At 68.8% G+C, this 57,671-nt stretch carries 34 protein-coding genes and 3 pseudogenes (1 of these 37 running past the window's edge); 19 read left to right on the forward strand and 18 right to left on the reverse strand.

From position 1 onward, the window contains the following. Positions 1-1,854, reverse strand: partial view of a peptidase domain-containing ABC transporter gene (locus EDD90_RS14885; protein WP_123973478.1) — the 5' portion only. It extends 429 nt beyond the left edge of the window; only the first 1,854 of its 2,283 coding nucleotides appear in the window; it begins with the start codon at positions 1,852-1,854; its stop codon lies beyond the left edge, outside the window. 485 nt (positions 1,855-2,339) lie between these two features. Between EDD90_RS14885 and EDD90_RS14890 the strand changes: the two genes are divergently transcribed. Further along, positions 2,340-3,329: a JmjC domain-containing protein gene (locus tag EDD90_RS14890; protein WP_123973479.1), complete on the forward strand. Its 990-nt coding sequence runs from the start codon at positions 2,340-2,342 to the stop codon at positions 3,327-3,329. A gap of 29 nt (positions 3,330-3,358) precedes the next feature. Here the strand turns inward: EDD90_RS14890 and EDD90_RS14895 are convergent, their stop codons facing one another. The 3 genes from EDD90_RS14895 to EDD90_RS14905 are packed head-to-tail and all read right to left on the reverse strand — an operon-like array spanning position 3,359 to position 5,849. After that, on the reverse strand, positions 3,359-4,537 hold the full coding sequence (locus EDD90_RS14895) for a cytochrome P450 (RefSeq protein WP_123973480.1): 1,179 nt from the start codon (positions 4,535-4,537) through the stop codon (positions 3,359-3,361). Beyond that, positions 4,534-5,175 (reverse strand): HAD-IIIA family hydrolase, encoded by a 642-nt coding sequence (locus EDD90_RS14900; protein ID WP_185149098.1) that lies wholly within the window; start codon positions 5,173-5,175, stop codon positions 4,534-4,536. Before EDD90_RS14900 ends, EDD90_RS14895 begins: the two co-directional genes overlap by 4 nt. Then, positions 5,172-5,849 (reverse strand): SIS domain-containing protein, encoded by a 678-nt coding sequence (locus tag EDD90_RS14905; protein WP_185149099.1) that lies wholly within the window; start codon positions 5,847-5,849, stop codon positions 5,172-5,174. The genes EDD90_RS14900 and EDD90_RS14905 overlap by 4 nt, the downstream gene beginning before the upstream one ends. 204 nt (positions 5,850-6,053) lie before the next feature. Between EDD90_RS14905 and EDD90_RS14910 the strand changes: the two genes are divergently transcribed. The 4 genes from EDD90_RS14910 to EDD90_RS14925 are packed head-to-tail and all read left to right on the forward strand — an operon-like array spanning position 6,054 to position 10,259. Next, the gene (locus tag EDD90_RS14910) at positions 6,054-7,166 is read left to right on the forward strand and encodes a Gfo/Idh/MocA family protein (RefSeq protein WP_123973483.1); all 1,113 of its coding nucleotides are present in this window, start codon (positions 6,054-6,056) and stop codon (positions 7,164-7,166) included. Then, positions 7,163-8,467, forward strand: coding sequence for a DegT/DnrJ/EryC1/StrS aminotransferase family protein (locus EDD90_RS14915; RefSeq protein WP_123973484.1), 1,305 nt, complete (start codon positions 7,163-7,165; stop codon positions 8,465-8,467). The genes EDD90_RS14910 and EDD90_RS14915 overlap by 4 nt, the downstream gene beginning before the upstream one ends. After that, on the forward strand, positions 8,464-9,357 hold the full coding sequence (locus tag EDD90_RS14920; RefSeq protein ID WP_123973485.1) for a sugar phosphate isomerase/epimerase: 894 nt from the start codon (positions 8,464-8,466) through the stop codon (positions 9,355-9,357). The genes EDD90_RS14915 and EDD90_RS14920 overlap by 4 nt, the downstream gene beginning before the upstream one ends. Then, positions 9,354-10,259, forward strand: a complete 906-nt coding sequence (locus EDD90_RS14925; RefSeq protein WP_123973486.1) for a DUF4931 domain-containing protein — start codon at positions 9,354-9,356, stop codon at positions 10,257-10,259. The genes EDD90_RS14920 and EDD90_RS14925 overlap by 4 nt, the downstream gene beginning before the upstream one ends. 65 nt (positions 10,260-10,324) lie before the next feature. Here EDD90_RS14925 and EDD90_RS14930 read toward each other — a convergent pair whose 3' ends face one another. From EDD90_RS14930 to EDD90_RS14945, 4 genes are all read right to left on the reverse strand, one after another. Then, on the reverse strand, positions 10,325-11,068 hold the full coding sequence (locus tag EDD90_RS14930) for a bifunctional 2-polyprenyl-6-hydroxyphenol methylase/3-demethylubiquinol 3-O-methyltransferase UbiG (protein ID WP_123973487.1): 744 nt from the start codon (positions 11,066-11,068) through the stop codon (positions 10,325-10,327). A 74-nt stretch (positions 11,069-11,142) separates the two neighbouring features. After that, entirely contained in the window at positions 11,143-12,201 is a 1,059-nt protein-coding gene (locus tag EDD90_RS14935) for a hypothetical protein (RefSeq protein ID WP_123973488.1), read from the reverse strand. Then, positions 12,198-14,006, reverse strand: coding sequence for an alanine--tRNA ligase (locus EDD90_RS14940; protein WP_123973489.1), 1,809 nt, complete (start codon positions 14,004-14,006; stop codon positions 12,198-12,200). Before EDD90_RS14940 ends, EDD90_RS14935 begins: the two co-directional genes overlap by 4 nt. Before the next feature lie 61 nt (positions 14,007-14,067). Next, positions 14,068-15,390: an alanine--tRNA ligase-related protein gene (locus tag EDD90_RS14945; RefSeq protein WP_185149100.1), complete on the reverse strand. Its 1,323-nt coding sequence runs from the start codon at positions 15,388-15,390 to the stop codon at positions 14,068-14,070. Positions 15,391-15,587: 197 nt separating this feature from the next. Between EDD90_RS14945 and EDD90_RS14950 the strand changes: the two genes are divergently transcribed. The 8 genes and pseudogenes from EDD90_RS14950 to EDD90_RS59020 all read left to right on the forward strand — a co-directional run. Further along, positions 15,588-16,697, forward strand: a complete 1,110-nt coding sequence (locus EDD90_RS14950) for a radical SAM protein (RefSeq protein WP_123973491.1) — start codon at positions 15,588-15,590, stop codon at positions 16,695-16,697. Then, complete coding sequence (locus EDD90_RS14955) at positions 16,694-17,782, forward strand: Gfo/Idh/MocA family protein (RefSeq protein WP_185149101.1); 1,089 nt, start codon at positions 16,694-16,696, stop codon at positions 17,780-17,782. The genes EDD90_RS14950 and EDD90_RS14955 overlap by 4 nt, the downstream gene beginning before the upstream one ends. Positions 17,783-17,801: 19 nt before the next feature. Further along, entirely contained in the window at positions 17,802-19,394 is a 1,593-nt protein-coding gene (locus EDD90_RS14960; RefSeq protein WP_123973493.1) for a glycosyltransferase, read from the forward strand. Further along, positions 19,391-20,437, forward strand: a complete 1,047-nt coding sequence (locus EDD90_RS14965; protein ID WP_123973494.1) for a sulfotransferase — start codon at positions 19,391-19,393, stop codon at positions 20,435-20,437. Before EDD90_RS14960 ends, EDD90_RS14965 begins: the two co-directional genes overlap by 4 nt. Before the next feature lie 104 nt (positions 20,438-20,541). Then, positions 20,542-21,666: a radical SAM protein gene (locus tag EDD90_RS14970; RefSeq protein WP_123973495.1), complete on the forward strand. Its 1,125-nt coding sequence runs from the start codon at positions 20,542-20,544 to the stop codon at positions 21,664-21,666. 73 nt (positions 21,667-21,739) lie between these two features. Then, a complete protein-coding gene (locus tag EDD90_RS14975; RefSeq protein WP_185149102.1) occupies positions 21,740-23,092 on the forward strand; it encodes a DUF455 family protein in 1,353 nt (450 codons plus the stop codon). Positions 23,093-23,324: 232 nt separating this feature from the next. Next, positions 23,325-24,668 carry a helix-turn-helix domain-containing protein gene (locus EDD90_RS14980; RefSeq protein WP_123973497.1) on the forward strand — a complete coding sequence of 448 codons (1,344 nt, stop codon included), beginning with the start codon at positions 23,325-23,327 and terminating at the stop codon, positions 24,666-24,668. Between the two features lie 241 nt (positions 24,669-24,909). Beyond that, positions 24,910-25,386 (forward strand): annotated as a pseudogene (locus tag EDD90_RS59020) (IS3 family transposase); the annotation flags it as partial. Positions 25,387-25,676: 290 nt separating this feature from the next. Here the strand turns inward: EDD90_RS59020 and EDD90_RS14990 are convergent. Together EDD90_RS14990 and EDD90_RS14995 are read right to left on the reverse strand one after the other, a co-directional pair. Continuing rightward, positions 25,677-25,933, reverse strand: a pseudogene (locus EDD90_RS14990) (RraA family protein); the annotation flags it as partial. 738 nt (positions 25,934-26,671) lie between these two features. After that, positions 26,672-30,937: a ricin-type beta-trefoil lectin domain protein gene (locus tag EDD90_RS14995; RefSeq protein WP_123973498.1), complete on the reverse strand. Its 4,266-nt coding sequence runs from the start codon at positions 30,935-30,937 to the stop codon at positions 26,672-26,674. A gap of 348 nt (positions 30,938-31,285) precedes the next feature. Here EDD90_RS14995 and EDD90_RS55450 point away from each other — a divergent pair, with 348 nt between their 5' ends. The 5 genes and pseudogenes from EDD90_RS55450 to EDD90_RS15030 form a co-directional block, all read left to right on the forward strand. After that, positions 31,286-38,542, forward strand: coding sequence for an RHS repeat-associated core domain-containing protein (locus tag EDD90_RS55450; protein WP_185149103.1), 7,257 nt, complete (start codon positions 31,286-31,288; stop codon positions 38,540-38,542). A gap of 22 nt (positions 38,543-38,564) precedes the next feature. After that, positions 38,565-38,957: a DUF5959 family protein gene (locus EDD90_RS15010; protein WP_123973499.1), complete on the forward strand. Its 393-nt coding sequence runs from the start codon at positions 38,565-38,567 to the stop codon at positions 38,955-38,957. Between the two features lie 123 nt (positions 38,958-39,080). After that, entirely contained in the window at positions 39,081-39,443 is a 363-nt protein-coding gene (locus EDD90_RS15015; RefSeq protein WP_123973500.1) for a hypothetical protein, read from the forward strand. Between the two features lie 86 nt (positions 39,444-39,529). Then, on the forward strand, positions 39,530-40,279 hold the full coding sequence (locus EDD90_RS15020) for a hypothetical protein (protein ID WP_123973501.1): 750 nt from the start codon (positions 39,530-39,532) through the stop codon (positions 40,277-40,279). 791 nt (positions 40,280-41,070) lie between these two features. Continuing rightward, positions 41,071-42,105, forward strand: a pseudogene (locus EDD90_RS15030) (PP2C family protein-serine/threonine phosphatase); the annotation flags it as partial. A gap of 194 nt (positions 42,106-42,299) precedes the next feature. On the opposite strand, the gene EDD90_RS15035 reads toward EDD90_RS15030, so the two are convergent. Together EDD90_RS15035 and EDD90_RS57295 are read right to left on the reverse strand one after the other, a co-directional pair. Then, positions 42,300-43,256, reverse strand: a complete 957-nt coding sequence (locus EDD90_RS15035; protein WP_260327868.1) for a hypothetical protein — start codon at positions 43,254-43,256, stop codon at positions 42,300-42,302. Between the two features lie 325 nt (positions 43,257-43,581). Continuing rightward, entirely contained in the window at positions 43,582-43,704 is a 123-nt protein-coding gene (locus EDD90_RS57295) for a hypothetical protein (protein ID WP_260327869.1), read from the reverse strand. 160 nt (positions 43,705-43,864) lie between these two features. Between EDD90_RS57295 and EDD90_RS15040 the strand changes: the two genes are divergently transcribed. Then, positions 43,865-46,771: an N-6 DNA methylase gene (locus EDD90_RS15040; protein ID WP_123973502.1), complete on the forward strand. Its 2,907-nt coding sequence runs from the start codon at positions 43,865-43,867 to the stop codon at positions 46,769-46,771. 296 nt (positions 46,772-47,067) lie between these two features. Here EDD90_RS15040 and EDD90_RS15045 read toward each other — a convergent pair whose 3' ends face one another. The 6 genes from EDD90_RS15045 to EDD90_RS15070 all read right to left on the reverse strand — a co-directional run bounded on the left by EDD90_RS15045 (position 47,068) and on the right by EDD90_RS15070 (position 56,930). Then, positions 47,068-51,573: a sacsin N-terminal ATP-binding-like domain-containing protein gene (locus tag EDD90_RS15045; protein WP_260327870.1), complete on the reverse strand. Its 4,506-nt coding sequence runs from the start codon at positions 51,571-51,573 to the stop codon at positions 47,068-47,070. Positions 51,574-52,481: 908 nt separating this feature from the next. After that, on the reverse strand, positions 52,482-53,117 hold the full coding sequence (locus tag EDD90_RS15050; protein WP_123973504.1) for an SMI1/KNR4 family protein: 636 nt from the start codon (positions 53,115-53,117) through the stop codon (positions 52,482-52,484). Positions 53,118-53,332: 215 nt separating this feature from the next. Next, positions 53,333-53,833, reverse strand: coding sequence for a hypothetical protein (locus EDD90_RS15055; RefSeq protein WP_185149104.1), 501 nt, complete (start codon positions 53,831-53,833; stop codon positions 53,333-53,335). Between the two features lie 71 nt (positions 53,834-53,904). Beyond that, the gene (locus EDD90_RS15060; protein ID WP_123973506.1) at positions 53,905-54,705 is read right to left on the reverse strand and encodes a hypothetical protein; all 801 of its coding nucleotides are present in this window, start codon (positions 54,703-54,705) and stop codon (positions 53,905-53,907) included. Between the two features lie 182 nt (positions 54,706-54,887). After that, entirely contained in the window at positions 54,888-55,328 is a 441-nt protein-coding gene (locus EDD90_RS15065; RefSeq protein ID WP_123973507.1) for a CHAT domain-containing protein, read from the reverse strand. Positions 55,329-55,505: 177 nt separating this feature from the next. Further along, the gene (locus EDD90_RS15070; RefSeq protein ID WP_123973508.1) at positions 55,506-56,930 is read right to left on the reverse strand and encodes a non-reducing end alpha-L-arabinofuranosidase family hydrolase; all 1,425 of its coding nucleotides are present in this window, start codon (positions 56,928-56,930) and stop codon (positions 55,506-55,508) included. Positions 56,931-57,671: the final 741 nt, after the last annotated feature.

Genomic DNA, 57,671 nt, shown 5'->3' on the forward strand with positions numbered 1-57,671 from the left:
CGAGCCGCCGAAGAGCCGGGCGTCCTGGTTGACGTAGCCGATCTGCCGCCGGAACGTGGGCCGGTCCAGTTCGGCGATGTCCACGCCGCCGACCGTCAGGATGCCTGCGGTGGGGACGTGGAGCCCGGCCAGCAGCATGCCGAGGGTCGACTTGCCCGACCCCGACCTGCCGACGACCACCACGAACTGGCCCGGTTCGATGGCGAGTTCCACGTCCTTGAGGGTGGGGGCGGGGGCACCGGCGTAGCGGAAGGCCACTCCGGTCGCGGTGATCCGGCCCGGTTCCGTGACCCCGGTGTCGGCGAGCAGCCCGCGGGGCTCCGGCGGCGTACGCAGGACGTCGTCGAGTCTGGCCAGCGTGGGCCGGATCATGGCGAGTTGGGAGGCGGCGTCGAACACGCCCTCCAGCGGGACGAAGAGCGCCATCGTCAGCGTCATGAAGCCCAGCGCGGCGCCGAGGGAGGTGTGCCCGTGGAGCACGCGCCAGACACCGAGCAGCAGTACGAGGAGGGGGGCCGCGAACTGCGTCGCCCTGCTCAGCGATGTGGTCAGCGCGAGACTGCGGCGCGCGTGCAGCCGCTTGTTCACCTCGCGGACCAGGGAGTGCGACCAGCGCTCGGCCGAACGTCCCTCCATGCCACTGGCCTTGAGGCTGGTGATGCTCTCCAGCATCTCCATGAGTTCTGCCTGGGACGTCGTCTGCCGTTCCAGGACCTCCTGGCTGAGCACCGTCTGCCGGCGCCAGGTGAGGACGAGCACGCCGGCCTGGACGGCGATCAGCGCGATCACCACCGCGGCGAGGAACGGGTCGACCAGCACGATGGCGATCAGGTAGGCCGCGGTCAGCAGCACGTCGAAGGCGGCGGAGACCGCGGTGAGGCTGAGCACCTGGGTCAGCACGCTGCTGGTCCGGGCTCTCATGGCCAGGTCGCCGGAGTTGCGCACGGTGAAGTAGTCGTACGGCAGTGAGGTCAGATGGCCGACGATGCCCAGGGTCAGGCGTTTCTCTATGACCGCCTGCCGTCTGGTCACCAGGAACGACCTCACGACCTGCAGGGCGAGGAACAGCAGCGCCAGGCCGCCGAGGACGGCCGCGAAGAGCCACAGTCTGGTCGCGGCCCGATCCGGCACCACATGCTCGACCATGAAGCCGGTGCTGAGGGGCAGCGCCAGCTCGAAGGCCATCAACGCGCCCGAGGCCAGCGCGAGCCGGATCAGTTCACGGCCGCGGGGCAGGAACTGGCCCAGCTGTCGCCACGGCCCCTGCGCGGAGTTCTGGGCCGTCTTGGCGCGGGGCTGCGCCAGGGGCGGTTCGAACTCCAGCGCCACGCCGGTGAACGCCTCGGCCACCGAGGCGCGGCTCAGCCGCCGGCGTCCGAACGCCGGGTCGATGACGTCCACGTAGTCCTTGGTCGCCGCTTCGAGCACCACGAAGTGGCTGAAGTTCCAGAACAGGATGGCGCCGGGGGTCAGTTTCGGGAGGGCGTCGAGGTCGGCGCGGACGCCTCTGCCGCGCAGGCCGAACGAGCGGGCGATCTCCAGCAGCGTGCGGGCGGACGAGCCGTTGCGGCCCGAGTCCGCGCGGGCGCGGACCGTGTCGAGGTCCACCTCGACGCCGTGGTGACGCAGGGTCGTCACCAGACAGGCCGGCCCGCAGTCGCTGACCTGGGTCTGGTAGCAGACGGACAGGCGTCCGTGACGGGACCGGCCCAGCCCCTCCCGAGCAGCTGCGACGACGGCCCTGAGCCCCTTGGGCCGGTGTACCGAGGCGTCATGCCCGAGCACCGGGCCCAGCCCGTCGGCCCGTCGATGGTGCTCCAGCGCCTCCGTGCGGAAGCGCGAATCTGCCGACATCCTCCTGCCCTTTCCTCTCGGCGGCGGCGTGCCGGGAGCGGGTGACCGCTCCGGCACGCCGACCGGGTCCTGCGGCACCTTCCGTACCGATGCCCCGGGCGCTGCAGAGGACTGCGGCGCCCGGGGCGGCCGCGCGGTCTCCGTGGGACGGAGCCGGCGGCGGGTTCAGCTACTTCAGATGACGCACTTGGAGTCGACGTGGAAGGTGCCGCCCACGATGTCGTCGAGCTCCTCGTCGGAGAGGTTGGTGATGTCGACCTGGTTCTCGGTCATGTTTTTCCCTTTCTCGAAAGCGAAACAACACCGTGGCGGACATCGGGTCGACCACGGCAATGAGACCGTACCCAATCGATCCTCAGAAATAAAGCCTTGACTGAGAAAGTTGACATCAAGTCACAATCACTGTCACCCTCAAAGTCAGTGTGATCCGGTGAAGTGCCGAAGGCGCGTCGCCGGGCAGCTCCGCAGCTCAGGAGGAGGCCCCCATGCACGCTCCGACACTCGCCCGGTGGGTAGGGGACACCAGCGCCTTCATGACCACGTACTGGCGCCGGCGCCCCGGCGTCTTCCGGCCGGACGGCGGGGCGCCGAGCCCGTTCACGCTCGCCGACGTCGACGCCGCGTTCGCCACGGGACTGCTGCGCGAGCCCTACATCGAGATGACCCGCGCCGACCTGACGCTCAGCCCCTCGGACTACCTCTCCTCGCGGCCCATGTACAGCGACCGGCACGACGGGTTCGCCGACGAGCGGAAGATCTCCGCGCTGCTGGACCAGGGCGCGACCCTGCTGCTGCGCCGCGTCGACCAGTGGCACGAGCCCACCCGGGAACTGCTGGCCGCCCTCACCGGCGAGCTGGGCCTGCCCGTGGAGGCCTTCTGCTTCGTCACCCCCGCCGGCCGGCAGGGGGTACCCCTCCACCGCGACGACGCCGACGTGCTGGTCGTCCAGACCGAGGGAAGCAAGCACTGGCACGTGCACGAGGGCCCGGCCGACGGCAACTGGCAGCAGGGCAGGGTGGACGACGACCCGCCGCCGGAGGTCATGCAGGCCACGCTCAGGGCCGGCGAGGTGCTGTACATTCCCCGCGGCTTCGCCCACCGGGCCACCGGCGACAGCGGGCTGTCCGCCCATCTGTCGCTGACCGTCCGGGAGGTCCACATGGGCGACCTGTTCCGCAGCCTTCACAAGATCGCCGGGGAGAGGATGGCCGTGGAGACCCGGCCGCTGACCGACGACGCGGTCCTGGCCTGTGCGAAGGGCATGCTGGAACACGTGCGTGCGCGCCTCGACGCGCTCTCGCCCGAGGACCTCGTCCGGCATGCCCGCCGCACCCGGCTCGCCCAGCTTCCGCCGGCACCTCGCCCGCCGGCCCTGACCCGGCGGGCCATGACCGGGGAGGCGGTGCCGGCGGCCGGACGCGAGGGCCACGAGCCGCCGGGCGACGCCCCGGACCCTGAATCCCGCCGGAGCTGACCGGGCGCGGCGGTTCAGCGGAAGGCGGTTCAGCGGAAGGTGACCGGCAGGGCGAGGACCTTGCCCACCGACAGGTAGGGCGAGCGGCGCAGTTCCGCCTCGTCGGTGCTCACCACCGCACCGGTCCGCCGCAACTCGTCGAAGAGTGCCGTGATGCTGCCCCTGGCGAGCGCGGCCCCGGGGCAGTAGTGCGGCCCGAACCCGAAGGAGAGATGGGCGAGCCGGTCGTCGCCGGGGCGGAAGGCCAGCGGGTCCGAGAAGTGCCGCGGGTCGAGGTTTCCGGGCCCCAGTCCCAGCAGGATGCGGTCGCCGCGGCGCAGTTCGTGGCCGTCCACGGTGAGCGGGGCGCTGACGTGCCGCTGTACGAAGCGGAAGGGACAGCCCAGCCGCAGGGTCTCCTCGGTGAGCGCGTCGGCGTCATGGTCCCGCTGTTCCTCGGCACGGCCCCAGTGCCGGACGGCGTCGGTGAGCAGCGCGGCGAGCGGGTCCAGGGAACCGGTCAGGATCTGGGCGGCGGCGGCCACCGCGGATTCGGGGCCGAGGCCGGGCGACGCCTCGATGGCACGCAGCGCCTCCGTCGCCGGCCCCTGGCCGGTGGCCAGTACGGTGCCGTGGATCTCCGACCGGAGGGCGTCCAGCGCCTTGCGCGTGGTCAGGGCCAGGTCGTCGTCGGTCAGCGACAGCGGCTTCGCCATGTACTGCACGATCCCCTCGGCCGCCGCGACGGCGGGCCGCAGCCGAGGCTCGGGAACCCCGAAGAGGGCGGCGATCAGATGCCGGGCGAAGGGGTACGCGAAGCCGCCGACCCATTCCACGGTCCCGGCGGCACGGGCCTGCTCGACGAGTTCCGCGCAGCGCGTCCGCGCCGAGTCCAGGACGGGTTCGAGAGCCGCATTGGTGAACGCCGGACGCAGTCCCTCCTTGAGAGCCTCGTGGTGGTCGCCGTGCGAGAACAGGGGCCAGAGGGCCAGGAACTCCTTGATGGGCCGGTGCAGCTCGTACTGCTCCGGAGGGAGCATCCCCATGAGCGGATCACTGATTTTGGCGTTCTGCAGGGACCGCTCGCGCAGCAGGACCCGCACCTCGTCGTAGGTGTTGACGAACAGCGCCTTCATCGTCGGTTCGTAGGCGGAGACGGTCTCGGTCATGCCGTGCATGGCGGTGTTGGGATCGGTCACCGAGTAGTCGTCGAACATGGGGTGGGTCATGGTCTGCTCCTTTCGGACGTCCGGACGTCGCCGGGACGGGCCTGCGGTGAGGGGGCGTCGGTACGGAGGGAGGCGAGTACGAGGTCCGCCGCGGCGGCCACGTCGGGTGCGGTGCGCACGAAGCCCGCGGGCAGCGCGGGCGGCGCGCCGGCCGGTGCGGCCCCGACCAGCACGGCACCTCGGCAGCCGGCGTGCAGACCGGCGAGCACGTCGCTCACCATGTCGCCCACCATCCAGCTGGCCGCGAGGTCCAGGCCCAGGTCCGCCGCCGCACGCAGCAGCATCCCGGGGCCCGGTTTCCGGTCCGGATGCTCGATCACGGTCCGGTCGGCGCCCCGCGGAACCTCCGGGCAGAAGTAGGAGGCGTCCAGACGGCAGCCCTCGTCGGCGAGCAGCGTGTCCAGAGCCGCGCCGACCGCGCGGTAGGCGGTCTCGTCGATCAGCCCGCGGCCGATGGCGGACTGGTTGGTCACCAGTACGGTGACGAATCCGGCGGCGGTGAGACGGCGCAGGGCCCGGCCGGTGCCGGGCAGCAGCTCCACCCGCCGGGGGTCGCCGAGGTGGGGCACATCGCGGATCAGGGTCCCGTCCCGGTCGAGGAAGACCGCGGGCCGCGTCCCCGCGGCGGGCACGGTCACGCCGGCTCCGGAACGTTGACCAGCGAGGTCTGCGGGGGCGGGCCGTCCTCGCGCCGCGGGGAGGCATCGCGGGCGGGCCGTACGGACTGCCGCTCCAGGTCCGCCCGCAGCAGCTGCGAGGCCGCGTGGCAGACCGTCATGTGGACGTCCTCGATGACGCCGTGGTTGCTGCTGGCCACCCGGATGTGCAGGTCCGCCAGCGGAGCCACACCGGCGGCGGTGTCACCGGTCAGGGCCACGAGCCGCTGGCCGTTGCGCCTGGCCATGTCCCCCGCGCGCACGACGTTCGGGCTGGTCCCCGAGCAGCTCAGCGCGACGACGAGGTCCCCGGGCCGGGCGTAGGCGGCCAGCTGGTAGGCGAACACCTCCTCGTAGGCGATGTCGTTGGCGATGGCGGTGGTGAGGGGGGTGCTGTCGCTGAGGCAGAACGCCCGCAGCGGCGCACAGTCCGGCACGGCGCTGGTCTTGAGCAGGTCGGTGACATGGTGACTGGCCGTCGCGGAACTCCCGCCGTTGCCGAGGAGGAACACCTGCCGCCCCTCCGCCCGCGCCAGGCCCAGCTGTTCGGCGTACCGGGTCACGGCCGACCGGTCCAGGAGGGCGAGGGCCCGCGCCAGTTCCCCCAGGTAGCTCTCCAGCTGGCGGTTTCCGCCGTTGGCCTGATCGGTCGGCATTCCGGTTCCCCTCGCGTGAGACATCCTCACAACAGCGCGTCGTGACTGTGCACCCAATCGCACCTTGACAGATTGTCACAGTCATCAGTCACAATCAAGAGTCGACCTTTGCCGCCACCGCTACGCGGGCTCTCGGGAGCGCGACTGCAATGCGGTCGGCGAATCCAGTCACAAACCGCTTCCTTTACGGGAGGAAATTTGTCCATGCCCTCGCGGACCGGACATCGCGTCCAGTCCCTGGATGAGACTCCGATCTACTCGAGGCCGGCCGCAGGCACCCGGATCGGAATTGCGGGGGCGGGCGGTATCGCGAGTTTTGCTCATATCCCCGCCTATCTGCAGCTCGGTCTGACTCCGGCCGTCCTCTTCGACAACGACCCGTTCTCCATCGACCGGGCGCTGGATGCGATGGGGGACGCGCCACGCCCCCGGGTCTTCACCTCCGGCCGGCAGTTCGCGGAGGCACTGCCCTCCCTCGGGCTGGACGTCCTGGACGTCGCCCTGCCATCGCCTCTCCATCACGCCTTCCTGACCGAGCTGCTCGACGTCTGCGGGTCGGCCTGCCCGCCGCTGCTGGTGCAGAAGCCGCTGGCCCAGGACAGCGGCGCCGCGCGGGACCTCGCCGAACGCGCCGCGGCCCTGGGCGTCCCGATGGCGGTCAACCTCAACGGCCGCTGGGTGCCGACCTTCCGCAAGGCACGCGAGCTGCTCGCACGCGGCCTGGTGGGTCCCGACCCCCTCGTCTCGTTCGTCAACCGGGGCCTCAACCGCAAGGAGGGCGACCAGTGGCGCAGCCGTCTCCCCCGGCTGATCGCCTACGAGATGGCCGTGCACCACGTCGATCTGCTGCACTGGGCGTTCGGGCCGGTCAGCTCGGTGTACTCGGTGGTCCGCAACGTCGGGGGGCTCGGCGTCGACGGCGACAACGTGGCGGTCATCGTGCTGCGATTCGCGTCGGGTGCCGTGGCCAACCTGCTGGAGGACTGGGCCTGCCGCGACGACGGCGTCTGGCACTACCACCCGGACGCCGAGCAGATCGTCGTCTCCGGACCCGGTGGCACCCTGGTCGCCACGCCGACCGAACTGCGGGTGACGACGGACACCGGCGAGGAGACCTTCACCACGGCCACGTCGTGGTTCCCGGACGCCTTCGCCGGTCCCATGGCCGAGTTCCTGGCGTCACTGGCCGAGGGCCGGGAGAGCGAACTCGCCGCCCTTCGGCACGTCGACGTCCTGCGCACCCTCGACGCGGTGTACGAGTCCTCCCGCACCGGCGAGTCCGTACGCCTGGAGTCACGGACGGAGGCGGCGCGTTGAACGGCGAGCTGCTGCGCACCACGGAAGTCCCCGCTCTCCTGGGCGGGGAACCCGTACGCGCCACCCCGCTGCCGGTGGCCTACGACGGCTCCGGCAGGATCTTCGGCCCGGAGGAGGAGGACGCCGTACGCGACGTGCTCCGCCGCGGGACCCTCACCCGGTGGGGCGGCACCGCCGTCGACGACCTCGAACGCGCCTGGGCCGAACGCCTGGGCGTGCCGCACGCGCTCGCCGTGTCGTCCGGGACCGCCGCGCTGCACGTGGCCCTCGCAGCGCTGGACCTCGCACCGGGATCCGAGGTGGTCACCACCCCGGTCACCGACATGGGCACGGTCATCGCGATCCTCCAGGCCAACCTGGTGCCCGTCTTCGCGGACGTGTCCCCGGAGACCGGGATGCTGACCTGCGAGACGGTGGCGGCGGCGATGACCGCGCGCACCGGCGCGATCCTCCCCGTGCACCTGTTCGGCCGCTGCGCCGACACCGCGGCACTGCGTCAGCTGGCAGACGAGCACGGGGTCTTTCTGGTCGAGGACGCGTCCCAGGCGCACTTCAGCTTCGACCGCGAGGGCTACGCGGGGACGCACGGCCACCTCAGCTGCTTCAGCCTTCAGCAGTCCAAGGTGGTCAGCTGCGGGGAGGGCGGGATCGTCGTGGCCGAGGGCCGGTTCCACGAGCGTGCCGAACTCATCCAGAACAAGGGGTGGCTCAGAGGCCGGCAGGGCGACCGGGCCTATCCGGTGGTGGGCCTGAACTACCGCATGCCGGAGCTGTCCGCGGCCGTGGCCCTCTGCCAGCTCCGCCGCGCGACCGAGATCATCGCCCGGCGGCGGCGGTCGTACGCCGTGGTCGTCGAGGCGCTGCGGGACGAACCGGGACCGGTGATCACCGCCGAGCGCCCGGGAGAGCGAGCGAGCTGGTGGGCGCTGTGCGTGCGCTGGCCCGAGCTCGCCGACGAGCCGGAACTGGCCGCGGCCGTGGAGAAGTCGCTGCGGGCCGACGGTGTGCCGTTCAGCCCCGGCTACATCGGCACCTCGCCGCTCTATCTGAGCGCCGCCCTCCAGCGCCGGGGCACGGAGGGACGCCACGGCCTGCCCTGGACCCTGCACCCGGAACCGCCCGTCTACCGCCGGGGCGACTGTCCCCATGCGGAGCGCTTCCTGAAAGAGAGCTTCGTGATGAACTGGAACGAGGGCATCACACCGGACGACGCCGCCGACATCGCACGGGCCCTGGCCCGGGCCCTGCCCGCGGCGCGGGCGTTCACGGCCTCGTCACGACCCGCGGGCACCCGGCGATGACGCCGGCCGCCGCCTTCGACGGCTGGGCCCTCGATCCCGGCACCCTCGGATTCCATGTGCCGTTCGCCGAGTACGTGGCGGTGGCCGCGGCAGCCGGCTACGACGCGGTCGAGGTCCCCGTGGCCGAACTGACCGCGCTCGGACCGAAGCAGCTCGCCGAGCTGTGCGCCCGTCACGGGGTACGGGCCGGGATCTTCTCCTGCCCGTGGTCGGGACCGTACAACGGCAGTGTTCCCGACGAGGTGTTCGAGCAGCGGCTCCGGGACATCCCCCGGGTGTTTGCGCTCGTCGCCGAGGCGGGCGGCACCCGCGTCTCCGCCTTCTTCAACGGGCGGCGCCCGGGCATGGACGTGCTCACCCGCGACCGGCTCGCCGACCGGGCCGGGCGGCTCGCCGCACAGGCGGCACGCCACGGACTGCGGATGTGCCTGGAGCTCAACGACACCGACCATCTCGCCGCCGCGGCGGAGATCCTGCTGACCGCGCGGCGGGTCACCGGACACCGGCCGCAGCTGCTGGTGGACACCTTCCACCTCTACCGGGCGGGACTCGGGACCGAGTGGCTGGACGCGCTGCCGTCGGACGCGATCGGCTGGGTGCACGTCAGCGGGGTCCCGGACGGAACGCCCCGGTCGGCGGACAGCGGTCCGCGCACCGCGCCCTTCCGCGGTACGCAGCCGACGGCGGACCTGCTGACCGCCGTCCACCGGGCCGGCTACCGCGGACCGCTGTCCATCGAGGTGCTGCCCGCCCCTGAACCCGGCACCGGCCTGCACGCGCATGCGGCCGGCCTCCTGGAGACGGCCCGCCGGGGACTCCCCCGGGTACGGACCGCACCGGAGCGGGCCGGTGCGGTGAGCGGCCCGGACCGGACGGGAGGGGCGCGATGACCGACGCGCCGCTCCTCGGTAACCCGCCGCGGGCCGCGGACCGCCGTGCCAGGGCCGGCGACGGCGTGCTCCGTGACCCGCTCACCGGCCAGCAGGTCCTGATCGCCGGGCACCGGCAGGACAGGCCGCAGACGCGGACCGGACCGTGCCCGTTCTGCCCCGGCGGCACGGAGGCCCCGGATCCGTACGACGTCAAGGCCTTCCCCAACCGCTGGCCCGCGCTGCCCGGAGCCAGCGAGGTCGTGCTGTACACGCCGCGGCACACCGGTTCCCTGGCCCGGCTGAGCCAGCAGGAGGTGCGCAAGGTGGTCGACCTGTGGGCCGAGCGCACCGCGGAGCTCGGCCGGAGGGCGGACACCGGCTACGTCCTCGTCTTCGAGAACCGCGGCGGCGAGGCGGGGGCGTCCGTGGACCATCCGCACGGCCAGATCTTCGCGTTCCCCGAGCCGCCCGACGTCCCGATGCGTGAACTGCGCTCCGGCACCTGCGCGTTGTGCGCGGAGAGCGTTGCGGACGACCTGGTCGTGCTCGGCACCCGGGGCTGGCGCGCCTGGGTGCCCCGGGCGGCGGGATGGCCGTACGAACTCCGCCTGGCCCCCCGCGCGCATGTGCCGGACCTCCCGTCGCTGTCGTCGGAGTCCCGCGACGAAATGGCCTGGACGCTCGGCGAGGCGCTGCGCCGGCTCGACCGGGTGGTGGGCGGCACCATGCCGTCGATGATGTGGATCCACCAGCGGCCCACCCGGGGGCACTGGCCCCAGGCGCACCTGCATGTACATGTGACGGGTCTGTGGCACGCGCCGGGCAGGCGCCGGCACGTCGCGGCCGGTGAGCACGGTTCCGGGGTGATGGTCAATCCCGTGGTGCCAGCCGTGGCCGCCGGAAGGCTCCGCGAGGCCTAGGGAACGGGTACGGCGATGCCCGCGGCGCAGGCGCGTCGCGGGCATCGCCGTGTTCCTCGGGTGTCTCACTCCCGGTCGAGCACCGCCGCATAGCCGCCCCAGGCGGTGGCGTCGACGTCGGTGACACTCCAGCCGGTCTCGGCCGCGGCGACGGCCAGATCCGCCGGAGACACGAACAGCCAGTCGAACTCGTCGCTGCTGACGCCGGCGTAGGAGGTGCGCATGCGGACCAGTCCCCGCGGGTCGCCGCGCCGCACGTTCTCCTCCTGATAGGCCAGATCGGCCGGATCGGTGGAGAGCGCGACGTCGGTGTTGCCGAGCAGCACGCGCCCGCCCGGCCGGGTGACACGATGGCATTCGGCGAGCAGTCGGTTCACTCCGGCCGGGGTGCCGCCCATGGACAGCCCGTTGGAGAACAGCAGCACGGAGTCGAACGTCCCGGGGGCGTAGGCGAGCCGAAGGGCGTCCATGACCTGGACGTTCCGGCCGCCGCGCGCACGGCAGATCCGCACGGCCTGCGGGGAGATGTCGATTCCCTCGACCTCCAGGCCCGCCCGTTGCAGAGGCAGAAGGTGCTTGCCCGCGCCGCAGCCGATGTCGAGAACCCTGCCGGACGCCTTGTCGAAAGCCCGCCGTTCGTAGTCCCGGAAGTCCGACGGATCCTCGAAGCGGCGCTCGATGGGGTCCTCGGACACCTTCCCGTCACTGCGCACGTAGCAGAACGGCGGCCGGTAGCAGCCTCGCAGGTAGTCGTCCATGGCGATGGCATGGGGATCCACCGGATAGGTGCCGGTCCGGGTCTCTGTCATGGTCTCCCTGTCCTTCCTCTGGTACGGGTGGGGCGACCGGGGACACACGGGCTGCGGATCCCGGTCGGGGCCGGTCACGGTCCGGGCGTGCCCGGCGTGGTGGCGACCGGGCCGACATACACGCCCGCGCCGTCCGTGCCGAAGGGGAGTTCGGGCAGGCCACGGGCGGTCATGGCGGCCCGTACGTCCTGCTGGCGTCCGCGTGCCGAGCTGAGGAGGAGGAACCCGCCACCGCCGGCGCCGAGGACCTTTCCGCCGTCGGCGCCGCTGTCCCGGGCCAGTGCGTAGAGGTCCCGGACGCTGTCGTCGGCCGTGGTGGGCGACAGCGCCGCCTTCAGTGCCCAGTGCGCGTCCAGGATCGGCCCGATCTCGTCGACCCTGCCGTGCCGGAGCGCCGCCACGGCGGGCTCCACCAGGTCCTTGATGCCGTGCAGGCTCCGCAGCACGGCGGGGTCGGCGTTGAGCGCGCCACGGGCCTGCGCGGCGAGGGCGTGCCCGGCGTCCCTCGTCCCGCCGAGGCGGAAGAGCATGAGCCGTTCGTCCAGGTAGCGGGCGACCGCCGGGTGGGGTCGCAGCCGCTCCACCTCGACCGAGCGGTCCCGGGCGATGCGGAGCAGGCAGGGGCCCCCGAACGCCGCCAGGTAGTGGTCCTGCTTGCCGACGGGGCGCCGCAGATCCACCATCTCGACGGCGCTCGCCTGTTCGGCGAGTTCCGCCGGCCCGGGAGCTTCCGGATGACGCAACGCCGCGGTCAGTGCGACCGTGAACGCGCCGGAACCACCCAGCCCGGATCCGGCCGGCGCGTCGCTGTAGCAGCCGATCTGGAGGTCGCGTGGGCTGCCTGCCCGCAGGAGACAGGCACGGGCGTAGGGGTTGCGCAGCTGGGACGCCTCGGCGACCTCCTCCGGTTCTCCGAAGGCCGTCCGCACACCGCCTCCGAAGAGCCCCGGGTACCGGATCACACACACTCGCCGGTCCGTCGTCGTCCCCACCACCGCGCCGCCGAACCGGTCGGCGTAGCTGGGCAGGTCCGTACCGCCGCCGGCCAGGGAGATACGCAGGGGCGCGCTGGCCACCACCGCCCGGCCGAACCGGGCGGTGGTGGCCGGCGGCCGGACGGCGGCTCCGGTCACGCGAGAACTGCGCGGATACGACGCACACCGGCGCCGGACGACTGTTCCTTGACGATCCTGAAGTGCCCGAGTTCCCCGGTGTTGCGGACGTGCGGTCCGCCGCAGAACTCCAACGACCGCTCACCGATGCGGTACACCGACACGGTGCCGTCGTACTTCTCGTCGAACACGCCGATGGCGCCCTCGGACCGGGCCTCGGCCTGGGGCATCACGGAGTGGGTGACCTCGATCCGTTCGCCGATCCAGCTCCGCACGAGGTCCTCCACCCGGCGGATCTCCTCGGGTGTCATCGCCGTGGGATGGGAGAAGTCGAAGCGCAGTCGGTCCTTGGTGATGTTCGAGCCCTTCTGCAGCGCGTGCGGGCCGAGCACCTCGCGCAGCGCCGCGTGCAGGAGGTGGGTCGCGGTGTGGTAGCGGGTGCTCTCCTCGCTGTCGTCGGCCAGGCCGCTCTTGGCGGCCTGCGAACGGGAGCGCTCCTGGTGCAGGGCGAACTGCCGCCGGTACGCGTCGGTGTCGACGCCGACGCCGGACTCCGCGGCGATCTCGACGGTGAACTCCAGCGGGAAGCCGAAGGTGTCGTAGAGCTGGAAGGCGACGTCGCCGGGCAGGGTGTCGCCACCGGACTGCCGCAGCTCCGCCAGGGCGTGCGAGAGTCTGGCGGTGCCGCGCTCGATGGTCTGCGCGAACCGCTCCTGCTCCTTGGCCAGTTCGGCGAGGATCCGGCCGCGGTTCTCCACCAGTTCCGGGTAGGCCTCGCCGTACATGTCGACGACGACGTCGGCGGTGGCCACCCAGTCGGAGGCTTTGACGCCCAGGTGCTGGGTGTAGCGGACAGCCCGGCGGATGAGGCGCCGCAGCACGTATCCGGCGCCCTGGTTGCCCGGTGAGACCTGGCCGCGGTCGCCGAGGATGAAGACGGAGGTGCGCAGGTGGTCGCTGAGGATGCGCAGGGCGCGGGTCAGCTTCGCGTCCGAGCGGATCTCCTCGGGCGGGTAGGCGCCCTTGCCGACGAGCGCGTCGATGATCGGGGCGAAGCACGGGGTCTCGTACACCGTGGCCGCGCCGTTGAGGACGGCGATGGTGCGCTCCAGGCCCATGCCGGTGTCGACGTTGCGCCTGGGCAGGGGCCGGATGACGCCGTCACGCCGGTCGAACGTCATGAAGACGTTGTTCCAGATCTCGAAGAACCGGGCGTTCCCGCAGAGTCCGGGGAGGCAGGTGGCGGCGTCCTCGTCGGGACACCGGGTGCCGGTGAGATCGACGAAGATCTCGGTGTCCGGGCCGCACGGCCCCTCGGGCCCGGCGGCCCACCAGTTGTGCTCCTCCGGGAGGAAGACGATGTGGTCCTGGGCGATCCCCAGGGAACGCCACAGTGCGGCCGACTCCTCGTCCCGGGGAACGCTGTCGTTGCCGGCGAAGACGGTCACCCACAGCCGGTCCGGGTCGATGGCCAGGCAGTCCTCGCGGACCAGGAACTCGTGGCTCCACCGGATGGAGTCCTGCTTGAAGTAGTCGCCCAGCGACCAGTTGCCCAGCATCTCGAAGAACGTGAGATGGGTGGGGTCGCCGACTTCCTCGATGTCGTTGGTCCGGACGCACTTCTGGTAGTCCACCAGGCGTGTTCCCGCGGGGTGTTCGGCGCCCAGGAAGTAGGGGACGAGCGGGTGCATCCCGGCCGTCGTGAACAGCACGCTCGGGTCGCGGTCGGGGACGAGTGAGGCGCTGGGGATCACCGCGTGCCCGCGCGCCGCGAAGAAGTCGAGGTAGCTGGTGCGCAGTTGGCCGGGAGAATCGATGTGCTTCATGGTCTGAACCTCGGAGGGAAGGGACTGGGCCGGGCAGAGCGGTTTCGGAACGTCTGCCGTGTCACGGTGTGGACGGGGTGCCGGATGACGACACGGATCTACGGGGCACGAACTGGTCACGGGAGAGCCGCTGTTCCGTTGTGATGTGACCGGCCATGCCCGAGGCGTCGAGTTCTGTGCCGTCGCGCGAGGCCCAGGCCCGCACGAGTTCGACCGGGATTCCCCGCTCGGACTTGAGCCGGAAGAGCAACTCGGCGGTGATGGCGGACCCGTCGCGGGTGAGCTTCTCGTACTCGCGCCGGCCGGCCGCCATCAGCGTCCGGAAACTCTCGGCCTCGGCCCGGACGAGGCCCAGCGATGAGTCGGGCAGTCCGGGGAACCCGCGCCAGCGACGGTAGGCCGCCGCGGCCAGGGCGACCGGCCCGACCAGCCGGTCCGGCGGGCTGCCCAGCAGCTCCAGGCCGAGGAAGGCGCGACGCAGCAACCGACGCAGTACATGCCCCTGGCGCTTGGGCCCGGGCGAGACTCCCGCGCCGATGATCAGCGCCACGGTCCGGACATGGTCGGCGACCTGGCGCAGCAGCCCCTCGGCCGTCTCCGCGTCATGGTCCCGGTCGCCCTCGCAGACCGCGACCACCTGCGCGTACAGCGATCGCAACGTAGGCAGTTCGTAGATGTCGGACAGGCCCAGCACCGCCGCGGCCAGTCGCTCCGCGCCGCCGGCGGAGTCGACGAGCGGCTCCTGCGCACCGGCGGCCGCACCGGGGCCCTCCACTCGGAAGTCCAGGAACTCGCAGTTCCAGAAGTGGAACCAGCGGCCGCACGGACAGGTCGAGGTGCAACCGGGCCCGCACGGGGTGCCGTTGTCGGCCAGCACGAGGAGGTTCGGCCCGAACGGGCCGCCGGTCAGGGGTGCCGCGAAGCGGCGGGCGGTCGAGCCGATCCGCCGCTCGGGAAATCCCATGCGGGTCAGCGCGTCGACGGACGAGGTGTCGCTCAGCCCGCCGGACTCGTCCGCGCTGGCGATGAACGCCAGCCGGTCCGGGGGCAGCCCTACGGCGTGGAACGCCTCGAAGAGCCCCTCGAAATACCGCTCCCGCTCGACGGCGCCCCTCGATACATGACTGACCATGGCGAAGGAGGTGGAGACACCGCGTCGCGCCGGCACGTCCGTCCGGTTCGTGCGCACGCACCACTGGAGCCCCACGCGACCGGTCCTGCCGGGATGTCCGGACAGAGCCCAGTCGCGCCACAGCTGGATCCCCGCGGAGACGAAAAGCGTGGATTCGTCCGCGGGTGCCACGACACTGCGCGGCTCGACCCTGTGATGCCCGAAGCGCCGCCCGAGCTGATCTACCAGCTCGTCGGCCAAATGATGCTCCACACCCACCCCTCGGTACTTGACCGCTCTGCGAAAAGCATACGGCAGATTATTGACAGCTGGCAACTCGCGACTTGACTATCGAGTCAAGGAAGCATCTGACCTGCAAGAATACTGAATGCAAGACCTCGGAATACCCGTTTCACGGCAGTCAATATTCCATTGACAGCTTGTCATAGGCGTGGGTAAGGTCCGGCACCATGAGCGATGCAGTGGAGCCGATGGTGCGCCGAGCGCTCCTGGACACCTCCGACAACTTCTCCACCATGAAGTTGCTGGCCCATCCCGAGGTGCTGGTTGCCGCTCGGCAGCCGGAACCCATGCGGCCGATCAACCTGGAGATCAACCCGATCAACATCTGCAACCAGAGCTGCACGTGGTGCACGTACGGCTATCTCCACGAACGGAAGGAGGTGCTGGACAAGGAGCGCATGCTCGAACTGCTGGAGGACGCCAGGAGCCTCGGCGTCCAGTCGGTCACGTGGACCGGCGGCGGCGAGCCGACCGTGCACAAGGATCTGGACGAGGTCGTGGAGCGGGCGGCCGAACTGGGCTTCCGGCAGGGCATCAACAGCAACGGGGTCAAGCTGGGGCCGCGGCTGCGCCGTACCCTCGTACAGCACTTCTCCTACATACGCTTCAGCGTCGACGCGGGCACCCCGGACGTCTACGCGCGCACCCACCGGGTGAACAAGGCGCTGCACAACGTGGTCCTGCGCAACATCACGACCCTCGCGGCCGAGCGCGACGCCGCGGGCTCCGGCCTGGTCATGGGCTTCTCCTTCCTGGTGGACGAGTCCAACGTCCACGACCTCGCCGAGGGGGCCCGCCGGGCCAAAGCGGCCGGTGTCGACTACTTCCAGGTCAAGCCGATCGTCCACTACGAGCGGTCGAACGAGCAGTTCGAGCAGGAGTCGTCGCTGTGGACGGTCCTGGAGGAACAGATGGCGCAGGTGCGCCAGTTGCGTGACGAGCACTTCGACATCCGCTACCTGGACCATAAGTTCGACGACGTCACACGGCAGGAGGACTACGGCCGCACCTACGACGTGTGCCGGGGCAACGAACTCCTCGCCACCGTCGGGGCGGACGGGTCGGTCGACGTGTGCTGCGCCTTCAAGGGCGAGAGCAACTGGTCGTTCGGCAACATCAACGAACGCCGGTTCACCGAGATCTGGGCGGGCGAGCAGCGGCGTTCGGTGCTCGCGATGATCGACGTGAAGCGGTGCCCACCGCTGTGCAAGGGCCACGAGCTCAACAAGATCATCCACTTCGTCAACAACTTCGACGCCCACCGGGAGTTCCCGTGACCGGTGCCCCCACCCCCGCCACCGGCCCGGGGATCGGGATCATCGGCGTCGGCGGCGTGGCCCGCTACGCCCACCTGCCGGCGTACCGCCGCCTGGGGCTCAACGTGACGGCGGTCTGCGATGTCGACGAGACCGTCGCGGCCGATGTCGCCGAGGAGTTCCGGATACCGCACAGGTTCCGCGACGCCGCCGACCTCGTGGCGCACCCGGACGTGGCCGTGATCGACATCGCCACCCCGCCGGCCAGCCATCTGGAGCTGATGACGGCCGTCGCGGAGGCCGGCAAGCCCATGCTGGTGCAGAAGCCTCTGTGCACCACGCGATCCGAACTCGACGGCATCAGGCGGCTGCGCGACCTCGGAGCCCGGGTCCGGCTCAACATGACCGGCCGTCAGGTGTCCGCGTGGCGCAAGGTCCGCGACCTGCTGCGGTCGGGGGCGATCGGGCAGCCGTATCTGTGCACCATCCGCAACCGGGACTGGTGGGACCGCGAACCCGGGCGCTGGGACCACACGATCGACAACTACATCGTGTTCGAGATGGCGATACACCATCTCGACCTGTGCGCCTACTGGTTCGGGCCGGCCGTCAAGGTCACCGGGCGGGCGGGCACGCACCCGGGCCAGCTGATGAAGCAGGCGAACTGGATCAGCGCGACCCTGGAGTACCCGGACGCGGTCGTGGTGCAGCTCCTGGAGGACTGGACGCTGCCGGAGTTCTCCTTCGCCGAGGGCCATCCCTTCGAAGAGGTCGTCATCTCCGGCTCGTCAGGTATCGTCCGGGCCGGCAGCGAACGGGTGGCCCTGGCGGACCCCGGCGGCAACACCGTCCGCATGTGGCACCTGCCCCGCCCCGGCCAGTCCTTGCCGGGCGAGCAGCTGGAGACCGGCTGGTTCCCGGACAGTTTCGGCCACTCGATGCGGGACTACCTCGACGACCTGGCCGCGGGCCGGGGCGCCGAAGAGGACTGGGACCACCTGGTCCGGCTCACGGAGGAGACCTTCGCCGTGTCCGCGTCCCTCTCCTCGGACCTGTGGGTGCCCTGCCGGACGGAGCGCACGGCGCCCGGAACCAGCCACGCGTGATGAGGAGAGCGTGCGATCCATGACCCCCTTCGACTTCGTCACCTATCTGGTGGGCCTTCCCACCGCCGCGTACTTCGCCTTCGTCACCGCCCGGGCCTTCGCGGGCGAGGTCCGCACGGTCAGAGCGCTCCGGCCGCAGGCGGAGTCCGGGCGTACGCAGGCCGCGACGGCGGACACCTCCCGCACCGGTGCGCAGCCCGCGGCGGGACCCGAGTTCGTGATCCTCATGCCCATGCTGCGCGAGGACCGGGTCGTGCGGGAGGCCTGTGAGCACCTGGTGCGTGCCGTCAAGGACGGCGTCGCCCTCCAGGTCGTCATCGCCACCACCGAGCGCGAGGAGCAGGAACGGCGGGAGGCCCTCGCCGAGCTCCGGGCGGCCGCCGACCGCGGCGGCCTGCGCCACGACCTGGACCAGGCGCTGACCCGGGCCCTGGTGCCGGCGGCCCACGCGCCGTTCCGGCACGCGCTGGAGACGGGCCGCCCGGACGAGGCCGTGCGGATCGTCGCGGAGCGACAGCGGTCCACCACAGCCGAGACGGCCGCGGACGTCATCGCGGAACTCAACGCCTCGCTGGGCCGCGAGGTCTTCCACCACACCGCCGCACCGGCCACCGCCACCGGCAAGGTGGGCCAGCTCAACGCCGCGCTGCGCAGGTGGCAGGAGGGACGGGACCGCGCGCGCGACGTCCCTGTCTACGTCGGGGTCTACGACGCGGATTCCAAGCCGGACCCGGCGGCGTTCCGGGCCATGGCCGACATCGTGCACGCCGAGGCCGTCGTGGGCCACGAGCCTCCCGAGATCTTCCAGCAGGTCTCCAGCTACTGCCGGGGCATGGGCGCCATGCGTGGCATGCGGGCAGCGCTGAGACTGTCGGACGCGATCGCCCAGACCCGCTGGGCACTCGGTTTCGAGTACGACCTCTTCCGCAGGTACACGAAGCAGGCCCGCGCGGGAGGGCTGCGCCCGCTCGCCTACTGCATCGGGCACGGCTGCTTCGTCTCCCTCGGCTTCCTGGAGCGGATCGGCGGTTTCCCCACGCTGAGCCCCAACGACGACCTGGCCCTCGGCTACGAGGCCTCACTGCTGGGCGCCCAGGTGTGTCCCGTTCCCGCTCTCGACTACTGCGACGTGGCCCCCGACTCGCTGTCCTCCGTCCGGCAGTCGCGGTTCTGGTTCCACGGATCGGCCCGGTTCGCCACCGATCTGCGCGCCTTCCGGGACGAGCTGGGGGTGCGACCGGGCCGGCTCCAGTGGTGGTATCTGCTGGCCGTCGGCCACGGCCGCAACATCGCCTGGGCCTGGCGGGCGGCCGCCTGGGCGACGGCCACCGCACTGGCCGCGGCCGACGGCCGGTGGGCGTTGACCGCGGTGCTGGTGGCTCTGCACCTGGCCTATGTGCAGGGCGGGTTCCTCCAGACCTGGCGGCACCTGCACACGCTTCCCGGCGCCGCGGACCTGTCCGGGGTCAGGGAGTTCCCCGTGCGGCTGCTGCTGGCCTCCCTGGCCGCGGCCTCGGTCACCTTCGTGGTACGCAGCCTCGGCCCGCTGACCGGCAGCCTCGAACTCCTCCTGCGCCGGGGCGGCGTCACGAGCTGGAAGGTCGAACGATGACGTCGGCCGCCCGGTCCTCCGTCCTGCGCAACGCCCCGGTCCTGGTCGCCGGATACCCCCGCAGCGGCACCACGCTGCTGTACCGCATGCTCGCCCGGTACCCCGAGTTCGGTGCCGCCGAACGGGCACGGACGATGGGCGACTCCGCGCACGAGACCGCGCTGAGCTTCTTCATGAGCCCGCTGCTGGACCTCGACCGGATCGGCCGCCAGGGCTGGCCCCACTGGCAGGAGGCACTGGGCGGCGCGGCGGGCCTCGACGCCTACCTCGCCCGCCTCGGCCGTCCGGGCCGGGGACGGACCTTGCTGGAGCGTGCGCTCGGCTCGTACGTCTTCGGGGACCGGGTCTTCGAACAGTTCACCAGTGACGTGGACAGCGTCGCGGTACGCGGTTGGTCCCGCGCCGACCGGCGGCTGCGGATCCGGTACGCCGCCATGCGCATCAGCCGGCGTACCAGCGTGGTCCGCGAGTTCCTGGAACTGGCTGCGCGAAGCAGCGGCTCGGAACGGGTCCTGGACAAGTTCCCCTTCCACTACTACCGGTTCGCGGAACTGTCCGCGGCACTGCCCGAGGCACGCTTCGTCTTCATCCACCGCTCCCCCGTCGACGTGTTCGCCTCCATGGTCCACCGCGCTCGGACGGAGCTGGACGGACGCCCTCCGATGGGGAGCGTCGCCTGGCTGGTCATGTCGGCGCCCGCGTTCGTCCGGGACTGGTGCGACAGCGCACGAGCCGCCCGGGCCTTCGCCGCGTACGAGCCCGATCGGCTGCTCATCGTCGACTACGACCGGCTCACCGCCCCCGCCGAGCGGACGGACCAGGTGACACGGCTGGCCCGCTACCTGGGACTGCCCCCGGAGGTCATGCTGGCCGACGCCGGTGGAGATCCGAAGCGCGACCCCTCCAAGCGCTTCCCGTTGTCGTCCTCGACTCCTACCCCCAACACCCGTCCGTTCACCGACGAGTTGTCGGCGAACGACATCGCCGTGGTGGAGGAAGGCTGCCGGGCCCATGCGGAACTGCTGCGTGCGGCCTCCGGCTAGGACCGCTCCCGTACCGGCCCGCCGGGCCCGCTCCGAGAGCCCGGCAGGCCGCCCGTCCCCCCGTGTTCCGCTCGCCCCTTCCACCGGCCCGACAGGAGAACGCAATGCCGGCTGACCAGAGGATCACCATGGGCAAGGGCGTGCTCGTCATGACCTATGCCTGCAACCTGAAGTGCTCGTTCTGCTACGCGGGGGCGGAGGTGTTCGGCAGCCCGAAGACCATGCGCACCGCCGAGGCGTACAAGGGCATCGACTTCATGGAGAGCATCGGCATCAGCACCTTCACCCTGCTCGGCGGCGAACCGACCATCCACCGTGACCTGCTGGACGTGGTGTCCTACGCGCGTGCCAAGAACATGGGTGCATGGGTGGTCACCAACGGCGTCAAGATCTCCGATCCCGCGTTCGGCCAGGCCATGATCGACGCCGGGCTCAAGGGCGGCTGCATCAGTCTGCACGGGCACACCGCCGAGGAGCACGACACGGCGACGCGGATACCCGGCAGCTACGACAAGGCCATGACAGCCGTACGGCACGCGGTGGAGCGCGGCTGGCCGCTGTACCCGATGCTCACCGTGATGGATTCCAACCTGCCCAACGTGTTGCGGGTGGTGGAGAACCTGACCGCCCTCGGATGCCGGACCATCTACATCAACTACGGCGTGCCGAACGTCGTACAGCAGCTCGACACCGGCGTCGCGTCCGGACCGGAGGCACTGGCCCGGCTCACCGAGCAGCTCTTCCGGCTGCAACCGGAACTCGGGGTCCGATTCATTTTCAACCGCGAGAAGAACAAGATCCCGCTGTGCAGTTTCGACCACGACACGCTCAAGGACATGTTCGCGGACGAGGTGATCGGCACCGGATGTGAGGCGGCCGAGGGCAACACCGTGGTCATCGAGCCGGGCGGCAAGGTCCTCGGCTGCTCGCACTGGGTGGACCACCCTCTCATCAACATCTACAAGGACCGGGAGAACCTGGAGCTGCTGACACCCGAGGAGTTCTGGGAGCTGTGGCACTCCGGCCGCCCCCGGGAGTTCCGGGACGAACTGCGGTTCTATCCCTACGAGCAGTGTGTCGACTGCGGCTGGCGCAAGGACGGCCGGTGCTACGGCGGTTGCAAGATCTGGCAGCAGGCGGATGTGCTGCCCAAGGCGTACGCGTTCGACGACGGCGAGGTCGTCCCGTACCGCCGCCGGCTGCTGCCTCTCGACGTCAAGCGCGGCTGACGTCCCGCCCCCCGTTCGCGCCCCTCCTGCGGCGCGGACGGTGACGACCCTCCGGAAAGACAGTGATCCCGTGATGGAAACGACCGATTCCCGGATACCGCTGGTGCACGAGAACCAGTACGCCACGGAAGGACTCCGCTTCGCCTGCATACGCCTGATGGAGATCGCCTCCGCCGTGCTGGTCCGTACGGCGAGTACCGAGGCCAAGGTGGCACTCTCCCAGGACGTCTGGGGACTGGCCCAGTGCGCGGACACGCTCGGGCAGCGCCTTCCTGGGCTGCGCTCGAAGAAGGAGGCCGCGAGGCCGATCAACGCGGCCTACGTGCAGCTGTGCAACGACCTGGCGGCCATCGAGGATCCCGACCGTCAGCTCGACCGGCTGACGCGCGTCGCCTACGCCGATCTGCGCGCGGCCACCGCGGCACTCCTGGTGCGGCTCGACCCCCTGGTCGACGAAGCCGGCCACCAGTGCCTGACCTGGGTACTGGACCGCCTGGGCACCCTGCACCGCCCCCTCGGAGACGCCGAGGAAGGCGGGCCCTCGCCGCTCTTCGACAGTTGCGCGGGGCGAGCGGGCGAAGCGGAGCCACCGGTCACGGTGACGAGTACGCCCGCCCTGACGGAGATCCCGGTCCGCCCCGGCCGCGACCCCCGGCTGCGCGAACACCGGCCCGGTATCGACCCGGCCGGCGTGGGCGAGCTGTCGTCCTCGGTCGACATCACGGATCCCCTGCACGATGTCGCCTTCAAGATCGAGCTGTGCGCGGCGGAGATCTGCGCCACCCTTCTGGCGCTGCACCCGGAGGCTCCCTGGGGGCTGCGCCACGACCTCGCCCGCCAGGTGCGCGACGAGGGCCGGCACTTCGAGCTGCTCATCACCCGGATGCGGGAACTCGGCGGCACTGTCGGCTCACACCCCGTCCGTTTCCAGATCTGGGACAAGTTCCGTCTGGGCCGGACCCTTCCCGAACGCATCCTCATCGAACAGCGGCTCGGCGAGGGGATCGGCCTGGACGGCGGGCTGCGCGTCTACCGCTGGCTCCAGCAGATCGGGGACACCCGGACGGCGACGATCTTCGACTACATCAACGCCGACGAGGTCACGCACGTCGGCAACGCCAACCACTGGCTGGAAGAACTACTCGGGGGCGCGGACGAGGTCCGCGAGCTGGACGCCCGGGTACGCGATCTGCTCGCCGGACACGACATGCCGGTGCGCCATATGATCCCCATCAATGTGGAGGACCGCGCCCTGTCCGGTTTCTCTGCGGAGGAGATCGCGGCACTTCAGGAAGAATGGGCACGGGAGCGCGCCGCCGCCGAACAGAAGGCGGCACGGCAGCCGCGGGCTCCCCGGACGTCCGACGACGCCCCGGCGCCCCGCCCTACAGGAGTCCACACGAACACCCACGAATATCTTCACTGAAGCCCGGTTGAAATGTTACTGACCTTGTCAGTATGATCGACCAATCGCGTGCTTCTTCCAGCCAAAAGGCCCGCATTATCTACATCTCGCCAATCACACCGATCAGGCTCGCAGCTGGCAGACAGGCCGAGACGCACGCGATACTTGTGGGTAGTTGCCACTCTTATCGGCCGATCCGGGACAGGTTCGCTTCGAGTTCGCTTTTTCGAAGCTTGCCAAGTGAGGAGTCACAATGACCGTGAACGAAGGTCTTGGCTCGCGCATTCGGCGACTTCGCAGGGCGGCCGGCCTCTCCCAGGAGGCACTGGCGAAGCCGAATCTCTCCCCGAGCTACATTTCACTTCTGGAAGCCGGTAAGCGGATCCCCTCGGAGGAGGTACTCGCTCAGCTCGCCGAGCGGCTGAAGTGCGACCCCGCGTATCTCATCGGCATGATCTCCAAGCCCGACTCGGTGGACCTGGAGATCGAGCTGAACTACGCCCAGCTCGCCCTGCGCAACGGCGACTCGCGGACGGCGCTGAAGACCTTCACCGCCCTGCAGGCCAAACTGCCGGAGAGCGAGCAGACGGATCTCCACTTCGCGGTGGAGTTCGGCATCGCCCAGTGCCTCGAACACCACGGAGAGCTGGAGGAGGCCGTCCGCCGCTTCGAGGCGCTGTTGCAGCAGTCGGCCGTGCAGGGGCGTGGCATGCTGGAGCGGCTCGGCGTGGTGATGCTGCTGTGCCGGTGCTATCGCGAACTCGGTGATCTCTCGCATGCCATCGACGTCGCCGAATCCGCCCTGTCCGAAGCGGACGCCGAGGACCTGCCCCCCACGGTCCCCCAGCTGGAGCTGCTGTCCACGCTGATCGGCGTGTACTGCGAGCGTGGCGACCTGCACCGGGCGAACTTCCTCGCGGGCGAGGCCATCAGCCGGGCCGAGGTCATGTCCGACCGCAGGGCGCTGGGCGGCGCCTACTGGAACGCGAGTGTCGTGCTGCACCGGCGCGGCAGGTCGAGCGAGGCACTGGAGCTGATCAAGAAGGCCGTCGCCATCTACGCCGAGGGCGACGACGAGCGTGCCCTGGCCCGGGTGCGCAACGCCCAGGCCACGGTGCTCCTCCAGTCGGAGAGCCCCAACCCCGAAGTGGCCAAGAAGCTTCTCGAACAGAGTGCCGCGACCCTGCGGACGCTGGGCAGCAGTCTCGACGTGGCGTACGTGGAAGCTGCGCTCGCGCGAGCCGAGGTCATGCTCGGCCAGCCCGAGAACGCCATCCAGCACGCCGAGACCGCTCTGCGACGGCTGGGGCCCGAGCACCGCCTGGAGAGCGCCCGCGTCCATCTCGTCCTCGCCGCGGCCTACCTCATCCAGGAGGACTACGAGGCGGTCCACGCGGCGTACGAGCGCAGTGCCCTGCTGCTCGAAGCCTCCGAGGCCGGGCGGCAGGCCGCCTTCGCCTGGTCGGAACTGGGCGAGATCCTGGAGAAGAGCGGAGAGAGCGAACGCGCCGTGTGGGCCTACCGGCAGGGCATGCGGCTGATGGGGCACCGCGGCTCGCTCATCGCCGACGCCCCCCGCCGGGTCTGGCAGGACTGACCCGTTCCCCGGCCCCGTCACATGTCCCGGACGTCCGGTGAACCGGTAGGAACTGCTTCTTTCATGGGTTTCCTGGACGGCCTCAGAGAACGAGGAGCTGCCTGGCATGAGGCAGTCACGAAAGGTACGGCCGGGAGCGCGGAACGGGGACTGACCGTCGCGGACCATGGCGAGGGTCGCGCCCAGAGACCACAGGTCGGAGGCCGGGCCTGCCTTCGCTCCCCGCACCCGCTCCGGTGCCATGTACCCAAGGGAGCCGGCCCAGTTCGCCAATGGTGGTCAGGAACCCGCCGTCGTCCAGGGCCGCGATACCGAAGTCGGTGAGGACGGCGTCGCCGTCACGACGCAGCAGGACGTCGAACGGCCGCCAGCGGCAACAGGGTTGACCTCGACGGTCGGTTCGTGCGGCACCTGCGCGCGCGACGGGCACCACCACCGCCACGCGGGGCGGGCTCTGTCCGGCACCGCTCCGCGGGCTGCGGAACGGGGGCGGGTTCAGACGGTGGGCTGGCGGAATTCGAGGCGGTTGCCGACCGGATCTCGACTGTGCAAGCGGCGGTGGCCGGGCGGGGTGACAACTGCTGGCAAGATCCGTGCTGTTCACGCCGCCACCGGCGGGCCCTATGGCGTCCGCAGGATCCAACGCCGGCTGCGGCGTGAGGGTGTCACTGCGACCCGCTGCACCGTCAAGCGGCTGATGCGCGAAGACGACCAGGAGGGCGTCAACCGCGGCCGGGGGCCGCCGGAACACGGTCTCCGGGCCAACTGCCCGCGCCCGCCCGGACCCGGTCGACCGGCTCTTCACCGCGACCCGGTCCGACCAGCTGTGGGCGGCCGCGAGTGCGACCCGCTCCTCCTCCGGAGCGCGCTCGCCGACCGCGATGACCCGGGTGGCGTCTGCCGCCCGCGGCCGGTGGACGTACTCGACGCGGCATCTGGCGGTGGCGGCGGTGCCGGGGGCGACTTCGCGAAGAAGGGAGGAGAGGTCGCGGCCCTGTTCCCACGATCCACCACCACGACGCCCTCCTCGTCGGCCACCACGAAGTCTCCGCCGGTCACGCTCACGCCGATCTCTCGTACCTCGCCCAGGTCCCTGATCAGTCCGTCGAGGGCGAAGCGGCGATCCCGCAGCGCCGGGCGACGGCGCAGACGTTGCCACCGGCGAGTGCGAAGTCGGTGTCCCAGGACTCGACGACGATGACGGAGCCGGGCTGGGCCCGGTGGATGGCCGCGTGGAGCATAAGGTTGTCGCCGGACGGGCATCGAAACCACTGGGGACGGCCTGATCATGGGGCGCGGCGCGGCTGCCCTCCGCCGCGCCGCGGGCGAGGGGCCGGGACGGGAGGCCCTGTCGCGCGCGGGCCTCCCGGCTGTGACCGAGCAGCATGACAACAAAGGGCGTACGAGGAGGCCGGCCGACTCGTCTCTACACCTGAGCCAGGCCCTGCAAGGACCTGACGGTTTTTCAGCCCGTGCGTCATTCGTGCGTCACGCCGCAAAAACCAACGCGCCCCGTCACCACCGCACAAGCCACCCCCTCAGGCGGATACGCAGATCACACGGCGCTGTCCGGCTTCGACTGTTTCCACGCCACGAAACAGGTCGAGCCGACCGAAGGAATCAGGAAACGGCAGGTCAGGAGCCCTTCCCGACCGGCTCAAGAATAGCCACGCACTCCACATGATGCGTCATCGGAAAGATGTCGGCTTGAGCAAGTCGCGGAAAATCCCAGCTCAGAGCCGCTTTCTCGGCTCATCGCCCGGCGTGCGGGCGTCCAGAGCGTCAAACGAGCGTCACGGCGGCCAGCCCGCCCCTGCTGCTCAAAGCAGAAAGACTGCACTCGGTTGCCGAGGACCTGGCGCTGTATCGGGAGAAGTTCCGACGGCGTCTGCCCTCCCGCACCCTGGCAGCCGTGGGCAGGCCGGTAACCCTGTGGGCACAAGCGCGGAGCCCCGCCCACCCCTCGCCTGGGTGGGCGGGCCCCCGTCCACAGCACCCGGGACTCAGCCGATCTGGGTCGGAACCGGGCGGTTCCGGCCGAGTGAGGCCACCCCGCCGGGGGTGAGGGCCTCGGTAAAGAGCTGGACGTCGGCGACCCTGCCGGCGGCGTACTCTCCGTAGGTGCCCTGGAAGATGCGGCGCCCGATCTGCAGCGGTCCGGTCGCGTTCCAGGCCGTGCCCTCGTAGGCGGCGGTGTCGGCCAGGTCGTCGTTGACGTAGAGACGCAATTGCTGGGTGTCGGCGTCGAAGACGCCCACCAGGTGGAACCACGTGTTGGTCTTGGGGCTCTGCGCCCCCGTGGTGGGTCCGTAGGCGCTGGTGAACTTGCCGTCGGTGTCGTCCGCGTGGGCGTGGCCGAAGGCGAAGGCATGAGCGCCGCTGGAGTAGTACAGCTGGAGGCCGTTGGCGCTGGTGCCGGACTGCGAGACGAAGGTGGAGTTCGCGGTCAGGCTGCTGAGGTTGGCCCAGGCCGAGACGGTGTAGCTGCGGCTGGTGTCGAGCACGGGGCCCGAGGTGGCTGCGTAGCCGGTGCTGCCGTTGAGGGCGAGTGCGTTGCCCCGGGCGGCGTCGGCGGTCACGGTGGCGCCACCGTTCAGGGTGAGGCCGTTCGCCGGGCGGATGCTGTCCGTGGTGCCGTCCAGCTTCCACCAGTCGGTCGGCCGGTGGACGTGACCGATGCTCACCGGGGCGGTGAACTGTGCCAGGCCGCCGTCGGCCGCGGCGCCCGGGTACTCGATCATCCGGCCGGAGCGGGAGGCTGCGTACAGCGCAGGGAAGCCGGTGCCCTGCACGTCGCCCGGAGAGGCGGCGGTGGGGTAGTCCTGCTCGCCCACGCCGACCGGGAGCACCCGCTGGGCGGCGGGCAGCACATTGCCGTTCGTGGCGGCCCACTTCTGGTCGGCTGTGTTCTTGCAGTCCCAGATGACGACCTGGGTGCGGGGGTTGCGGTTGCCGGCGGGGTCGGCGAGGCAGCGGCCGGACTGGGGGTTCTTGAGCGTGCCCGGATACGGCCCGGGGACCCACTCCTGGGAGTCGGTGTTGTTGCACTGGTAGAGCTGCACCAGGGTGCCGTTGTCGGTGTCGCCCTTGGTGACGTCCAGGCACTTGCCCAGCACGTGCACGGTGTGGTCGGTGCCGAGGGCGAAGTTCTGGGCGTCGCTGCCGTTGCAGGTGTACATCTGTGCCGCGGTGCCGTTGGCGGTGCGGGAGCCGGCGATGTCCAGGCAGAGGTTCTTGTCGTTGGTGTCGAGCACCGCGGAGACCAGCGGGGCGTGCCGCGGGGCGGCCAGCGTGCTGGTCGGTACCCCGGCGGAGAAGGTCAGCGGGTAGCTGCTGACCGCGCCGGTGGCGTTGTCGCGGGCCCACAGGGTCGGGACGCCGCCCACGGTGCCGGGGGCGAGCAGGGTGGTGTCGGACCAGTCACCGGTACCGATCTTCACGCCCTGGCCGAGGTTGCAGCCGGCCTGGAAGGTCCCTGGGTAGTACCAGAGTTCGCCCTTGTCGACGGTGATCAGGTCGGGGACGTCCGCGAACTGGGCGAGTTTGCCGGGCGCCAGGATCTGCGTGACGTTGTCCCAGGTGCCGTCCGAGCCCTTGGCGGGGCAGGAGTCCGAGGTGCGGATCGGAACGACGTTCTGGGTCAGGGTGAAGTGCCCGGCGCGACCGCCGGGGGTGACGGCGTCGTTGGCGTAGAGGTACAGCTCGTGGGTCGTCTTGTTGAGGGCGAACAGGTCGTCGACGTTGCTGCCGGTGGCTGTGCCGCGGTGGGCGACAAGGTAGTTGTCCCAGCCGCTGCCGTCCGGGCTCTGCGCCTTGGTCGACATCGTGGTGGGCGCTGCGGCCGGGTCGGCGTTGCCGCGGACCAGGACGAGGTCGCCGTCGCGGGTGGGAGCGGCGAGGTCGGGGATCGCGTCGCCGTCGAGGTCACCGGCGGTGACCTTGGTCTTCGGGTTCCACGGGGCGAAGAAGCTGTACTGCCCCACGGTGCCCTGGGTGTTGCCCGCGTTGTCGACCGCCCGGACGAAGAGCGTGTGCGCGCCCCACTGGGCGGCGCTCAGCACGATCGGGACCTCCGCACTCGCGGTGCCGCCCGCACCGGCGACGGCGTCCACCTTGGCCGCGCCGCTGCCGGGGATGTTGGCGTCCAGCGAGTACTCGAACCGGTCAATGCCGCTGCTGACGCAGCTGCCGCGGGTGCAGCCGGTGGGCGTTGGGTCGTTTGCAGTCACCTTGATCTTGACGCCCTGGTCACCGGCGTGGCCGGTGGGCTCCTGATCGGCGCCGAGCGGCGGGAAGACGGCGGAGTCGGTGAAGAACGGGATGCTCGGCGCGCTGAGGTCGATCTTGAAGTAGCAGTTCGGCGACCAGCCGCTCATCAGCGTGTCGTCGTCGGCCCTGACGTGCCAGCCGTACTGGTGGCCGTCCGCCACCTTGAAGCCGATGTTGACCCGGGCCGTGCCGCCGTCGCTGACCTGGCCGCTCACCGGCTTGCTCTTGCTGGTGGAGCCGCCGTCGTCGTCCGCGGTCTTGGTGTCCCACACCTCGTACCGGGCGCGCAGGTTGACGCCGCTCATGTCGGTGTTCAGGTGCGCGTTCAGCGTGATGTCGGAGGTGTCACCGGCGAGCCCGGACTCACCGATCCAGCCGTCGGCCGCGCCGTCGCAGCCGTTGCTCGAGGGGTTGATGGTGGCCGGGGTGGTGCCCAGACGGTCCGGCTCGGAGGGCGCGATGTCGAAGACCGTGGTCAGGTACGGGTTGGTCGCGAACCGCACGAAGTCGAAGTTGCTGGAGGACTTGGACTCGTTGCCCCACAGGCCGAACGTCCAGCTGTCGTCCTTGCCCGCCAGCTTCTTGATCTGGTCCGTGACAGTGAATTTGACATCGTGGTCGCCGCAGTGCTGGCTCAGGTTGGAACTCTTGACCTTCTGCGTACCGCCGATGTAGCCGTCGCCGGCGAGCTTCGGCTGGTGATCCCAGTCGGTGTTCTTGCTGATCCCCGACACCGTCGCGAGGCGCACGCCCGTCTCGTTGTCGCAGTCGAAGGAGGCACCGTAGGTCGAGGTGAGGTGGACGTCGGACTTGGAGATCGTCATCGACTTGGTGAGGTTGCCGATGTTGAGCTCGTAGTACGCGCGGTTGAGGCCGAAGCAGTTGCGCCAGTGCTCGTAGCCGACGCCTTCGCCGTTGTCCTGCGCGTCGTCGTACGGGCTCTGCGAGGGGCAGCCCTCCTTGACGGTGATGAAGTGGCTTTTCTTGCTCGTGATCGGGCTGGTGAAGGGGTCGATGTACAGCGGCCACACCGTGCCCTTGCCGCCGAGCAGGTCCGCGTCCGGGGTGAGGGTGAGCGCGCCTGGTTCGCTGCTCACGCCGATGGGCTTCACCTGTGCGCCACTGCCCGGCTGTTCCGCGGTGGAGGCCGTGTCACCGGTGGTGCCCTGGGCTGGCGAGGTGTTCGCCGCGCGGGCGGTGCGGCGGGCCGCGGTCTTCCGCGCTGGGCTGGCCACCTGTGCGCCGGACGAGTCCCACATCATCGGGGTGGGCGAGCTGAACAGGGGAGTGCCGTCCGCCGCGGTGGCGGTCACCCCGCCGTCCCGGTCGGCGTCGACGGTCACGCCGTCGCTCGTCCCGGTGGTCAGCCGGAGCGAGGCGAGGGCGGGGTCGGCGGCCGCCTTGGCGTCATGGACGATCAGGACCTCGTGGAAGCCACCCTGGTCGGTGGTGGTCACCTTGAGGTCCACTCCCGGCAGCACATCGCTGTACTGAGCACTGTCACCGCTGACGACCGGGGCCGGCAGGCGGAACGGGAGCGTGTACGACAGCCGGTGCCCAGCCTCGTCGACGAGGGTGGCCAGCGGCCCGTCGCCGCCGCCGGAGAGCGTCAGGGTCGACGGGGTCGCCTTGGTGGAGAAGGTTCCGTCGGAGTTCCGAGCCAGGCCGCCGTCAACGTCCGCCCACTCACTGCCCTTACGGACCCGGGCCGGCTGGAGATGCGAGGTCTGGGTGAAGGTGCCGTCCGCGTTCGCGACGGTCTCCGAGGTCTCAGTGGTCAGCTGATCCACGGTGACCGGCTGTCCGGTCCTGGCCGCCTCGGCACGGGCGGTCGCGAGCGGCGAGCTGTCCGCGCCGTCGGCGGCCGCCGACGCGGGCGGGCCTGCCGCCGAGACCGGGCCGACGGCGCCGAGCAGCAGGCCGGTGACGGCCGCCGACAGCGCCAGACGGCGCGTCAGTTTGCGCGCCGGATGACTCCGGACGCGGGTGGGTTCCCCCATGAATCGCCCTTTCGAGAGCGTGGGCGACGCCCCCCGGCGCGCCGCTGTGGTCCTTCTCACAGAGCGTCCCCCCGAGGGTCGCCGCATGTCGGAATTGCGGTACTTGGTCGCGCCATGCCCCGCTGTGAAGGGCCTGTGATGGACCCATGTGAAGGCTGTGAGCAGTGTGACCGCTGAGGAAGGGTATTGCTGCGCACATGACATGGCAATACGGTTCCGGTCTGACCAGACGAGCCGTCAGCTGACCACTGACCAATTCGGCTGCTGGACTTCTTACATGGGGGATCACGCATGCGCGCAGGACCGCGCGGAATTCAAGGTGCCCGGAGACGGGCGTGGTTGCGGCAGGTGACCGTCTGGGCCGCGACGACCGCCGCTTTCTCGCTGGCCGTTCAGCCGGCCGTCGCCGACGTCGTGGTTGGCGGCTACCAGTACAAGGACGAGATCTGGGCGGCCGATCCGCTGCCCGAGCAGCCGAAGGTCCCGGGGCACCCCGCGGACGGCCCCGGCGCTGAGGAGCCCACCCCGCCGCCCGGCGCCCACGAGCTCGCTGGGCACCAGGTGAAGGCACCGAAGTGGCCCGCGGGCGGTGTCGCTACCGTCGACCTCGGCACGGCGCACCAGGTGCGCGGCCGGGCCGCGGCCGCCGCGCCCGGCAAGGTGAAGGCCGCCGCGCTGCCCGTCTCGCTGTCGCCCGTCGCACCGTCGGCGATCGGCCCGGGCGCCCACGCGCTCGTCGGCCACGGCACGCCGGTCGAGCCGGCCAAGTCGGTGCGGGTGCGCCTCGCCGACCGCGCACAGGCGAAGAAGGCCGGCATCGACGGCCTGCTGGTCGGCCTCGCGCGCGGCGACCACCGCTCCGGCGCCGGCGGCGTCTCCGTCTCGCTGGACTACACCGCCGTCGAGCAGGCGTACGGCGGCGGCTGGGCCTCCCGGCTGCACCTGGTGGCCATGCCCGCCTGCGCCCTGACCACACCTCAGCTCGCGGCCTGCCGCACCCGCACCCCGCTGGAATCGGTCAACGACCCGCAGGCCGGCAAGGTCACCGCCACCGTCGCCGTGCCGGCCGCAACCACCAAGCCGACAGGCAGGCCCGCCGCTCCCTCCGGCCGTGGCCGTACTGCCCTGGCCTCCTCGGGCATGGCGGTCGCCGCGGTCGCCGGCAGCAAGGGCTCGCAGGGCGACTTCGGCGCCACCTCGCTGTCCGCCTCGGGCGCCTGGTCCTCCTCGGCCTCGGGCGCCTTCACGTACAACTACCCGATCACCGTGCCCCCGTCCCTCGGCGGCCAGGCGCCCAACGTCGGCCTGTCCTACGACTCCCAGTCGGTCGACGGCGAGACCTCCGCCCGCAACTCCCAGTCCTCCTGGGTCGGCGACGGCTGGTCCTACAGCCCCGGGTTCATCGAGCGCTCGTACAAGAGCTGCAAGGACCAGGGGATCAAGGACTCCGGCGACGAGTGCTGGGGCGGCTGGAATGCCACCATCCAACTCGGCACCCACAACGGCCAGTTGGTCCGCGACTCTGACGGCGAGTACCACCTCCAGGCCGACGACGGCACCAGAATCCAGCGGCTCACCGGAGCGTCCAACGGCCTGTGGGACGGCGAGTACTTCAAGGTCACCACGACCGACGGCACCGCCTACTACCTCGGCCTGAACCACGCCCCCGGCACCACCGACGACGACGCCACCGACAGCGCCTGGGGCGTGCCCGTCTACCACCCCAAGTCGGGCGACCCCTGCCACGACAAGGACAAGGGCGACGACTCCCAGTGCGACAAGCCGGTCGGCTACCGCTTCAACCTCGACTTCGTCGTCGACCCGCACGGCAACGTCCAGCGCTACGACTGGGCGACCGAGTCCAACTACTACAACATGGGCTACGGCCAGGTCGCCAAGGACGACAAGGGCGGCAAGATCACCAAGTACGTCCGTGGCGGCCACCTCACCCGCATCTCCTACGGCTACCAGCTGGCCGACGCGCGGGCGGGCCGCGAGCCGGCCGCCAAGGTCGTCTTCCGCACCGCGCAGCGCTGCACCACCTCCGACACGGTCTGCAAGGCGGACAACCTCTCCTCCAAGACCGCGAAGGACTGGCCGGACACCCCCTACGACCTGCACTGCGAGTCCGACTGGAAGAACAAGCCCAAGGACGACGACACCGACGGCGTCTGCCTGACGAGCGGCCCGACCTTCTGGACGACGTACCGGCTCAAGGGCGTCGACACCTCGGTACGCACGGCCTCCGGCTGGCAGGACGTCGACAGCTACGAGCTCAAGCAGGTCTTCTCGGACGCGGGCGGCACCTACGACCCGGTCACCGGCAACACCCAGGACCCGAAGAGCACGGGCTCGCTGCAGTCGGTGATGTGGCTGTCCTCCATCGTCCACACCGGCGAGGACACCTCGGCCGGCGGCGACAAGCCGATCACCCTCGACCCGGTCACCTTCGCCGGAATCGAGATGGACAACCGCGTGGACGGCCTGACCCCGGCAGCCCCGCCGCTGTTCCACCCGCGGATCTCCAGCGTGCAGACCGAGACCGGTGAGTCGGTCGCGGTCACCTACCGCCCGCCGGAGTGCTCGCGGGAGAAGAAGAACATGCCGGACTCGGCCGACAGCAACACCATGGCCTGTTACCCGGTGTTCTGGACCACCCCGGGCGGGGTGGAGCCCATCGAGGACTGGTTCAACAAGACGCTCGTCTCCCAGGTCACCGACAGCGACCGCACCAAGGCCGGTTCGCCCGCCAAGGTCACCAACTACACCTACAGCGACGGCGCGGCCTGGCACCGGGACGACTCCGACCTGACCGACGACAAGCACCGCACCTGGAACGACTTCCGGGGCTTCCGCACCGTCACCACCACCACCGGCGCGGCACCGGACCCCGTCACCCAGAACACCATCTCCTACCTCCAGGGCATGGACGGCGACTACAAGTCCGACGGCTCCAAACGCAGCGTCAAGGTCAAGAACGCCGTGAACGAGGAGATCACCGACAGCCCCTGGCTGGCCGGCACCCCGTATCAGGCCCTGAGCTACACCAAGGCTGGCGGCACCGTCGTGGGCCGTACCCTCACCGACCCGCCCACCTCCAAGGTCACCGCCTCCCGGGACCGCACGGCGTGGACGTCCGAGGACCCCAAGCCCGACAAGCTCTCCACTCTGCCGGACATGACGGCACGCCAGATCACGGGAACCTCGTCCCGCACGATGGGGCTGCTCTCCGACGGCACCTGGCGCACCACTCGCTCCAGCACCACCTTCGACGACGAGGGCCGCACCTGGAAGGTCGACGACGAGGGCGACGTCTCCAAGCCCAAGCAGGAGACCTGCACCACCACGACCTACGCCGACGCGCCCGCCGACAACCCGATGATGCTGGTCTACCCCAAGGAGACCATCAGCGTCGCCGGCCCCTGCGGCACCGCCCCCGGCAAGGACACCACCCTCTCCGACAAGCGCATCTACTACGACGGTGACGGCTCGGTCGACAAGATCGGCACCCTGGGCCGGCTCGGCCAGAACGGCGACTCGCTCGGCTTGGTCACCGCCACCCAGTCGGTCACCTCGTACGACGCGAGCGGCGACCCCAGGTTCCAGACACTCGGCGGCATGTCGTACGACAAGTACGGCCGGGTCGTCGCGAACACGGACGCAGCGGGCAACACCACGACCTCGTCCTACGAGCCCACTTCGGGCATCCTGCCCACCACCCTGTCCACGACGAACCCCCTGAAGTGGACGGCCACCAGCACAGTCTCACCGGGCCGCGGCTCGGTCACCCACGCGGTGGACGTCAACAAGCAGGTCACCGACGCGACTTATGACGCGCTCGGTCGGCGGGAGAAGGTCTGGTCGCCGGGCCGGGACAAGGACAAGGACGAGAGCCCGGACCGGATCTACAGCTACGACGTCCACGGTGCGGGCGACAACCCCGCACCGTCCTCGGTCACCACCAAGGGCCTGCGCGAGGACGGCACCTACAGCACCTCCGTCACCATCTACGACGGCACGCTGCAGCCCCGCCAGACCCAGTCGACCCCCGCGGACAACTCGGCCGGACGACTCGTCTCCTCCACCTACTACGACTCGCACGGCTGGACCGTCTCGAACATCGCGGCGTACTCCGACGCCGATCACGCCCCGGGCAGCACGATGTGGGCGGAGACCAACCGCACGGGCCCGTCGGTGACGCGCACGGCGTACGACGGCCAGGGCCGGCCAGTCACCCGCACCATGGTGTCGTTCGCCAGCACCCTGTTCCAGTCGTCGGCGGACTACCGGGGCGCCGACCGGGTCGACACCACCCCGCCGAAGGGCGGCAAGGCCACCACGACCTACACGGACGCGCTCGGCCGCCCCACCTCCACGGTGATGCGCGACACCACGCCGGACCGCAAGCTCACCGGCGGCGCCAAGCTGGCCTCGGGCACCTCGCTGGTCTCCGCCGGCGTCCGGCTGGCCATGCAGGCAGACGGCAACCTGGTGCTGACCTCGCTTGCAGGCGACAAGGTGCTGTGGTCGTCGAAGACGTCCGGCAAGCCGGGCGCCTATGCGGTCATGCAGACCGACGGCAACCTCGTGGTCCTGGACGCCACCGGCAAGACCACCCTGTGGTCCAGCGACACCTCCGGTCACACCGGCGGCTACCTCAAGGTGCAGTCCGACGACAACGTCGCGGTGTACGACGCGTCGAACACCGTGCTCTGGTCGACCGGGACCGCCGGCAAGGCGGCGACCGCGGACATCACCACCCACTACACCTACACACCCACAGGACAGATCGACACGGTCAAGGACTCGGTGGGCAACACCTGGTTCTACGACTACGACCTGCAGGGCCGCGTGGTTTCCCAGACCGACCCCGACTCCGGCACCTCCACCTCTCACTACGACGACCTGGGCCGGCTGGACCGCACCACCGACGCCCGCAAGCAGACCCTCTCCTTCACCTACGACCTGCTGGGCCGCCGCAAAGCCGAGTACTCGGGCGACGGCACGACGGACCCGAACAAGCTGCTGGCCGAGTGGACCTACGACGAACTCAGCAAGGGCCTGCCCGTCGCGTCCATCCGCTACGTCGGCGGCAAGAACGGTAGCGCCTACGTCCAGAAGATCGACGCGTACAACGCGGTAGGCCAGCCGACCAGCACCTCGACCGTGATACCGGATGCCGAGGGCGCCCTGGCGGGCACCTACACCGCCAAGGCCTCCTACACCGACAACGTCGGCCTGCTCGCGGCGACCACGTATGGCGCCGACGGCGGTCTGCCGACCGAGACCGTCGGCTACGGCTACAACCTCGAAGGCGGCCTGGTCAGCATGGGCTCGCCCAGCCGGCCGTACGTCGCCACGGTCAACTACAGCCCGCTCGGAGAAGTCCTCCAGACCACCGTCGGCACCCCGTCCAAGCAGCTGCGCACCGCGCAGACCTACGACCAGGCGACCGGACGACTCGCCACCAACCGAGTCACCCTCCAGACCAACACAGCCAACCCGATCTCGGACACCACCTACGGCTATGACCAGGCCGGCAACATCACCGCGGTCTCCGACGTCCGCTCGAGCGGCGGCACGGACCGGACCGCCGACACCCAGTGCTTCGCCTACGACGCGCAGGACCGGCTGACCACCGCCTGGACGGACACCAAGGGACTCACCACGGCCACCGCGGGCCAGCTCGCCCGGTGCGCCACCTCTCGGCCCAGTCCGGCAACCGTCGGCGGACCGGCCCCGTACTGGACGGACTGGCAGTTCAACCAGCTCGGTGACCGCACCCAGCAGGTCGCGCACGACGTGACCGGCAACGCGGCCAAGGACACCACCCAGACGTTCGCCTACGCGGGCGCCGGCACGGCCCCCGCCCAGCGGCCCAACGCGGTGTCCACCGTCACCACCCGCAACCCCACCACTGGCACCTCCGTGCTGACCCCGGAGTACGACGACGCGGGCAACACCAAGACCCGGACCACCACCGGAGCCCACCCGGGCAGTCAGGGGATCGAGTACAACGAGGAGGGCCTGACCTCCGCGACGACCACCGACGGCAAGAAGACCGGCTACCTCTACGACGCCGACGGCCAGTTGCTCGTCCAGCGCGGGCCGGGCGGCAACACCCTCTACCTCTTCGGCGGCACCGAGCAGCTCACCCTCGACACCGCTACCAAGGCCGTCACCGGGCTGCGCTACTACTGCGCCCCCGACGGCACTGTGACGGTCCGCTCCAGCAAGGGCGGCATCAGCTACCAGCCGACCACCCCGCAGGGCACCGCCCAGCTCCAGGTGGACGGCAGCTCACTGGCCGTCACCCGGCGCGCCTTCGACCCCTACGGCAACCCGCGCGGCCCGGCGCCCACCGGTTGGGCGGACAACCACGGCTACCTGGGCAAGCCCGCCGACGCGACCTCGGGTCTGAACCTCCTCGGAGTGCGGAACTACGACCCGGTCACCGGCCGGTTCCTGTCGGTCGACCCGGTCTTCGAGAACGACGACCCGAACCAGATGGGCGGCTACGGCTACGCGGCCGGCAACCCCGTCTCCGGAAGCGATCCCAACGGCCTGGCCTGGTACTCGGACTGGGGCGGCGCGGTCGGCAGCTTCTTCTGCGGTGTGGGCGACAGCGTCGTCGGCGACCCGTGGCAGTGGAGCGTCAACACCCTCTCGGACGGCTGGAACGGCTTCGCCGGCATTGTCAACGGCGACAACCCGTGGTTCAACGGCTGGACGGGCTACTCGAACGAGACCCCGTTCCAGCTCGGTCACACCGGTTACGTCGACGACCACCCGCTGGGCAACCTCTTCGGCGTCGACACCGGCTCCACCTCCTACGTGGCCGGCCAGTGGACCGGCGTGGTCGGCACCTTCGCCGCCGACGGCTACGGCGCCTACAAGGCGGTCAGCGGCGGGATCAAGGCCGTCAAGGCGGTCAAGGCCGCGATGTCGGAGGGCGAGGACTTCGTCGGAGCGGTCAAGAAACTGCTCTCCGGCGACCTGCCCACCACCACCCCAGCCGACCCGGCGCCGACCACACCCAAGGGCGACGACGCGCCGTCGACACCGAAGGCGGGCACCGGCAAGGGCGGCAAGGAGCCGGGCGGCAGCGGTAAGTCTCCCGCTGGCGGGGGCGACCAGTCGAACCCGGCACCGCAGCCGCAGCCGGCCAAATCGACCCCTGCCCGCCCGCACGCCCGCGGTGACGTGGACTACGGCAGGGTGTTGCCCGACGGGCGGCGGACAGGCGTATCGGCCATCGTCAGTCCTGCGGACATCGGCAAGGGGACCAAGGCAGGCCGACGGATCATCCCGCCGGGCTTTGTGAAGAACTCGACCGGTCTCACACGAGGACACCTCCTTCCGCAGGTGCTGGGTGGGGACGGCAAGGTCCCCGCGAACATCGTCGCGACGAAGTCGAAGGTGGACAATGGTGCCCTGTCCACGTTCGGCGACTCGATAGCCGCCCATGTACAAGCCACGCAGAACGAAGTGTTCTTCCAAGCGGCACCGCGCTATCTGCCAGGTTCGAATGTGCCGTTCCGGCTGGACATCAGTGCGTTCGACGATTATGGCTGGTCAACTGCCGCCCAGTTCCTGGTGGGCTGAGGCCATCGGTGAGGGAGAGAAGATGTTTCCGTATGAACTTGTGCGGCTGAGCGACCTCGAGAACGAAGTCGTCATCACGGTCCTCTCACCCATGGGCTCCCCCTACTGGGAGGCGCGGATCGAGGTGTCCAGCACGTTCGTCAAAGGGGGCACGCTGCTGGTCCTGTCCCCCCCGAAGCTCGATTCCTGGGCGAAGGCACTGGACGAGCTCGACCGGGGGCAGGACGTCGTCTGGATGGAGACGGACCGCGGCCCAACCATCAGCATTCAGCTCGACGGGGAGCGGGACTGCCCGGAGGTCGTCGTGGACGACGAGTCACTGTCCATGGTGACCGTCCGTATCCCGATCGCTCTTGAGGAGGGATGGATCGACGACCAACGGAACCGCCTCAGGCGATTCAACGAGGAGATGTGAACTCGGGTAGCGCATGGCGTTCTTGAAATAAGGATCCAATGGGTCGGCCGCGACGGGAAAAGCTCCTGTCGCGGCCGACCCGCGCGCTGTCCGTCGCCACTCCGCAGAGAGGTCCCCGACTCCATGACCCGCCCCTACGACCAGCACCACAGTGAGGCACTCCGCGCCCAACTGCACCTACCGCTGTCCGAACGAACCTGCCCGATCTGCGGCCATATGACCCTGCGCCTCTACCATCACACGAAATACGGCCGGACCGAACCCGCGTGGATCAACTACCTGTGGTGCGGCAACTGTCACGCCTACTCGTCGTCCTTCACGGGCGCCGGGCGCAAGATGGTCGAGACCGACCCACTCCTTGAGCAGTACGGCGACCGGATCGCCGAGGTCTTCCGTGACCCCGAGCGCCTGCTCAAGATCCTTGACGGCTACTGGAAGACGGGAAAGCTCCCCCAGACGATCTCCCGCCGCCCCCGCGGACACTGAAAGCCCGAGGGCCTCACAAGGGACGATGTGCATGCGCAGCTGTTCGGTCCTCCTGTCATCCGGTCGGCACCACCCGCTCCGTCACGATGACGGACTCGACAGGCGCGGACATCACCAAGGACAGTCACCTCGTCTACCGCACCTTCGTCAGCAACCGCCTCCTCGTCCGCTACGGAATCAAGGACGGGAACAACGGCACCAGCCTGGCATCACTCTCCAGCGCCGCCGGCTCCTCCACCGGAACCGACACCCAGTACGCCACCGGCTGGGACACCACCACCTACACACTCATCACCGGCACTCCCGACGTCAACGGCGACAAAATCCCCGACATCTGGGCCCGCAAAGCCGACGGCTCCGTCGTCTTCTTCCCCTGCACCAAAACAGGAGTCGGAACCCCCGTCACCGTCATCAGCAGCGGATGGGAAGCAAAAAAGCATTCGGCTGACAATCGTCGACTGAACCGAAAGCACGGCCAAGCGGAGTCACCGGTGCGTGACTCCGCTTGGTCCTGTGAACCCTCCGGGTTCGGCGACGGGCGCCGATCCTTGAGATGGAATCCCTCAACTCCCGCGACGGGGCTCGACCGAGGAGACGGCAATGGCATCCGTGAGCTGATCACGTTGCGTCTGGCAGCACCCCATGACAAGCCATCAGAACGAGCGTCAACTGAGCGTCCATGCGGTCGGCTTCACCCCACACCGAGAGAAACGACAACCGCACCGCCGTCCCACGCTCCATCGAGAAACACCTGGTCAGAAAGCATTCGCCAACCGACCACGCACTTCACGTCGTGCACCTCGGAAAACAGGTCGAGCACCACTGGCCACACCTGAGAAACCCAGGAAAGTCGCAGGTCAGAGCCCCTTTTCAGCCGACTCCAAAATCGCCACGCATTCCACATGCGACGTCATCGAAAAGCTATCGGATTGAGCAGGTCTCGGAAAGGGCCAGGTCAGAGGCCATTTCTCGGCTCGTTATCCCGTCTGCAGGAGCCCAGAGCGTCAAACGAGCGTCATGACGCACAGCACATCCCTCCTCTCCGGAACGGAAGGTTGCCACGGCCAAGTGCCCCAGCAGGGCCCATTGGCTCGGCAGGCGCGCTTGTGGGCTTTCGGGCTGACCGGCTGGCGCACCCGATGAAGTCGGGCCCTCTGCAATCCATCGAGAACGCTAGGGCCTCGGTCTAGTCACTGGAGTCCCGCTGACCTGCGCCGACCCGGATCGGTCGGCAAACGAAGTTGCCGGGTGTGCTTACGAGTTGGTGCAGTCCGCACGCTGCAACACCGCAGTATCTGCAGGTTGAAACGCTGCTTGGTGTGCGTCGAGCTGAAGGAGGAACTTCACGCCGTCCCGAAGATCACGTGTGTCACGCGCTGGGCCCCGGCGGAGCTAGCCGCCGGGGTCTCCGACCCGGAGATCATCGAAGCTGCCAAGGGTGACGAACGCATTTCCATTGCCTTGTGTCCGTCTCTCCACGCCAAGCTCTACCGTGCCGACGGCCGCTGTCTGGTCAGCTCCGCCAACCTGACCGGCAAAGTCACTGGACGCGTACCGAACGCCAACGTGGAACTGTCGTTGAAGGTGCCGATCGACCACCCCGAAGTACAGCGGCCCGGTCCAGTAGGTCGCCTCCGCACCCCAGGCGCGCAGCTAGGAGACCGGGCGGTCGGTGCTCGAACCCGTCCTCGCCGAGGCAGGCGGCTGGCTCGCCCAGGACCTCGCACGGCTCGAACGGGCACTGGTGGCGGGCATCCACTCCCTGATCACGGTGCCCCTGCGAGCACGCGAAGTGACCCTCGGGGTCGTCAGCTTCTACCGCTCCGAGCAGCCCGCCCCGTTCGAGGACGACGACCTGTCCCTGGCCCAGGAACTGGTCGGCCGCGCGACGATCTGCATCGACAACGCCCGCCGCTACCCCCGCGAACACAACACCGCCCTCGCCCTGCAGCGCAGCCTGCTGCCCCGAGGCCGCCCCGACCAGAGCGCGGTCGAGGTCGCGTACCGCTACCTGTCCGCGCAGGCGGGGGTAGGCGGTGACTGGTTCGACGTGATCCCGCTCTCCGGCGCCCGCGTCGCACTGGTCGTCGGGGACGTCGTCGGCCACGGTCTGCACGCCGCCGCGACCATGGGCCGGCTGTGCACCGCCGTCGACAACTTCTGCTCCCTGGACCTGCCCCCGGACGGCCTCCTCACCCACCTCGACAACCTGGTCGCACCTCTCGACCGGGGCGAGGGCTGGGCGGTGGAAAACACCCACCAGGACTCCAGCGTCATCGGCGCAACCTGCCTGTACGCCGTCTACGACCCGGCGTCCCAGCACTGCACCCTCACCCGCGCCGGGCACCCCATGCCCGCGATCGTCGGCCCCGACGGTGACGTGGACTTCGTCGACCTGCCCTCGAGATCGCCGCCCGGCCTCGGCGGCATGCCCTTCGAGACGGTCGAGCTGGAACTGGCCGAGGGCAGCCAGCTGGTCCTCTACACCGACGGCCTCGTCGAGGACCGGCACCAGGACATCGACACCGGCCTGGACCAGCTCCATACCGTCCTGGCCTGCGCCGGCCGGGCCCTAGAGGTCACCTGCGAGGCCGTCCTCGACGCCCTGCTGCCCACCCGCCCGAGCGACGACGTGGTTCTCCTCGTCGCCCAGCTCACCGCACGCTGGGGACCCGCTACACCTCCGACGGCAAGATCATCTGGACCGAACAGCCACTGCCCTGACGACAGCCGCCCCACCTTGGCGTCCATGACCCAGCCGTGATCCACGGCCCCTGGCCCCGCCTCCAAGGCCCCGCCACCCACGTCGACTCCCCTCCCGCGCGGAAGGCCCGGCGACCGTATGCAACGGGCCCCCTACGGCCTTGGTTTGCCTTCCCCGCCACGTAGTGACGACAGGACCAGGCGCCCGTACCGGGTGGTGAGTACTGCCGCTGTGACGGCGATCGAGAGGGCGAGCGCGATGTACAGGTGTGCCACGGAATGGTCGTCGAGGACCTGCAGGATGCCGAGCGCCGTACCGAGAGGCAGGCCGAGAATGGTCAGGACGCCCAGCGCTCCGCTGATTTGCTGGCTCTCCTGCGTCTGCACGAGCCTGCTGTAGTCGGCTGCTTCGGCGAGGATCTCGTTGAATCTCACGGGCAGCCGGTGCTGGTTCTGGAAGGCGAGCAGCAGATCGTTCGCCGTGCCGTGGGCAGTGAGGTGCTGCCGCCAGTAGGTGCTGCGGAAGACCGCGATGTTCCTCTCCAATGCCGAGAGGCGACGTGCCGGCCGGGGTGAGACGAATATCTCGGAGAGCTCGTCGGTGAGCTCGTCGATGTGATCGCGTTGCAAAGCCCCTAGGAGCAGAGCGTCGAGATAGACGGTACGGGAGTGCAGCGCACCGTAGGTGAAGAAGTCACCCTCCCCTGTGTCTGTCCGGTGGCCGAGGAAAGCGGTCCCTTGACGCAGTACCAGGGCGCTCCAGTCCGCCGAGATCCTGACCGTGTCCTTGAGCTGCTCACCAGCGGTCTCCGGCGGCAGGGGGAAGTCCTCCGGAGTGGAGCGTGACGCCAACTGCCACAGCCAACGGTCCGCGGTGGCGGGCAGTTCACCTTCGAGGCCGGCGCGAAGGGCCGGGGTGTGCTGCGCCGCAGGGCTCAGGAAGGCGATGGTGTAGGGCCGGGCGTCGAAGGACGGCGCGTCGGCCGCGCGAAGGTCGGCGACCCCGTCGAGCAGCCGGGCCGGGTCGAACGGTCCGGAGAGCGGTGCATCGGCTTCACGCGGTAGCCGCCCGGCCAGGGCCCGCACCACGGGCAGCAGGGGCCTTTCCACCGTGAAGTGCAGAACGGCGAGCGCGTGTTGGGGCTTGCGGGCGTGGCCGCGCGGAGCAGTTCCATACCGAGCAGACGCATGCCGTCGTGCGTGACGTCGAGCGTCAGGTGCCAGCGGCAGGGTTTTCCCGGCGCCCCGTACAGCGCACGGGCGGAAGCGGGAGTGAAGTACGTCGACCGGATCCGGGCGTCGGTGCTGCGGTTGCCCATGTCGAAGGGGAAGGGCCCTTCGGACCACTCGGGGACGCGCAGCAGCCGTACGGGCAGCACGACGGTCAGCTCCTGGCGCGCTCCTGTGACGTCGTCGAGCGGCGGAACGCCGGCGGTCATCGGCGGTGCTCGGCGGCGCCGGCGTCCTGGACGATGAAGACAGGACGGGTCATCATCCCGCCCTCGTCGCACTGGGCCGTCGGCTCCTCGCAGCGCGCTCGCGCATGGCCGTGCTCCACGATTCTCCTCGTATGTCTCTCGGTCGTCCCCAGCTGACGCCGATCCCGCCGCACAGCCACGGCGCAACAGCCGGAACGCAGACTATCGCGGACCCCTGCGAAGCGACGGCGAACGGCATCCCGCCGCCGTCGGACGGCATAGTCGGATAGCCTCTGCATCGTGCTTTCACGTGAACTCCAGAGCAGGATCGACCGGTTGTGGGACGCTTTCTGGTCGGGCGGTTTGTCGAATCCGCTGGAGATCCTGGAACAGATCACGTACCTGCTGTTCATACGGATGCTCGAAGTGCGGCATACTTCTCAGGAACGGGACGCCGCTTCCGCCAGCGCACCGGTCGACTCCGTGAGTACGCCGCTACTGAACGAACGGCTGCGCTGGTCACGCCTGTTGGACGAGGCGCCGCAACACATGTTCGCCACGGTCCGCGACGAGATTTTCCCCTTGCTCCGCACCTACGGCAACGACAACCCGGAATTCCTCGGGCACTTCGCTGACGCGCGCTTCAGCATCCCTACACCTGGATTGCTCGCAAAGGTTGTCGACACGCTTGAGGGCGTACCCCTCGACGCGGTGGGCATCGGCGGCGACGTGTACGAGTACATGCTGGGCAAAGTCGCGAAAGCAGGCCACAACGGGCAATTCTGGACGCCGCGGCACATCGCCCAGCTCATGGTGGAAATGACGGCTCCCCAGCCCGGAGAGGTCATCTGCGACCCCGCATGCGGGAGTGCCGGATTCCTCGTCGCGGCAGCGGAGTACGTCAACCGGAACCGGCCCGAGACGCCGGAGGGGCCAGCCCGGCACGAGCAGGTCGGCGAAACCACGTTCCAGGGCTTCGACTTCGACACCACGATGCTGCGAATCGGCTCGATGAACATGTGGCTCCACGGGGTACAGAGCCCAGACATCCGCTATCGCGATTCGCTCGCGCAGAACACGGTCGAGGCCAGCGGGCGGTACTCGCTGGTCCTCACCAACCCACCCTTCGCGGGCAGCCTCGACTACGACGCCGCTGCTGACGATCTCCAGCGAGTCATCCAGACGAAGAAGACCGAGTTGCTCTTCGTGGCCCTGGTGCTGCAACTGCTCAAACCCGGCGGGCGGGCGGCGGTCATCGTCCCGGACGGTGTTCTCTTCGGCTCAACCAAGGCCCACAAAGAACTACGAAGAATCCTTGTCGAGGATCACCGAATCGATGCCTTGGTGAAACTTCCCAGCGGTGTGTTCAGGCCCTACGCAGGTGTGTCCACGTCGATCCTCTTCCTGACGAAGACCAGCGGCAGGGGCACGGACAGCGTCTGGTTCTACGACGTCACGGCGGACGGGCGGAGTCTCGATGACCGGCGCACACCGCTCCTCTCCCCGGAAAAGCTCGGCCCGACCCCGAGCGAAAGGCTTGATCGGTCTGAGCACGCCAAGAACAACCTTCCTGACGTAGTGAGCCGCTGGCTGCTGCGCCACACGAGCGAACGCGGCCGCAGGCCGAGCGAACAGAGCTTTCTGGTTTCGAAGAAGGAGATCGCCAAGAGTGGCTACAACCTTTCCCTGAACTACTACAGGCAGGCCCACGAGACGAAGGAGCTGGCTCGAGACAGTGTGCGGCTGGGGGACTTCGCCGAAATCTACGGCGGTTCGGTCGCAGCAAGGGAGACGGGTCCAGCAGCGCCCTCGGGCGACCCGGACGTGCGGAGAAGAGTGTTGCAACCTTCTCTGCTGGCCTCCCATCTCTGCCCCGTCGAGACCCTTCCGGTGCGCAAGGACCGGCGCGAGCCCCGGTGGAGGCTACGAGAAGGCGACATAGTCGGTCGCGACCTGGCAAACGTACGGCACTGGACGATTCTCCCCGCGGAATATGAGGGCGTGCAGCCCGGCCAGGGCCTGATCGTCATCAGGCCCCTGGAGAATCCAGTACCTTCCGAATATCTCGTCACCTATCTTTCGAGCCCTCAAGCAGAGCAGCAGATTCAGCGTTACGATGTCATTCCTCGCATCAGGCGCGCTGGCCTAGCTGATATCCGTGTCCCGATATGCGAAGGAGACTTCGAGGAAGTTCGTACATCCATCGCCCGACTCGCAGAGGGGCAGGTCGAGTCGGAAAAGATCCGGGACCAGCTTCGCGCCGCACGGCTGCGTATCTTCGAGAAGGGGTCGAGCAACGAGCGTCGCGCGAGACTCGACGAAGCGGCGGAACTGAGTTCGCTGATCGCCCAGAATCTCCGAAAGCAGAGCGAGCCATACAGGATCTTCCAGGAGACGTATCCTTATGGAATTGCTCGGGCGGTGCGGAAGTTCCGGCACAGCACGTCGCACGCGGAGAAGCATGAGGCTGCCCTACAGTGTGTGGAGTCGCTCATCCTTTCCCTCGGCATCGTCGCCCACGCCATTGCCGCGAACCGCGGGCGACAGGATCTGCCCGAGATCGTTCAGTGGAAGCAGGCCGTAGGAGGCGGTGGTGTGGCACTGGGGCACTGGGTAGCGGTCATTCGAGCCGTAGGAGCAGACGCCAAGGAAATCGGCGATCCCGCATCCGGGCTGGCTGAGGCCGCAACCCAAAAGAAAGGGAAAAAGGGATTAATGGCGGATCTCTCCGCTCTTGTGACCCTGAGAAACAAGATCAGGCACGGTGCGGGGCCGCGGACGCGGGCGGAATTCGACAGGAGCCTGGAAAAACTGGAGCGACTGATGTTCAGCAGTTTGTCCTGGTGTACATTCTTGGCGCGAGCCCGGTGGGTGCACATGGACAGGCTTCGTTGGCTTCCCGAAGTGGGAAAGTTCGAAGTTTCGGGCCTCGTACTCATGGGCGATCACCCTGATTTCGAGCCCATCACTTTCCAGACTGACGTCCCCTTGGTCGATGGCAGCCTCTACATGCTGACGCCGCAGAACGAGCCGATACAACTCTCGCCCTTCTGCCTGCTCGAGGACTGTCCCACCTGCCTGGCCCCCGAACTCTATTACCCGGACCGGCTCACCGCCTCCACGGCACTGCTGAAAAGCCTTGACCGGGGACATGAGCTGGAAAGCGACACCGTATACGCCTCGTTGCGGCCATGGACACAAGCATGAACAAGGTGAAATCGACTGTCCGCAGCTCAGCCGGCTCGATTCCGAGACGTTCGCCTCTAGTTGGCTGCTCGGCCCGACCGCTCCCCGATGTGTTCCCGAACGGCAACTACCAGACCGGCGATGCTTAAAATTTGGGAACGCTGCGCGTCCTCGGCCAGATCAACGCCCGTTCGACCATAGCCACAGCACACGGCGCCGATATGCCAGACCGCGAGCCGTCGCCGGACTACACACACGGCTCATGGCGGATGTGATCGCCTCGGGAGCCACGTCTCGGAACGCCACGGCTGGATGACCTATCTATCCTCCTCAAGTTGGTACACCCGGCTGTGCGCCCCTCTGATTCCCGTGACCGTCACGCTACTGCTCGGACGGCAAGTCAGTTGCTGGAGCGGCTGCGGGATGATGCGTACGGAGACGGGACCGGTTCCGGCCTCCAGCCCCGAGACGATGACGAGGAAGAAATCGTCGTTCTCCGCTGCTCGCTGGAACTCCGCAGGCGTCAGCAGCACCGTGTCCGGCTCGGCGTCCTTATATGCCTTGAGTTCGTAGAATCGCGATAGTGCATCCACCGCGTCGGCGCCGAGGCCGCGTTGGGCCCGTAGGTCGCGCAGCCAGTCGTCGTCGGTGGCGAGTGCCTGGCGCACGACGTCCAGCGCCACCTTTTCCTGCTCCGTGCCCGTGTAGGGGCGCGGTGGCGTGTGCTGTTGGGGGATCGCCGATCCGGCGCGGGGCTGCGGCAGGCCGGACGTACCCGGGCTATACCCGCTTAACCGCGCGGTGGGCGCGCCCGAGGCCGAGGGCTTCAATGGCGTGATGATGCCGCTTGGGTCGACGAGCCGGAGTCTGCCAGGGTCCACGAGCCTCCGCGGTGGAGCGGGAGGCACCGGCGGGACTGACGGCCCAGTTACGGGCGGTGGTGTGCTGGGGACAGGCGGGAGGATCACTGCCGTCCGTGGGGTACCAGCTGCTGTGCTGGCCTGCGCTTCGGTCGCGGTACGGCGTTGGTCCACCTCGCTACCGAGTTCTCTGAGCCGTCGTTCACGCTCGGCCTCCGCCGCTTCCCGGTCGCGCCGCACCTGGTCGTCGGCAAGGCTCAGTCGTACGGCCGTATGGCCCTTCTCGGCCTGGTCACACGCTGCTCCCCAGGCGAGGGCCACCTCGCGGCGGCTGCCCGGAAACCGGGCGGCGATCGACCGGCCCACCCCGGATGTGCGTGTCAGAGCGGCAGTGTCACGTACATATAACGTGCCCGAGGGCCAGTGAATCCCGGCGTCCACGGGCACGTGCACCGTCTCGCCGGTGTCCGGAAGATCGAGGCAGCAGGCCAGGTGAGGGGCGACGCATACAGTCAGGTCAGCCAGCTGGTCCCACGAGCAGTCCAGGGACTGGGCAACGCTCGCGGCGTTGCGCTGCAGGTCCTCGCGGAGGTGGGTGACGGCTGACCGGACCAGCGCTGTGGCGTCCGGGTCCGCCGGGGCCGGGCCAGGGCTGTACGCGGTGACATGCTCTGCGGCGAGCTCGCTCACGCGCAGGGCTCCGATCAACGGTCGGAACTGCTCCAATTCGGCTCCCGGGCACCACACCGCACGTTCCCGGCCCAGCGCCTCGGCTACCACTGGGTCCTCGACGGCGTACACGGGCCGCTTGCTTCGCCAGCCCTGGCTCGTCCAAAGAGGGAGGCGTCCCAGACGCTTGGCCGTCAACCCGCCGGGATGGGTACGGCCCAGAGCGGCGAGCATCTTCAGGGTCTCCAGGACAATGGACTGGGTCGTCCCGTCCGGCTCGTCCCGACCCTGCTTCCGGTCCTGCTGTGCCAGCTCCTTGATCACGGCCGTGGCGTCGTCCACAGTCGGCAGGCGCACTGCGAGCCGCTGCCAGATCTCCTCGCTGCCTGGAAACGTGGGAGCGAACGCACGGAGCGGACCGAAGAGCGGCGCTCCGCGCAGGCACTGGCTCGGCCGGCGCCAGCCGGAGTCCGTGAGGACGAGGCCGCTCCCCTCGCCGAATGCCCGGAGGACCGAGCCCAGGGACATCTCCCCCGAGGCTCTCTCGCCACGGCCGAAGGCGCGCTCTGCCAGGGCTTGGTAGAGGATCAGTGCCGCGGGCACATCCCTGTCGCCGACCTCTGCCTCCCGTCGGCGCAGGCGCTGCAGACATTCCACGAGGTCCTCGGTGCGGGCCTCTGCAGAAATACCCAAGGCGCGCAGCACATCACTGCGTCTGCCGACCAGTTGCTGGATCTCGGGATGGAGGAATCGCTCGTCGTCCGCCCCGTACACCGCGACCGTGCCGGTGGTCCGCATGCGGAGTCGAGCCGGGGCAGAAGTTGTGCCGTTACCGTCGTCCAGCCATGGTGTGTCGCGCAACTGCCAGAGCCAAAAAGCTGCGGTCCTGCCCCGGTTTTGCCATGCGTAGTAGTCGTAGACGGCATCCGCCTCGTCGTGGTCGGAAAAGCGGCTCCATGCCCGCCCGAGGACGTGAAACAGCGCTGCCGCCCTGCGCCTGCGGAGCTGCGGGTCCTGCTCCGCCGCTATGCCAGAGGCGACGGCACGTAGGTCGGGGCTTTCGTAGTCGTCCAGCGTGAAGGTCGCTTCCAGAACGCGCAGGGCATCAGCGCGTGCTCGAGGTCCCGAAATGACTTCCGCCGGCAGCCCCTTCGGGCTCTGCGTGAAGCGTTCCCGCGCCCCCGGGTGCCTGCGCAACCTGGGCGCGGTCTCCGCGCCCAGGAGCCTCAGGAACTTACGGGCGCCCATCCCGGCGCCGCCGCGCTGCAGGACCTCGGCGTACCGGGGCCGCAGCCACACCAGCCCGGCCGTGCGACCGGCGGCGAAGGCGAAGCTCTCCTCGCGTTCCGAACTGTCCAGTCGGGCGGGTAGGTACGCCCGGGCGGGAGCGACGTCGATGTCTTCACGTTTTCCGGCCCGGTCGTAGCGATGCCCCTGCAGCCGGATTGCATGGCCCACGTCGCGCCCCAAGGTCTCACGTTCGTGGTCCGGCACACGTGCGAAGCCGTCGCGTAGTTCGATGAGCTGGTCATCTGTCAGCCGCAGTACGTTCGGGCCGCCGCTCCCTGCCGCGCCGATGGCCGCAAGGCGCCGGATCACGGCCACCGCGTCCGCGTCGGTCAGCAGCACCTCCCGCTTACGGAGCCATGTCCTCACCGACCGCGCCTCGTCGGTGTCGGCGAGGAATGACGGATGGATTTCCCGGGAGAATCCGAGACTGGCGCCGAGGCCCCGCGGGGCGTCGGTGAACACCGCTGGTTCGGCGGGCCGGGGTACACGGTGGCGGCCCCCTGAGCTGTCCACGAGCCAGCGGCTCGACAGCAAGGAGGAGTAGATATTCGAGGCAAGTCCCACCGCGGCGAGGCGGATGTTCGCCTGCGGGGTCCGGGTTTCGTCGTCGAGGAGGCGTAGCGCGTCGTAGAGGTCCACCGTCACGGGAACCGCACTGTCGTGGTTCTCCCAGTCCGCCAGCACCTCGCGCCATCGACCGTCCTCGTCCCGCGCCACCTTGGGCAGCACGGCGGTCCGCTCGGCGACGCGGGAGATCTCTTCTTCGGTGATCACGCCCACCAGCGTCTCGTCCTCCACCGCGAGATCATCCAGGCCGAGCGGCCCGTAGCCCGGGACGTCCAGGACGAGACCGTGGGACACGCCCGCCCTGGCACGGTCGAGGAGTAGTCGCTCCAGCGCGGCGACCGGGTCGCGGGAGTCGCGCATGTCGTCGGGGAGCGGCACGGCGCGCCAGGCCCGTGCCGGATCCCGCCGGAACTGCCACAGGGCGGCGGCCGTCCACAGGTCGCCCACCAGTTCATTCAGTGCGCGGTTCCACGAAGTGTCGTCGAGCGCCTGACGGCTGGCGATCGGATCGAACTGGGCGCTGATACAGAGGGACAGAGCGGTGTCTGCGACCGGAAGACCGACGTAGATCCGCCCGGCGTCATCGGGTCCGAGAGGAAGAGCCACAGCGATTGCGGTGGTGGACCCCACCGCCTTGTGAGACCGGGTGATCCCGGAAGGGCTGGGAACGGTCGTACGGCAGATCAGCCACCGGGACCCGTCGCCGGCGCGTGCCTCGCCGGTCTCCACGTCGGCGCTCTGCCCGCCCACCACGGCCTCGAACGGCTCGCCGGTCTCCCGGTCGAGCGCCAGCCGGTGCCGGACACGACCTTGCTCGTCCAGGTGCGTGACGCTGCCGACACTGCCGAGGAAGAGCAGCGCGCTGTCCCCCCACTCGGCAAGCCACGCGTCCACCTCGTCCGCGTCGAGCACGCCCGGCTCCAGAGGAACCCGTAGAACCGTCCAGGTGTCGCCCGCGAACCAGTCAGGCAACGGGAACGGCCTGGCCACGGCGATGTCAGGATCGCCGACCCGGAACCGGTAATGCCTGCAGTGAACCTCCAGATACGGGGAGAGGGACTGGAGAGTCATCAGGCCGATCCCGAACCTACCGGTGGATTCCGCCTGCTCTGCCTTGCTCGTCAGCCAGGGCATCGCCAGAGCCAGAACGTCCGGCAACCGTACGGGACTGCCGTTGTGGGCGACGAGAAGTTCCCGTCCCCTCGTCAGAATGCGTACGTCCGTGGCGCCGAGGTCCTCGGCGTTCTGCACGATCTCCGAGAGTCCCTGGAGACGGTCGCTCGACAGATTCCCCGCGTGGTCTCGGGTACGTCTCAGCGCGTGCCGTACTTGACCGTCCAGTCGCGCGAACCGGCTGCCGAGTCGCTCGACCGCCGCCTCAGTCGCCGCCTCACCCTCCGGCTCCGGTACGACGGCTCCTTCTGGGATGCCCTCCATGGAGAAGAGCGCATCGGCGGACGCAATTCCCCGCTCCACTGCAGCTGTTCGACACACCGCATCCCCCCGTGGTCATCCCTGTCCCCCGCATACCTCGACACTCCCCACGACACAGGGTAACGAGGCCAGCGCAATCAGCACACGCCTATCCGAGACCTGCCACCGTATAGCCCAAGATCAAAGAACAGACCCAACGCGCTGCTCGACGGGTTGAGCCCCACAGGTCTAGGACCCGCGCCATCTGGTCCAGGACGACAAGCTCACACTCCGTCAGAAACAGCGTCGAACGAGCGTCAAGACATTTCCCGAACCCGTCTCTGACGGAGTTGAGCAGAGCGTTCTGGACTCAGGCTCCCGCTGCGAAACCGCAGGTGAGCCACGTGGCGGCTACCTACCACATGCTCCACGCGGTGAACTTTGGGAAACAGGTCGAGCACCGCTGACCACATCTGGAAAACACAAGAAAACCGCAGGTCAAAGCCCCTTTGCCGCGGGCCCCAAAATCGCCACGCACTCCACATGCGATGTCATCGGGAAGGTGTGCAGTTTACGTCTTCCTGGGAAACATGCAGGTCAGAGTCGGTTTCGAGGGCGAAATCCAGACCCGCCGAGAGCCTCGTGCGTCATACGTGCGTCACCGCCAGGCCGTGCGTCAGACGCGCACCGATACCGATAGATGCCCGAACCACAGGCTACGCAGCGGTAGGCCGTGCACTGGACCCGTACGGGTTGCCGCCGCCCTCTCTCGACGCGCCATGGAATCGAGGGCCAACGCAGGAACCCCCCTGACCGGCAAACGCCAGATCAGGGGGGCGTGCGGAGGCGGCGGGAGTCAATCTACAAAGGCAACTGCAGGCACCCGGCCACTGCGAGAGTGGACGCACCACCGCCCGACGAGCGCTCGGCTCTCAGTCCCCGGAGTCGTCCGTCTCGAAGCTGGCGATCACCGGCAGCGCACCGTCGTACGGCCAAGAGCCGTCATGCGAAAGGAATTCGGGCCGGATCTCCTCGATCTCGTCAATGTCAATATCAGGGTCCAGCTCGGCTTCTTCATTGAGTTGCGCGAGGCTCGGGAGAAACGGGATGTCGAGCCTGTCGGTGAGCAGGTCGTGGATAAAAGCTACGATGCCGCCCTGGTATTCGTAGAAATCCTGCCCGATGGCGGGAACCACGAGCACCGGCCAGTCATCGGGCTTGCCGACAGTCCGCCAGCAATAGCGTTCTCCGTGTCCCGAGTTACCCCAGGGGATCAGCCCACCAGGCTGAGGGAAATGAGGGATCGGCGTGATTTTCCTGGTCTTTCCATGGTAGTCCGCATCGACCTGCTGCCACCGTGCCAGGTTTCTGCGCAGTTCCCCGGCAGGGTTGGCCACACCAGGCACAAGGAGCGTAAGGAACGGGGCGAATCCACCGGGTCCGAAATACCTGGCGAGTTCCTTGTAGTCCAGTGGCAGCACGGTGCCGACGTCCGACTCGATCACCTGCCAGTCGACCGTGAAACCTCGTGACCGTCCCAACTTGACGATCCGGGCGACGTCCTCCACAGACCCTATACCGCTGCACCTCTGCTCCGTTACTCGACTATTCTGTCCCGGCCGGACTTGAAGCCGCCCGTTCCCAAGGCAGTGATGTCGATCTCCTCGGGTAGCGGGTTGGTGTCGTTCGCGTATACGGGTGTGGATGTGTAACAGATGGCCTGTGTCTTCGCGACCCACTCCGCTTGATAAACCCTACCAGTGCGAGTACCGGGCATCGTTCACTACAGGCGTGAAAGTGCGACGGCAACCCGTGAGTTCCCCGATTCGTTGAGGGAACGAAGTCGGTCATCGCCGCCACCACGGCGGAGGAGGTCCAGTGCGGTCACTTGATCTCGCAACTCCAATTCCTCCATGGGTGTCGGTTCGGGTTGCTCAGGCGCCGGATGGAAAATCGGCGCGCCGCCGTCTCCGGGATACAATAGAGCATCGAATTCCTGATGAATGTCCAGAGCGATAGTCGAACACCAGTCCGCCCACTCCTTGATTTGAAAGCCATCCTCAAAAGCCCTCAAGACCATTTCCGCGGCCATCGAGCAGGGTTCCCTCAATTCATCAGAAACGCTGTCGTCCAGGGGGCGTTCAAGGATGTCACGCAGAGCCGCAAGAATCTCGGGCAAAAATTCTCGGTCCACTTCCAGAGAGCGCATCCGCTGGACGACCCGCTCCTCGACCGGGCAACCGGAACGGACCTCGAGGAGCGGCACGACCTTGTAGAGACACATCGATGCGAAGCTGACGAGGGCGTCCTCTTGCGCTGTACGCAAAGCCTGGACCAACGAATCGTGTGTCACGTCTAGGGGTACGTGGTCCAAAATGTCCTCCATGGCGAGTTCTGCTTCTGGCTCTTGTTTACCGACCCGTCCACAGTCACACCCATACCGGTGAGGCTGGGAAAACAGCGACCCCAGCATACACCTGTCGATGTTCCGCCTTCGACTATTTCCCAGCCGGCCCCGGCCGAAAGAGCTTGCAGAACAGATTGTTCCGCGTGCCCGGGGAGCTGCACGAACGTCTCCCCTGGCAGAAGTGAATTGTTTTTCTTCCAGCCACTCGGCATGTATTGCTTGTTACTGGAGACCAGAGTCATCTCTCGTCCGGGGTCTGCTTTGCTCCTGACCCTCACCACCGAGGTCGTTCCGCTCCAGCCGGCCTGGTTCTGAAGGTCTGTCGCCCGCTGTGACAACTGAGCGGCACCGTCCTCCGACCCGCCGTAGATGTAACGCGTCTCAGCTCCCGGTGGCACAGCCAGTGCCACACTGGGAAGTCCGGCGGTCAGATCGACCGGGAAGAGAGAACTCCATCCTGCGGCCGCGCCGGGGTCGATCGGATTGATCAGTGTGCTGCCGGCTCCGGCCTCCGGATCGACCGGGAGGGTGGATGTGAGCCCTGCTCCGGCGCCAGGGTCTACCGGGTTGACGAGCGTGTTGCCGTCGCCGGCGCCGGGGTCGACCGGGAAGGTGGTGCCCAGGCCACGGCGTCGTCCGGCTTCACATGTTCCCACGCCGGGAAACAGGTCGAGCAGCCAGAAGAAGTCAGAAAACGGCAGGTCAGCGGCCTTGCCCGGCGGGTTCCAGGATGGCGACGCACTCCACATGCGAGGTCATCGAAAAGACGTGCCAAGACGCGGAAACTGGATATCTGCAGGTCAGCGTAGGTTCACGGGGCGCTCTGAACGGCTCGTCCGGCCCCGGAGCGTCAGACGAGCGTCACCGCGGTGGCGCTACAGCATCGACGAGACGGGTCCGAGGTAGTCAGCTGAGCAATCCACGGACTCTCTCAGACGACTCCGGTGATCTTGAATGCAGCCCAGAACAGCGGCCTTTCGGCGACCTGTTGGTCAAAGTGGCTTCGCCAGTCCGGAAGCATCGCGTCGATTGCTGATTCGGCGGCGCGCACCGGACCTGCCTCCCAGGACACTCGCCACCGGTGTTCACTTAGGCAGCGGATGGTGGCGGCGTAAGCGGTGTGGGAGTCCGCGCCGACGCCGAGGTGTGCGTGGAGCACAGCGGAGAACACGACGCCTTGCAGGTCAGTGTTTTCCCACAGAGTGGAGATGACCGCTTTTGCGCCGCGGACGAGAAAGGCGGACTCGATGCTGCGCAAGGTCTGCACGGTACGGCCGGTGCCTTCATGCGTGCCCGTTCTGCAAGCGTCAAGGATGATCAGGTCGACGCTGGAAAAGACTCCGTCAGCGAGGACCCCGCTGGACGTGAGCATGGCCGCACCGGGTGACCGCCGGCTGGAGTAAACGCACAGAGCCTCCAGGAGAGCACCGTGTCCGGCTCGGCGCTCGTTAGCGGTTCATCGGCTTCCCTGGCGCTGCTTCATGGTGGCAAAGGCGACGGCCGGCCCGATCTGGGTGAGGCCGGCCGTCGGCGAGGTACACAGGCCGGTTCAGCGCTGCAGGGTGAGGACACCCGGCCGCCAGGGCAGTTGGTCGTAGGGTCCGCTCGCGGAGGGGGACTTGCCCTGGTAGAGGAACTGCAGGTTGCAGGGGTCGACGGTCATGGTCTGGTCGGGGTTGTTGCGGACCAGGTCGCCGTGGCTGATGTCGTTGGTCCAGGTGGCACCGCTGTTGGCCTTGCCCGCGAAGGGGTTGCTCTCGCTGGCGGCCTGCGGGGTCCACGAACCGCTCAGGCTGGAGGCAGTGAACGAGCGGAAGTAGCGCTGCTCATTCGCCCCCCGCGCCTCGACGATCATGAGGTACTGGTTCTGGCCCTGGACCCTGTAGACCTGCGGCGCCTCGAACAGGTTCTTCACCGTGTCGCTCATGACCGTCGTGTAGGACGAGCCGAAGCTGCCCGGGAAGTTCCCGATCGGCATGCTCGCCCGGTAGATCTTGCCGTTGTCACCGGCGAAGAACAGGTACATGTTCTGGTCGTCGGCGATCAGGGTCTGGTCGATCGGGGCGGCGCCCGGGATGCTGCCGGTGAACAGCGGCTGCGGCGCGGACCAGCCGTCGGGGTTCGTGGGGTCGCTCGACGTACGGTAGATGAAGGGCCACGCACCCCACTGGTACGCCAGCACCCAGATCTTCTTGGGCGCGAAGTAGAACAGCGTGGGCGCCACCGCGGACTGGCTCATCCCGGTCTGGCCGGCCGACGCCATGTCCGACCAGTTCGTGAAGGGCTTGAACATCATCGAGCCGTACGACGACCCCGACACGTTCGACGCATAGACCAGGTGCTTGCCGTTGTACGTCACGTCGGTGAAGTCCTTCAGCGAGACCCACCCGTTCGCCGGCTGCGCCAGCGCACCCGTCGACGTCCACCGGTACGTCGACGGAAGAGCACACGTGCCGTCCCCCGGCGGGGTCGTCCCGGACAGCCCGGTCCACTTCTGGTTGCCGCCCCCGTTGCACGACCAGATCTGCGCCGCTGTGCCGTTGGCCGTACCTGAGCCCGTAACCTCCAGGCACAGCCCGGACTCCACGCCGACGACCGTGCCGTCGGAGTTCACCCGCCACTGCTGGTTCGCACCGCCGGAGCAGGTCCAGATCTGCACCCGGGTACCGGCCGTGGTGGCGTGGCCCGGAACATCCAGGCACTTGTTGCCGTACACGGTGAGCTGGTTGCTGTCCGTCAACGTCCACTGCTGGTTGGTCCCGCCCCAGCAGTCATAGATCTGCAGATACGTGCCGTCGGTCTGGCTGGCGCCCGGCACATCGAGACACCGGCCGGAACCAACACCGCGCAAGGCGCCGCTGGAAGCCGCCTGAGCCGGGGCGGCGACGAGCATCGCCGCCAACGCGGCCAGGGCCGCAACCACGGCGGCGAGCACCACTGATGGATGCCTGCGGCTGAAACTTCCTCGGTGCATGGATACTTCCCCAACCTTGAGTAGGCGGTTCCGGTTGACCTCGTCAGAGGCTGGCCGGACTGTCGGTGTGGTGCGGTGTGCAGCAGTCCGCGAGCACCACGGCGGGCGGCGACAGTTGGCGGGGCCATGACATGCACATCCCTGACACGCATATGCGGCATGGCCCTTGCGATTCCGACTTCAGGCGGTGCTGCCCGGCATGGCCCTACCGTGGATGGACCGGCCCGGAATGTTCGTTATGTCGAACAAAGGTCGAATCATCGAGCAACCCGATGATAGAGAACCGGTGAACGCCGTCAATACCTCTCGCATGTATCGCCTCAAATTCCGAAACATTCGCACCATCACGCGCCGACCAGCGCACGCCACACTGCAAAATGGCTGGCTCGTAAGCGACTTGACCCCGGAACGGAGCGATGTACGGATGATGCAGACACTCGGCCGACCCCGCCTCCAACGTCCCTGACAACGAAATCTGCACGCCGCCGACGCCAGCACCGGGGGCCGCCGCCCGCCTACCGAATGACCGAAAGTTTCGTCGAACAATCGGAAATTTCTTCGGCGAGAGTATTGACGATCCACGGTCACGCCTCAATCATCCCTGTCTGAGAAACCGGGCCTGGTTCGAGATTCTGGACTGTACCGGCCTGGGCAATCCATGCTGCACGGCAGATCAGCGACCAGCTGCACGGCAGACCCGCGCACCACATCACCTGCGCCACCCCGTTCCGTTCCGGTGAG

The organism is Streptomyces sp. Ag109_O5-1 (assembly GCF_003814875.1).
Lineage (GTDB): Bacteria > Actinomycetota > Actinomycetes > Streptomycetales > Streptomycetaceae > Streptomyces > Streptomyces sasae.

Bases quoted from the DNA above. Each gene is read 5' to 3' on its own strand.
- EDD90_RS14980 (WP_123973497.1), top strand. From the start codon at position 23,325: ATGACCGTGAACGAAGGTCTTGGCTCGCGCATTCGGCGACTTCGCAGG.
- EDD90_RS14890 (WP_123973479.1), top strand. From the start codon at position 2,340: ATGCACGCTCCGACACTCGCCCGGTGGGTAGGGGACACCAGCGCCTTC.
- EDD90_RS15065 (WP_123973507.1), bottom strand. From the start codon at position 55,328: ATGCTCACGTCCAGCGGGGTCCTCGCTGACGGAGTCTTTTCCAGCGTC.
- EDD90_RS14930 (WP_123973487.1), bottom strand. From the start codon at position 11,068: ATGACAGAGACCCGGACCGGCACCTATCCGGTGGATCCCCATGCCATC.
- EDD90_RS14960 (WP_123973493.1), top strand. From the start codon at position 17,802: ATGACCCCCTTCGACTTCGTCACCTATCTGGTGGGCCTTCCCACCGCC.
- EDD90_RS14975 (WP_185149102.1), top strand. From the start codon at position 21,740: ATGGAAACGACCGATTCCCGGATACCGCTGGTGCACGAGAACCAGTAC.
- EDD90_RS14970 (WP_123973495.1), top strand. From the start codon at position 20,542: ATGCCGGCTGACCAGAGGATCACCATGGGCAAGGGCGTGCTCGTCATG.
- EDD90_RS15010 (WP_123973499.1), top strand. From the start codon at position 38,565: ATGTTTCCGTATGAACTTGTGCGGCTGAGCGACCTCGAGAACGAAGTC.
- EDD90_RS15060 (WP_123973506.1), bottom strand. From the start codon at position 54,705: ATGTGGAGTGCGTCGCCATCCTGGAACCCGCCGGGCAAGGCCGCTGAC.
- EDD90_RS14995 (WP_123973498.1), bottom strand. From the start codon at position 30,937: ATGGGGGAACCCACCCGCGTCCGGAGTCATCCGGCGCGCAAACTGACG.
- EDD90_RS15015 (WP_123973500.1), top strand. From the start codon at position 39,081: ATGACCCGCCCCTACGACCAGCACCACAGTGAGGCACTCCGCGCCCAA.
- EDD90_RS15045 (WP_260327870.1), bottom strand. From the start codon at position 51,573: ATGGAGGGCATCCCAGAAGGAGCCGTCGTACCGGAGCCGGAGGGTGAG.
- EDD90_RS15070 (WP_123973508.1), bottom strand. From the start codon at position 56,930: ATGCACCGAGGAAGTTTCAGCCGCAGGCATCCATCAGTGGTGCTCGCC.
- EDD90_RS14965 (WP_123973494.1), top strand. From the start codon at position 19,391: ATGACGTCGGCCGCCCGGTCCTCCGTCCTGCGCAACGCCCCGGTCCTG.
- EDD90_RS15055 (WP_185149104.1), bottom strand. From the start codon at position 53,833: ATGTGTCTCTACAAGGTCGTGCCGCTCCTCGAGGTCCGTTCCGGTTGC.
- EDD90_RS14895 (WP_123973480.1), bottom strand. From the start codon at position 4,537: ATGACCCACCCCATGTTCGACGACTACTCGGTGACCGATCCCAACACC.
- EDD90_RS14920 (WP_123973485.1), top strand. From the start codon at position 8,464: ATGACGCCGGCCGCCGCCTTCGACGGCTGGGCCCTCGATCCCGGCACC.
- EDD90_RS15020 (WP_123973501.1), top strand. From the start codon at position 39,530: ATGACGGACTCGACAGGCGCGGACATCACCAAGGACAGTCACCTCGTC.
- EDD90_RS14950 (WP_123973491.1), top strand. From the start codon at position 15,588: ATGAGCGATGCAGTGGAGCCGATGGTGCGCCGAGCGCTCCTGGACACC.
- EDD90_RS14940 (WP_123973489.1), bottom strand. From the start codon at position 14,006: ATGAAGCACATCGATTCTCCCGGCCAACTGCGCACCAGCTACCTCGAC.
- EDD90_RS14925 (WP_123973486.1), top strand. From the start codon at position 9,354: ATGACCGACGCGCCGCTCCTCGGTAACCCGCCGCGGGCCGCGGACCGC.
- EDD90_RS14910 (WP_123973483.1), top strand. From the start codon at position 6,054: ATGCCCTCGCGGACCGGACATCGCGTCCAGTCCCTGGATGAGACTCCG.
- EDD90_RS14905 (WP_185149099.1), bottom strand. From the start codon at position 5,849: ATGCCGACCGATCAGGCCAACGGCGGAAACCGCCAGCTGGAGAGCTAC.